48 protein-coding genes (1 of these 48 cut by a window edge) are annotated in these 57,671 nt (G+C 43.4%); 31 read left to right on the forward strand and 17 right to left on the reverse strand.

The features are described 5' to 3' along the window. Positions 1-2,037, forward strand: partial view of a hypothetical protein gene (locus tag FN831_RS08525; RefSeq protein WP_142527802.1) — the 3' portion only. 1,251 nt of this gene lie to the left of the window's left edge; the window shows 2,037 of its 3,288 coding nt (coding positions 1,252-3,288); the start codon falls outside the window, past its left edge; the stop codon is at positions 2,035-2,037. A gap of 23 nt (positions 2,038-2,060) precedes the next feature. On the opposite strand, the gene FN831_RS08530 is transcribed toward FN831_RS08525, so the two are convergent. Next, on the reverse strand, positions 2,061-2,966 hold the full coding sequence (locus tag FN831_RS08530; protein ID WP_142527803.1) for an alpha/beta hydrolase: 906 nt from the start codon (positions 2,964-2,966) through the stop codon (positions 2,061-2,063). Positions 2,967-3,297: 331 nt separating this feature from the next. Here FN831_RS08530 and FN831_RS08535 point away from each other — a divergent pair, with 331 nt between their 5' ends. Then, positions 3,298-3,879, forward strand: a complete 582-nt coding sequence (locus tag FN831_RS08535; RefSeq protein ID WP_142527804.1) for a Crp/Fnr family transcriptional regulator — start codon at positions 3,298-3,300, stop codon at positions 3,877-3,879. A 24-nt stretch (positions 3,880-3,903) separates the two neighbouring features. Here FN831_RS08535 and FN831_RS08540 read toward each other — a convergent pair whose 3' ends face one another. Continuing rightward, the gene (locus FN831_RS08540; RefSeq protein WP_142527805.1) at positions 3,904-4,983 is read right to left on the reverse strand and encodes a universal stress protein; all 1,080 of its coding nucleotides are present in this window, start codon (positions 4,981-4,983) and stop codon (positions 3,904-3,906) included. 175 nt (positions 4,984-5,158) lie between these two features. Between FN831_RS08540 and FN831_RS08545 the strand changes: the two genes are divergently transcribed. The 5 genes from FN831_RS08545 to FN831_RS08565 all read left to right on the forward strand — a co-directional run bounded on the left by FN831_RS08545 (position 5,159) and on the right by FN831_RS08565 (position 10,404). Then, positions 5,159-5,626: a DUF4440 domain-containing protein gene (locus tag FN831_RS08545; protein WP_142527806.1), complete on the forward strand. Its 468-nt coding sequence runs from the start codon at positions 5,159-5,161 to the stop codon at positions 5,624-5,626. A gap of 140 nt (positions 5,627-5,766) precedes the next feature. Then, complete coding sequence (locus FN831_RS08550) at positions 5,767-6,987, forward strand: BamA/TamA family outer membrane protein (protein WP_142527807.1); 1,221 nt, start codon at positions 5,767-5,769, stop codon at positions 6,985-6,987. Positions 6,988-7,121: 134 nt separating this feature from the next. Beyond that, the gene (locus FN831_RS08555; protein ID WP_142527808.1) at positions 7,122-8,507 is read left to right on the forward strand and encodes a 3-keto-disaccharide hydrolase; all 1,386 of its coding nucleotides are present in this window, start codon (positions 7,122-7,124) and stop codon (positions 8,505-8,507) included. Positions 8,508-8,695: 188 nt separating this feature from the next. Next, complete coding sequence (locus tag FN831_RS08560) at positions 8,696-8,971, forward strand: hypothetical protein (protein ID WP_142527809.1); 276 nt, start codon at positions 8,696-8,698, stop codon at positions 8,969-8,971. A 116-nt stretch (positions 8,972-9,087) separates the two neighbouring features. After that, a complete protein-coding gene (locus tag FN831_RS08565; RefSeq protein WP_142527810.1) occupies positions 9,088-10,404 on the forward strand; it encodes a flavin monoamine oxidase family protein in 1,317 nt (438 codons plus the stop codon). 5 nt (positions 10,405-10,409) lie between these two features. On the opposite strand, the gene FN831_RS08570 is transcribed toward FN831_RS08565, so the two are convergent. From FN831_RS08570 to FN831_RS08595, 6 genes are all read right to left on the reverse strand, one after another. Continuing rightward, positions 10,410-12,125 (reverse strand): GMC oxidoreductase, encoded by a 1,716-nt coding sequence (locus tag FN831_RS08570; protein ID WP_142527811.1) that lies wholly within the window; start codon positions 12,123-12,125, stop codon positions 10,410-10,412. Positions 12,126-12,136: 11 nt separating this feature from the next. After that, entirely contained in the window at positions 12,137-12,661 is a 525-nt protein-coding gene (locus FN831_RS08575) for a gluconate 2-dehydrogenase subunit 3 family protein (RefSeq protein WP_142527812.1), read from the reverse strand. Positions 12,662-12,745: 84 nt separating this feature from the next. Next, positions 12,746-13,024, reverse strand: coding sequence for a hypothetical protein (locus FN831_RS08580; protein ID WP_142527813.1), 279 nt, complete (start codon positions 13,022-13,024; stop codon positions 12,746-12,748). Between the two features lie 14 nt (positions 13,025-13,038). Continuing rightward, a complete protein-coding gene (locus FN831_RS08585; protein ID WP_142527814.1) occupies positions 13,039-14,193 on the reverse strand; it encodes a M4 family metallopeptidase in 1,155 nt (384 codons plus the stop codon). Between the two features lie 253 nt (positions 14,194-14,446). Continuing rightward, positions 14,447-14,788, reverse strand: coding sequence for a helix-turn-helix domain-containing protein (locus FN831_RS08590; protein ID WP_185960427.1), 342 nt, complete (start codon positions 14,786-14,788; stop codon positions 14,447-14,449). A 152-nt stretch (positions 14,789-14,940) separates the two neighbouring features. Beyond that, complete coding sequence (locus FN831_RS08595) at positions 14,941-17,133, reverse strand: PAS domain-containing protein (RefSeq protein ID WP_142527816.1); 2,193 nt, start codon at positions 17,131-17,133, stop codon at positions 14,941-14,943. 635 nt (positions 17,134-17,768) lie between these two features. Here FN831_RS08595 and FN831_RS08600 point away from each other — a divergent pair. The 3 genes from FN831_RS08600 to FN831_RS08610 all read left to right on the forward strand — a co-directional run bounded on the left by FN831_RS08600 (position 17,769) and on the right by FN831_RS08610 (position 19,781). Beyond that, on the forward strand, positions 17,769-18,746 hold the full coding sequence (locus FN831_RS08600; RefSeq protein ID WP_142527817.1) for a hypothetical protein: 978 nt from the start codon (positions 17,769-17,771) through the stop codon (positions 18,744-18,746). A gap of 64 nt (positions 18,747-18,810) precedes the next feature. Continuing rightward, positions 18,811-19,086: a hypothetical protein gene (locus FN831_RS08605; RefSeq protein ID WP_142527818.1), complete on the forward strand. Its 276-nt coding sequence runs from the start codon at positions 18,811-18,813 to the stop codon at positions 19,084-19,086. Between the two features lie 20 nt (positions 19,087-19,106). Continuing rightward, positions 19,107-19,781: a DUF4142 domain-containing protein gene (locus FN831_RS08610; protein ID WP_185960428.1), complete on the forward strand. Its 675-nt coding sequence runs from the start codon at positions 19,107-19,109 to the stop codon at positions 19,779-19,781. Positions 19,782-19,890: 109 nt separating this feature from the next. Here the strand turns inward: FN831_RS08610 and FN831_RS08615 are convergent, their stop codons facing one another. Next, complete coding sequence (locus FN831_RS08615) at positions 19,891-21,279, reverse strand: alpha-L-fucosidase (protein ID WP_246101455.1); 1,389 nt, start codon at positions 21,277-21,279, stop codon at positions 19,891-19,893. A 148-nt stretch (positions 21,280-21,427) separates the two neighbouring features. Between FN831_RS08615 and FN831_RS08620 the strand changes: the two genes are divergently transcribed. The 4 genes from FN831_RS08620 (at position 21,428) to xth (ending at position 23,466) form a co-directional block, all read left to right on the forward strand. Then, positions 21,428-21,760: a YtxH domain-containing protein gene (locus tag FN831_RS08620; protein WP_142527821.1), complete on the forward strand. Its 333-nt coding sequence runs from the start codon at positions 21,428-21,430 to the stop codon at positions 21,758-21,760. A gap of 6 nt (positions 21,761-21,766) precedes the next feature. After that, positions 21,767-21,892, forward strand: coding sequence for a hypothetical protein (locus FN831_RS28260; protein WP_262711881.1), 126 nt, complete (start codon positions 21,767-21,769; stop codon positions 21,890-21,892). A 37-nt stretch (positions 21,893-21,929) separates the two neighbouring features. Next, the gene (locus FN831_RS08625) at positions 21,930-22,271 is read left to right on the forward strand and encodes a hypothetical protein (protein WP_142527822.1); all 342 of its coding nucleotides are present in this window, start codon (positions 21,930-21,932) and stop codon (positions 22,269-22,271) included. A 421-nt stretch (positions 22,272-22,692) separates the two neighbouring features. Continuing rightward, complete coding sequence (gene xth, locus FN831_RS08630; protein ID WP_142527823.1) at positions 22,693-23,466, forward strand: exodeoxyribonuclease III; 774 nt, start codon at positions 22,693-22,695, stop codon at positions 23,464-23,466. 23 nt (positions 23,467-23,489) lie between these two features. Here the strand turns inward: xth and FN831_RS08635 are convergent, their stop codons facing one another. Beyond that, on the reverse strand, positions 23,490-23,921 hold the full coding sequence (locus FN831_RS08635; RefSeq protein WP_142527824.1) for a DUF1810 domain-containing protein: 432 nt from the start codon (positions 23,919-23,921) through the stop codon (positions 23,490-23,492). Between the two features lie 143 nt (positions 23,922-24,064). On the opposite strand from FN831_RS08635, the gene FN831_RS08640 reads away from it, so the two are divergent. After that, positions 24,065-24,448, forward strand: coding sequence for a hypothetical protein (locus tag FN831_RS08640; RefSeq protein ID WP_142527825.1), 384 nt, complete (start codon positions 24,065-24,067; stop codon positions 24,446-24,448). Positions 24,449-24,542: 94 nt separating this feature from the next. Then, positions 24,543-24,776 carry a hypothetical protein gene (locus FN831_RS08645; RefSeq protein ID WP_142527826.1) on the forward strand — a complete coding sequence of 78 codons (234 nt, stop codon included), beginning with the start codon at positions 24,543-24,545 and terminating at the stop codon, positions 24,774-24,776. Between the two features lie 5 nt (positions 24,777-24,781). Here the strand turns inward: FN831_RS08645 and FN831_RS08650 are convergent, their stop codons facing one another. From FN831_RS08650 to FN831_RS08660, 3 genes are all read right to left on the reverse strand, one after another. Next, positions 24,782-25,642, reverse strand: coding sequence for an N-acetylmuramoyl-L-alanine amidase (locus FN831_RS08650; RefSeq protein WP_142527827.1), 861 nt, complete (start codon positions 25,640-25,642; stop codon positions 24,782-24,784). 146 nt (positions 25,643-25,788) lie between these two features. Next, entirely contained in the window at positions 25,789-26,415 is a 627-nt protein-coding gene (locus FN831_RS08655) for a hypothetical protein (RefSeq protein WP_142527828.1), read from the reverse strand. 45 nt (positions 26,416-26,460) lie between these two features. Further along, on the reverse strand, positions 26,461-27,015 hold the full coding sequence (locus FN831_RS08660) for a hypothetical protein (RefSeq protein WP_142527829.1): 555 nt from the start codon (positions 27,013-27,015) through the stop codon (positions 26,461-26,463). Between the two features lie 830 nt (positions 27,016-27,845). Here FN831_RS08660 and FN831_RS08665 point away from each other — a divergent pair. The 3 genes from FN831_RS08665 to FN831_RS08675 are packed head-to-tail and all read left to right on the forward strand — an operon-like array spanning position 27,846 to position 33,898. Then, positions 27,846-31,028 carry a SusC/RagA family TonB-linked outer membrane protein gene (locus tag FN831_RS08665; RefSeq protein ID WP_185960429.1) on the forward strand — a complete coding sequence of 1,061 codons (3,183 nt, stop codon included), beginning with the start codon at positions 27,846-27,848 and terminating at the stop codon, positions 31,026-31,028. Positions 31,029-31,045: 17 nt separating this feature from the next. Next, a complete protein-coding gene (locus tag FN831_RS08670; protein ID WP_142527831.1) occupies positions 31,046-32,410 on the forward strand; it encodes a RagB/SusD family nutrient uptake outer membrane protein in 1,365 nt (454 codons plus the stop codon). 6 nt (positions 32,411-32,416) lie between these two features. After that, positions 32,417-33,898, forward strand: coding sequence for a TlpA family protein disulfide reductase (locus tag FN831_RS08675; protein WP_142527832.1), 1,482 nt, complete (start codon positions 32,417-32,419; stop codon positions 33,896-33,898). 60 nt (positions 33,899-33,958) lie between these two features. Here FN831_RS08675 and FN831_RS08680 read toward each other — a convergent pair whose 3' ends face one another. The 3 genes from FN831_RS08680 to FN831_RS08690 form a co-directional block, all read right to left on the reverse strand. Beyond that, positions 33,959-34,273, reverse strand: coding sequence for a hypothetical protein (locus FN831_RS08680; RefSeq protein ID WP_142527833.1), 315 nt, complete (start codon positions 34,271-34,273; stop codon positions 33,959-33,961). Between the two features lie 75 nt (positions 34,274-34,348). Next, entirely contained in the window at positions 34,349-34,768 is a 420-nt protein-coding gene (locus tag FN831_RS08685; protein ID WP_246101433.1) for a MauE/DoxX family redox-associated membrane protein, read from the reverse strand. 265 nt (positions 34,769-35,033) lie between these two features. Continuing rightward, entirely contained in the window at positions 35,034-35,597 is a 564-nt protein-coding gene (locus FN831_RS08690; protein ID WP_142527834.1) for a cyclic nucleotide-binding domain-containing protein, read from the reverse strand. Positions 35,598-35,833: 236 nt separating this feature from the next. Here FN831_RS08690 and FN831_RS08695 point away from each other — a divergent pair, with 236 nt between their 5' ends. From FN831_RS08695 to FN831_RS08745, 11 genes are all read left to right on the forward strand, one after another. Continuing rightward, on the forward strand, positions 35,834-36,442 hold the full coding sequence (locus tag FN831_RS08695) for a Crp/Fnr family transcriptional regulator (protein ID WP_142527835.1): 609 nt from the start codon (positions 35,834-35,836) through the stop codon (positions 36,440-36,442). A 136-nt stretch (positions 36,443-36,578) separates the two neighbouring features. Next, on the forward strand, positions 36,579-36,893 hold the full coding sequence (locus FN831_RS08700) for a hypothetical protein (RefSeq protein WP_142527836.1): 315 nt from the start codon (positions 36,579-36,581) through the stop codon (positions 36,891-36,893). Positions 36,894-37,180: 287 nt separating this feature from the next. Continuing rightward, positions 37,181-37,720 (forward strand): RNA polymerase sigma-70 factor, encoded by a 540-nt coding sequence (locus FN831_RS08705; RefSeq protein ID WP_142527837.1) that lies wholly within the window; start codon positions 37,181-37,183, stop codon positions 37,718-37,720. A gap of 76 nt (positions 37,721-37,796) precedes the next feature. Then, entirely contained in the window at positions 37,797-38,927 is a 1,131-nt protein-coding gene (locus FN831_RS08710; RefSeq protein WP_142527838.1) for a FecR family protein, read from the forward strand. 307 nt (positions 38,928-39,234) lie between these two features. Beyond that, positions 39,235-42,606, forward strand: a complete 3,372-nt coding sequence (locus tag FN831_RS08715; RefSeq protein ID WP_142527839.1) for a SusC/RagA family TonB-linked outer membrane protein — start codon at positions 39,235-39,237, stop codon at positions 42,604-42,606. 4 nt (positions 42,607-42,610) lie between these two features. Continuing rightward, entirely contained in the window at positions 42,611-44,092 is a 1,482-nt protein-coding gene (locus FN831_RS08720) for a RagB/SusD family nutrient uptake outer membrane protein (protein WP_142527840.1), read from the forward strand. 111 nt (positions 44,093-44,203) lie between these two features. After that, the gene (locus FN831_RS08725) at positions 44,204-46,411 is read left to right on the forward strand and encodes an alpha-N-acetylglucosaminidase (RefSeq protein ID WP_142527841.1); all 2,208 of its coding nucleotides are present in this window, start codon (positions 44,204-44,206) and stop codon (positions 46,409-46,411) included. Beyond that, positions 46,395-49,502: a beta-galactosidase gene (locus FN831_RS08730; RefSeq protein ID WP_185960430.1), complete on the forward strand. Its 3,108-nt coding sequence runs from the start codon at positions 46,395-46,397 to the stop codon at positions 49,500-49,502. Before FN831_RS08725 ends, FN831_RS08730 begins: the two co-directional genes overlap by 17 nt. Positions 49,503-49,542: 40 nt before the next feature. After that, positions 49,543-50,670: an acyltransferase family protein gene (locus FN831_RS08735; protein ID WP_142527843.1), complete on the forward strand. Its 1,128-nt coding sequence runs from the start codon at positions 49,543-49,545 to the stop codon at positions 50,668-50,670. Positions 50,671-50,693: 23 nt separating this feature from the next. After that, the gene (locus FN831_RS08740) at positions 50,694-54,110 is read left to right on the forward strand and encodes a GH92 family glycosyl hydrolase (protein ID WP_142527844.1); all 3,417 of its coding nucleotides are present in this window, start codon (positions 50,694-50,696) and stop codon (positions 54,108-54,110) included. 141 nt (positions 54,111-54,251) lie between these two features. Then, on the forward strand, positions 54,252-54,989 hold the full coding sequence (locus tag FN831_RS08745; protein ID WP_142527845.1) for a superoxide dismutase: 738 nt from the start codon (positions 54,252-54,254) through the stop codon (positions 54,987-54,989). A 130-nt stretch (positions 54,990-55,119) separates the two neighbouring features. Here the strand turns inward: FN831_RS08745 and FN831_RS08750 are convergent, their stop codons facing one another. Further along, complete coding sequence (locus tag FN831_RS08750; RefSeq protein WP_142527846.1) at positions 55,120-56,139, reverse strand: glutamine synthetase beta-grasp domain-containing protein; 1,020 nt, start codon at positions 56,137-56,139, stop codon at positions 55,120-55,122. Positions 56,140-56,922: 783 nt separating this feature from the next. Between FN831_RS08750 and FN831_RS08755 the strand changes: the two genes are divergently transcribed. After that, positions 56,923-57,615: a Sir2 family NAD-dependent protein deacetylase gene (locus FN831_RS08755; RefSeq protein ID WP_142527847.1), complete on the forward strand. Its 693-nt coding sequence runs from the start codon at positions 56,923-56,925 to the stop codon at positions 57,613-57,615. Positions 57,616-57,671: the final 56 nt, after the last annotated feature.

A 57,671-nucleotide genomic window follows, 5' to 3' on the forward strand; every position in this document is an offset into this window, starting at 1 on the left:
TACCTGCCCAAGCGCGTGAGCGTATGGACGCTGGACGGTAAATTTATACGTGCTTTTTACGGGCCTGCAAAATATGGCGGAGGGGGAACGATAGACCCGCAGGATAAAACCAGGTTTTACTACGCGGAGCAGGACCTGGGTTCGATGGAGTTTAAGATCGACTGGAAAAGTGGTAAATCTGAGTTGCACAGCATCTTGTACAGGAAAACTCCTGGCAAAATGAGCCTCCCTGCCCGTATAGCGGCCCCTGAAACAGCGATATATTATAAAGGAAAAAGATATTTTACGAACTGTTATAATTCCAATCCAACGGGCGCGCCCGCCACCGCCTTTCTATTTGTAGAACGGAATGGAAAATTACAGCCTGCAGCAGCGATGGGGAGCGCTGAAAGCTGGGGCCTGTTGAAAGAATCAAGGTTTATTCCTTCCTGGCCTACGGGGGTAGACCTGAATTCAAAAGGGCAGAACTCACAGGCATTTTTTATATGGAACGATCTCAATGAAGATGCAGCGGTACAGCCGGAAGAACTTAGTTTTCAGAAAGGCGCAGCCAGCGGCGTTACTGTGATGGATGATCTTTCCTTTTGTATCACCCGGCTTAAAGGAGCAGCAGTACAGTTTTCGCCGGTTAGTTTTACTGCAGCTGGTGTCCCGGTTTACAGCATTACTCAGGGAAAGGTGCTGGCAGAAGGCGTGCAGCCTCCCGGATCTTCGGGTGGCGACCAGGTGCTGGCCGCAGGCGGGGGCTGGACTGTGGTAACGCAGGGAATTTTGCCTTTTGAAAGGTATTCGCTGAGTGGTGCCAAAAATGGGAAGCCTGTATGGAGTTATCCGAATTTATGGCCGGGGCTGCATGCCGGTCATGAAGCTCCACTGCCGCTATTTACCGGTGAATTGATTGCCCCAACGAGATTACTGGGCGGGCTTTTGCACATTAAGGGTGTTGAGGGGGCGCTATGGGCGCTCAACAGCAATCACGGAATGATCTATATTTTCACTGCAGATGGTTTATTTGTCACCACTTTATTTGAACCCATGCGTACAGGCAGGCGCTGGGATATGCCTGTAGCGCAGAGGGGCATGAGTTTAAAAGGACTTACCCTGGGCGAGGAGAATTTCTGGCCGGGCATGACTGTTACGGCTGCAGGGGAGGTTTATCTTGTTGACGGGGCAGGAAGCAGTATCGTTAGTGTAGAGGGACTGCAAACCCTGCGCAGGCTGCCCCCGGTAAGTATTGTCGTCACTACAGATGACCTGAAGAAAAGCGCTGCTTTCCAGGGCAGGGCAGAAATGGCCCGTCAGAAAAGTATGATCAGGCCGGTACTTAAAGTTGCAGTCTCAAACACGCCGATAGCAGTAGATGGCAACCTGGAAGACTGGAAAAACACCGACTGGGCAGAAATTGATAAAAGAGGAGTGAAAGCAAACTTCAATTCGAACGCAAAACCTTATCATGTAAGTGCTGCGATTGCTGTGTCAAACGGTAAACTGTACGCGGCCTGGCGTACCGGTGATGCTGCCTTGCTGAGGAACTCATTTGAAATGCCGCTGGCTCCTTTTAAAACAGGAGGGGCGTTGGACCTGATGATCGGTACTTCGGCCTCCGGAGCAGATCAGAAACGGACAGCACCTGTAGCCGGGGATTTGCGTTTACTGGTAACGCTGAGCAGGGGCAAGGCTCATGCGCTACTGTATCGTGCTGTAGTTGCAGGCGTAAAGGGAGCAGACAAGGTGCCCTTTTCTTCGCCCTGGCGTACGGTTACGTTCGACCGGGTAGATGATGTGTCTGATCAGCTGGAGTTTGCTGCCGGCAAAGACGGAGCTTTTGAGCTTGCATTACCGCTGAGCACACTGAATATGATGCCTGTTCCCGGCACTTTGATCAGGGGAGATATCGGTATCATCCGTGGGGATGGCAGCAGGACCATCTCACGGGTGTACTGGAACAATAAAGCGACGTCCATCATTTCTGATGTGCCCTCAGAAGCAGAGCTTAGTCCGGGACTTTGGGGAACCTGGCAGTTTGAAACGAGATAATATCATTTGATATCAATAGTAAATCAGCGGAGGCTGCTGATCCATTTCAGTATGAAATCAGCATCTTCTTTCCAGCTTGGCAAGCCTAAAACAAAGTGGTTCCTGCCGGGAAACTTCTTGTAATCTACTACGGAGCCATTTCGCTTGTATCTTTTGTAATTGCGAAGATTAAGGTTTGCCGGAGTGATATGATCATTATCCCCTGCTGTAAGCAGCAGGGGCACGTGCATCTTTTCAAAATCTATCCTTGCTGCGCCCGACAAAATTCCCCTTGCCACTTTTTTGGATTCTGGAATAGTATTCTTCTCGTAGGTGCTTTCCTGTTCATCCCGGGCCATCCCGTTGACGAAAGCGTACTGCCAGTCTTTAAACGACATTAAATAGGTTTTGTTGAGGGAGCTGAATAAGCCCAGTGATTTCCAGGCGGCTTTTAGGGATGAGGGCTGGTAAGGGAAAACGCCGAGGGGCGGAACGGAATGTATAGCAATGCCTGCGGCAACAAGATCACGGTTTACCATAATCTGGGTGATCAGTCCTCCGAGTGAATGGCCGATCAGTATTGGTTTTTCCGGTAAGGCTTTGATGATTGCGCCATAGTGCTCGATCAATCCTGACAAAGTAAGCCCTGCAAGTTCAGAGTCCTGCTGATGCCTTTTTCTAAGCACTTCGGCAGGTTCATCCTTAAACGGCCATGCAGGCGCTAAGGTAGTATAACCTTTGCTTTTGAAATATGCGATCCATTCATTCCAGCTGTTATGACTCACAAATGCTCCTGTGATAAATACGATGGTGTGGGTGTCGGCGATTTTAGTGTAATGCCGTTTGAGTTTTAATTTTAGTTTGGAAGCAAAGAGGTCATTGTGTGAGTGGTGGAGATCCGGGAGGGCCGGTTTAATATTCTTTAATGAAGTGCCGGCTTTTTTATTCATTATTAAAAAATATCAATCTATATGTATAATTAAATAATTATGCATCAGCAATTTATAAATTATTAAGGAAAATAACAATAGTATTTTGTGGGTTTTAAATGTCTTTTCGAAGCTTAAAACCATTTTGGGGCCAGAGGTTTCTACTAAAAGCACATATTTACAGGCTTGGTTTTTGTACATGGATTTTTTATTGTAAAAATCTTGTTTCTATTTGGTTACCGGGTATTTTAACACCCATGTTGGGTATTTAATTCCCTTGATAATCGTTATCATGGATTATTTTAATTATACTTGTAATTATACTTTTATATTTATATTAAATTAGTTCAAGATGGATCACGGCCTCTTACTTCGAAATATTGCCAGATATATTAAACTTGATAAGGAAGAGGAAGAATACCTGATCCCTCTGCTGATGTCTAAAAAAGTGAAGGCAAAAGAAGTATTGCTGGAGGCTGGTGATGTGAATCAGAAGGTGATTTTTGTAACCGGCGGCTGCCTGAGAAGTTATGCGCTGGATAACAACGGATTTGAACATATCCTTCAGTTTGCGCCTCCGGGATGGTGGATTATTGACATGCTGAGCTTTATTACGCAGGAGCCTTCGCGCTTGAACATTGATGCTATAGAAGACAGTGAGATCATTTATCTTTTGAAGTCTGATTTCGATACGATCTATCTGGAGGTACCAAAGTTTGAACGTTTCGGCAGGATACTGACGATGAACGGTATGGCTACTTTTCAGCACAGGCAGATTGATAACGTGAGTTTGAGCCCTTCAGAACGTTACGTGAAGTTTTGTAAGCTATACCCTTCCCTGATTCGTGATCTTCCGCTGAAGCAAATTGCATCGTACATTGGGGTGTCCCCGGAGTTTCTCAGCAAAATGCTGTCAACGGCCATTTTCAAGTAATCCTGTCAGGCATATGCGCTCTCTTTAAGTATCTTCCTTGAAAACCAGCAGAGGCTTATGCGTGCGGTAGGCCAGGTTCCTGGTAAGGCTGCGGTGAAATATACGTTCAAAAAAGCCATATTCTTTAGGGATAGTAATCAGCAGGTCCATTTCGTTCTCGTCGGCAAAATCAAGGATTCCTTCTTCTACATTTTCATGATCGGTGTAATAATATTTAACGTCCTTTTCATTCCAGATCTGATGCAGTTCTTTCAGTTCATCTTTAGCACGGGCATTGGGCGGCACTTCAACCTTATTGACGTATAAAATTGAAAGCCTGGCCTTTAATTTTTTGATCAGCGTATTGATAGGATATACAGGAATGGTCTTTGTCACATTTTTGAGATCGCATGCAAAAACCACATTCTGGATTTTTTTGTATGTGGCCTGATGGGGGACCACCAAAAGTGAGGTGTGTGTTTCTTTGGCAACAGCAATGGTATTGCTGCCTGCCAGAACTTTTTCTATAGCGCTTTTTCCTGCCATTCCCATGACAATCAGGCCGATATGCTGTTGTTCTGTAATCATATTTACGGCGGGCACCAGCGCTCTTCCGTCAGACAGGATTACTATCTCCGTATTTTCGTAAACCAGGGCTTGCAGTTCTTCTTTTAATGCTGCTATCTTATCACGGCTTTCTTTTTCAGAATGAACGATTTCCGGGGAGACTGGCGCCAGGGTACCGGTCACCACAGGGAGAGCATCGTAGGAATGGTAGATGACCAGCGCAGCACTTTGCAGCTGATGGGTCAATCCTGCCGCATATTTTGCTGCATTGAAAGCTGCATCAGAAAAGTCTGATAACAGCAGGATCTTTCCTGCGCCGTGCAGACTGGTCAGGTGTTCATCTATGGCCTGCTCCAGTTCTGTGAACTGTTTTTCAGAAAGCATACGCTGCCCCTGATTTTCCACCGTCCAGGTACCTTGTGCCGAGCGTTTCAATATGATCGGGTCGGGTTCACCGGTAATCATTTCAACTTTAAATCTTTGAAGATGCCCGGAGGCTGTTACAATGGCGTCAAGATCCAGGCTGCCCGCTTTGAATTTTACTGAAAATGTTTTCATTGTCTAATTTTTTTAGGCCAAATTAATTTCTCCTGTAATTATTCTGTCCGGTAAATTGATAACAAGCGTAACATTAATTGGTTTGGTTTTCAGTTAGATGGCATGATGTTTTTTGTATATTGCATTTGCCCGCACAGCAGGTACTTGATTTTGGATTCATTTAAAGCATCAGTTGATGAGAAGATTTCTTTTTGTATTACTCTTATTTGCTGCCGGCCAGCATGCCCGCGCACAAAATGCAGCCGCACAGCAGGAAATACAGGCACCGGTGCTCAGGTTTTTTGATGCTATGGCCGCTGGCGCTGAGAAGGCCGTTGCTGCAGAGGCAGCCCCGGGATTTTCTTTGCTTGAGAATGGTAAGGTCTGGAACCTGGATTCGCTGGTAAATTCTGTCAGCAAATACAAGGGCATGGGAATTACCAGGATTAACCGGCTTGATTTTATCAATACCGAACAAAGCGGAAACCTGGCCTGGGTATCCTATTATAACACTGCTGATCTGACCTATAAGGGACGGCAGATTATCATGAAATGGCTGGAGAGTGCGCTGCTGATCAGGGAGAAGCGGCAATGGAAGATCAAACTTTTGCATTCTACGGAATTAAAACCTGCAGCAGCGGCAGCGAAGAAGAACCGGGAATAATTGATACGATAGTCACCAGCTTATCTTTTTTTAGCTTTAGCTGGTAAAAAGTGCTTTTCCCGCAAACTTTATAATCCATATAACGTTTAGGTGTAAGTATTCTCTTTATGAACAAAGAAAGACGCTCTAAACTTATATATATGACAAAGTATCTATTTATCCTTTTGTGTTTGTTTCCATTTTTCTTATCGGCACAGAACACGCCAACAATGATGCCCCAGAATAATGTCGTAAAGGACACCACCAGACAAACAGATCTGATAGATATTTATAAAGGCCTCTTTCATGTAAACCCAAAAAAAATCAGGACTGAAAAGGGTAAAAGAGTATATTTTTCTGTGCTGCCGGTTGGCGGATCAGCTCCGGGAGGAAGCGGGAATGCTTTGGTAACGAGTACCACAGCAGCAATGTACCTGGGCGACCGCCGGACCACAAATATCTCCAGTGCTACATTTGCACCTTACTGGAACTTTAAAAGCCGTTTCGGACTGCCTTTGCGGTCGAGCATCTGGCTTCCTGATAACACCTGGGTAATACAGGGAGATATACGTTTTCTCCGTTATCCACAATACACCTGGGGACTGGGAAGCAACCGTAACAATGACGACAACATACTGGTGAACTATAATTATATCCGCTTTTATCAAAAAGCGCTTAAGCGCATCAAACCTTATCTTTTTGCTGGTATTGGTTATCACCTGGATTACCGTTCAAGTATCGGGAGCGATAGCCAGGAAACGACCCTGCAGGAGTTTACAAAATATAATTACGGCGTAAGCGGCAATTCAGTATCCTCTGGTATCAGCCTGAACCTGTTGTACGATACCAGAAATAACTCCATCAACCCGCTTCCCGGTGCTTATGCCAACCTTGAATTTCGCGAGAACCCCGGCTTTCTTGGCAGCGATAACACCTGGTCGTCTGTTTTTCTGGATGTAAGAAAATATTTTTCCATGAATCCCGCAAAGCCCAATCAGCAGAACCAGCTGGCTTTCTGGTCGTATTTCTGGAGCTCTCTGAGCAATAAAACACCCTATCTGGATTTGCCAAGTGTTGGCTGGGACCCCTATAACCGTTCCGGAAGAGGTATCGATCAAAATCGCTACCGCGGAAAATCCCTGTTCTATTTTGAAACAGAATACAGGAGGGACATCACTGAAAACGGATTGCTGGGCTTTGTAGTTTTCGCCAATACGAATACGGTCAGTGGCTCTGGTTCCTTCTTCACATCCTGGCATCCTGCAGCTGGTACAGGTTTAAGGGTGAAATTCAATAAAGGATCCAATACAAATATTGGTATTGATTATGGCGTAAGCAAAGGCTACAGCAGGGTGATCTTCAGCTTAGGCGAAGCCTTTTAAATCATGTTTGCAGATATTTTTCCCTGCTTGCGATCCCATACGATTTTGCAACATTCCTGAAACCTCTTGTTTGAGGTCAATAAATTTTATACATTGTAGAATATACCAAATATATCCTTTAATCAAAAATTTTTATGACCAACGGGAATTCTTTAAAACTGGCGATAACAGCATTTGCACTCCTACTTACTTTACCACCTGTCCTTCGCGCTCAAACTCCTGAAACTGTTAATTTATTTGATGGTAAAACATTAAAAGGCTGGAAGAAAACTGCCGGCAGCGCTACCTATGAAGTAAAAGATGGTGTAATCGTTGGTACCACTGTAGAGGGCACGGGTAATTCCTTTTTGGCTACGGAGAAAGAATACCGGGATTTTGTTCTTGAAGTGGATGTGATGCTGGAAAGCCCTAAAGGAAATTCCGGTGTGCAGATAAGGAGCCATGTAGATCCCGCAGGCAACAATGGAAAAGGAAAAGTATATGGAAAGCAGGCAGAAGTTGATCCCACAGACAGGAAATGGAGTGGCGGGATCTATGATGAAGCACGCCGCGAATGGCTGTATCCGCTCACGCTGAACCCTGCGGCAGGCAATGCCTATAAAGCGAATAGTTATAATCACTTAAAGATAGAATGCCTCGGGAACGAAATGAAAACCTGGATTAATGGCGTTCCGGCGGCTGATGTGATTGATACCCTGGATCAGAGTGGTTTTATCGCTTTGCAGGTGCATGGAATTACAGAAGCATCTGAAGCAGGTAAAAAGGTTTATTTTAAAAATATCCGCATACAGACCACTGGTATCAAACCAACGCCCTTTCCTTCGGGATTATACGTAGTGAATTACCAGCCCAATACGCTGAGCAGTTATGAGAAAAAAGAGGGTTGGAAATTGCTGTTTGACGGTAAAAGCAGCGCCGGATGGGTAGCTGCAAATAAAAGTACTTTTCCTTCCCATGGCTGGGCTATTGCGAATGGGGTATTGAGTGTATTGCCTGCTGAAGGCAAAGAATCTACCAATGGCGGTGATATTGTGAGCACAGAGCAGTTTTCTGCATTTGATCTGTCCTTTGAATTCCAGCTTACACCCGGGGCGAACAGCGGGGTGAAATATTTTGTCACGCTGAAAGAACAAACTGCCGGATCGGCCATAGGACTGGAATACCAGGTGCTGGATGATGAACTGCATCCGGATGCAAAGCTTGGACGTGACGGAAACCGGACACTGGCATCTTTGTACGATCTGATCCGGGCTGATAAACCCAAACGTTTTGTGCGCCCGATCGGACAGTGGAATACAGGACGTGTGGTGGTTTACCCTGATAATAGAGTTGAGCATTACCTCAATGGTGTAAAGGTACTGAGCTATCAGCGCGCATCGCCGGCTTTCCGCGAGTTGGTAGCGGTTAGTAAATATAAGGACTGGAAGGACTTTGGTGAAGCGAAACAGGGTCATATTCTGATACAGGACCATGGCAATAAAGTAAATTTCAGAAGCATTAAAATCAAAAAACTTCAATAAGCGGGGGCGCCGGGGTCATGTGGTTGCCCTGTCCTGATCATATACTTTGAGTAATCTGATCTTTTGTCGTATTATTTCGTAATCTTTGTATAGCAGTATACAGGTATCAGTCACGAAATACTTATAGATTTCAGCCGGGAGATAGTTTTTGTACTATCAGACAACGACGTAATGATATAATAAACGACATGTCACATTTTACTCTCAAATTATGCGAAACTCCGCATGCGATCACCATTGATATTTTGGATGAAGCGAACTCAATCCAGTTAAACACCCTGAACAATGCAATGCTGAACCTGACCTGGATCTGGGATGGCAGGGCGGATGTAAAGGAAGAAAAGGAAAATTTAATCAACGAGATATACCTCGATCTTTTGTTTGTTGAACAAACATTTGGCGATGAAATGGCGGGCAATATTCTGCAGCTGTTGTACAGCAAGATAGATACAGTATACAGTTAATTGTGCGCATTTGTATGTAATTGTGGTCTTCTGCAAGAACAATTCTGACATTCCGGATGTTCAGTTTCCTGAAATTTAATTAGTTCAGGAAGCAATTTATCTGGAATTCACAGCATATGTCAGGACAGCAAGGTTTAGCGAATCGTAAAAGGGATACAATGATCATTATTGGTGGGGGGATCGCAGGATTGATTGCTGCCCGGGAATTGTCCGGCGTATACCAGGTGATTGTGCTTGAAGCGATGAACCGTTTCGGCGGCCGTATCCACACTATCAATGAACACGGCTTTCCTGGTCCTATCGAAGCAGGTGCCGAATTTCTTCATGGCAAAGCCGAATCTACCCTTAAACTGCTTAAGGAAGCGGGAATTGGTATAGTCAGCGTGGAAGGGGAACTTTGCCAGACAGATGACCGGACACAGGATGATGCCGGCAATCCCGGGAATACCGCAGAAGGCAGGGAAGAGGAAAGCGATAAACAGTGGGAAGAATTACTGACACAAATGTCCGTGCTTGAACAGGATACCACATTACTGGAATTTCTGAACAAGCACTTTGGTAACGAAAAATATAATAGTCTGCAGCAGCGTGCGATCAGTTATGCAGCTGGGTTTGATCTTGCTGATGCCGGCAAGGTCAGTGTCAAATCATTATATGCAGAGTGGAGCCAGCATAATGAAGACAGGGTGGTTGCAGGCGGATATGGCCAGCTGATCGATTTCCTTGTGGCTGACTGTGAAAAACGGGGTTGTGAGTTGATTAAAAATGCTTTTGTTACCGGTGTGGGCTGGGGCGCCGGATTTGTTGAGGTGCTGGGGCAGGGGGAAATGAGGTACCGCGCAGAAAAGTGCATTCTCACCGTGTCAGCCGGGGTGTTGCAAAATGGCGATATCAAATTTAATCCACCTATAGCGCGTTACCATGAGGCGGCAACAAAAATTGGCTTTGGCAATGTGGTTAAAATCCTTTTGTCATTTGATCAGCAGCTCTGGAAGGATGGCGTTAGTTTTTTTCTTAGCGACGAGGAAGTTCCTACCTGGTGGCCGCAACCGGGAAATACTGCTGCCGTTCTTACCGGCTGGGCCGGGGGAGAGCGGGCGCTGGCACTCACTGCGTTAAGCGATGAGGAACTGGTAGAGAAAGCCCTGAAATCCCTGTCAGCAATATTCAACCTTGATCTGATGTTGATCCGGAAAAACCTGAACAGTTCAAAGATCTTCAACTGGTCGAAACAGAACACTGTACGTGGCGCTTATAGTTATGCAACGCCGCAAAGCCACGATGCCCTTAAAGTTTTAACTACACCATTACAGGACACCCTTTATTTTGCCGGCGAAGCCATTTATTCAGGTCCGGATCCCGGAACAGTGGAAGCCGCGATCAATAGTGCGCAGCGGCTTACATCGCAGCTGCGCTTGGTTCATGAGAAATAACCGGCTTATATTTCCCCGCGGTTCATTGCTTTAACTGCATAATCAACGGATCTTGCCGTGAAGGCCATATAAGTAAGTGATGGGTTTTGAGTTGATGTTGAGGTCATGCAGGCGCCGTCCGTAACAAAAACATTAGGACAGGTATGCAGTTGGTTCCATTCGTTCAGCACCGATGTTTTTGGATCACGGCCCATTCTTGCGCCGCCCATTTCGTGTATGTCCAGTCCGGGCGACTGGCTGGAAACATTTGGTGTAATATTTTTGAAGCCTGCTTCTGTAAACATTTCAGTCATCTGCCCGATGTAGTCCGCTTTCATCAGTGCATCATTTTCATCGTATGCTACAGAGATATTGAGCAGGGGAACGCCCCAGGCATCTTTTTCGCTGACACTTAAACTCACAAAATTGCTTTCTTTGGGAATGGTTTCTCCCATCATGTGCGAACCAATAATCCATGGACTTAGTTTGCCATGTAACAGGTTGTCTTTGAGTGAGCCCCCGATGCCAGACCTGTCTCTTTCCATGTATCTGCTGCCATAAATACCTGCCGCATAACCTCTTTTAAAGTTCATTTCCTGTTTAAGGAGATTTCTGAACCTGGGTATATATCCGCCTCCGGCGGGATTTCTGCCATCGGTAGCATACTGCTTCAATCCGTCATATTCTGCATTGATCCTGGCGCTGTAGTTATGAAAGGCCACATACTTGCCAAGTACCCCGCTGTCATTGCCCAGGCCCCGAGGAAATCTTTTGGATTTGGAATTGAGCAGGATTAAATTGGTGTTCAGGGCCCCGGCATTAATGAATACGATCCTGGCATAGTACTCGGTAACTTCTTTGGTGTTCGTGTCTGCCACCCTGACCCCGGTAACTTTACCTTTTGCATCGTCGTAAATCACCGATTCTACCACTGAAAATGGCCGCAACGTAAGGTTACCCGTTTTTGCTGCCCAAGGGAGGGTAGATGCATTGCTGCTAAAGTATCCGCCAAAGGGACAACCTCTCTGGCAGAGGATCCTGTTCTGGCATTTTGCCCGGCCCTGGTCCAGATGGATCTGGTTGGGCTTGGACAGGTGTGCACAACGGGCACTGATCACATGCCGCGCCGGGTATTTGTTTTTGATCACTCCTTTAAAATAATCTTCTGCGGCATTCAAAGGAAAGCCGGGCAGGAATTCTCCGTCAGGCAGTTCTGCCAGTCCGTCCCTGTGGCCTGCAATACCTGCAAATTTTTCTACGTAACTGTACCAGGGGGCAATATCCTTATACCGGATAGGCCAGTCTACCGCAAAATCATCGCGTGCCGGGCCCTCAAAGTCGAAATCGCTCCAGCGCTGTGTCTGCCGCGCCCAGAGTAGTGATTTTCCGCCAACCTGGTAACCTCTTATCCAATCAAAAGGCTTTTCCTGAATATAAGGGTGCTCCTTGTCTTTCACCATAAAGTGCATGGCATCTTCCTTAAAGGCATAACACCTGCTCACAATCGGATTTTCTTTTTTTATGGCCAGTGCAGGTTCTCCGAGGTGCTCAAATTCATAGGGAAATTTATTGGTGGTAGGGTAGTCTTTGATATGCTGCACATCCCTGCCACGTTCCAAGACTAGGGTTTTGAAGCCTTTTTCTGTAAATTCTTTAGCTGCCCATCCTCCGCTGATCCCGGAGCCTATTACAATTACGTCAAAGGTGTTTGCTTTGGCGGCATCTATGTTTAAATTCGACATTCTGATTTTAATTAAGCTGTTTTAACAGGGAAATAGCCATTATAGCGGCCTGGTACCAATTCATAGATGATAAGATTTGTCATCACATATTTGGAATTTAGGAACCCGTCTATGGTTTTTTCTTTCATGATTTTATAAAAGCCGGACTGCTCCGGCGACGTACTGTTTTCGAGCTTTGCCAGCATACTTTCGCGCTGATGCAGGGACAGTTTTCCAAACGACTTGCTGAACAGGTCCTGAGCCTGGTCCTGAAATGCCGTCAGGCCTTTCACAAATAATTCCTGATCTGCCTTTTCATAGCAATCGTCGACCATTTTGAGCGCAAAAAGATGGAGTTTCAGTTGTTTTGCACCGGGAGTATTTGTGCGGGGGATTATTGTTTCAGCAATATCTGCCATCAGGTTTTCCTGGTCCAGGCTAATGTCCATGTTTTTCAGCAGGATGGTTGATTTCCCCTGCTCCCGCAGGCAGGAGGGCAGCAGTGCCAATCCACCCGCCATAATAAGTACTTGCTTGATGACTAAACGTCTTTCCATTACAAAATTCGGTATGATCTAATGTAAGGTTATTTTTGATTTTACAACAGTAGTATTATGAGACAATTTAGATACAAGGGAAATCTAATAATGCAGCTTTGCTTTCAACTGTATAATAATTTCGGCTAATTCTGGTAGCTGGCCGATTTGATCATCACAGGGAATACGTGAACCTTTATACTCAATAAAGTATCGAAATGAATCCGGATCAGCGGATTGCGGGGCCAGTGCGGCCTTCGACTGAAATGCCGCAATTTGCCCGTCCAGGTATTCCTGCACCTGCTTTGGATAAGAGGACAGCTCTTCTTCCGCAGATTTCGATCGTCCTGCAAATCCCCCTGATTGAATCAGTTTAAGTTTCATTTTCCTAAAGCTAATTAAACACCCACATTATTCCAGGCATTGGTGATCGCTGTTGTTACCTGATCTGCCGCTCCAAAAAGATTGCCTGATTCTGTAATAGTAGCCTGTTTAAAATCTGCAAAAGAAGCATTGGTAGGAACCAGGTCGCGGTTGCACATGGCTTTGTACCAAACCCGGCCCACCTTTTCCCAGGCATAACCGCCAATGTCTGACGAGGCGAGATAAAATGCATGGCTTGGTATGCCTGAATTGAGGTGTACGCCGCCATTGTCATCGGGGTCATACTTGTATCCGCTCATATGATCCGGCTGCGGGTCTGTACCCAGGTCGGGATGGTTAACATATGCGCTGCCCGGTGCTTTTAAAGATCTTATCGCATATTCATTTCCTATCAGAATGTTTTCGCCAATCAGCCAGTTTGAAGTGTTTACATCCTGATTTAATGCTTTTTGTTTGATGAGTATGCCGAATATATCAGCCAGCGACTCATTTAAAGCGCCACTCTGATCTTTATATTCAAGATTACATTCGTATTGTACCACACCATGTGTCAATTCATGGCCTGTTACATCGATATCAGTAGTAAAAGAGGCAAATATCTTTCCGTCGCCATCGCCATAGATCATCTGTTTGCCGTCCCAGAAAGCATTGTCGTAATCCTTCAGATAATGGACGGTTTGGATCATCTTCATTCCCTTGTTATCAATTGAATTCCTGCCGAATATGGAATAATAAAAGTCCCATGTGGCTCCGGCAGAATCATATACGTTATTTGCATCAGCATCTTTACTGGCAGTACTGCCTTCTTTCCTGATCAGCTTGCCGGGCAGGGTTTGGCTGTTTTCAGCATAATAGACCAGTCTTGAGGGCTGGGGGATCACTTCGGGCTCTGCATTAAGGCTCTTTAAAACGGATTTGCTGATGCCTCCTGCCTCAAACTGATGCGCGGCAAGCAAGCTCTTTTCAGTAGGGTTGAGCTTACTGTATGCCTGTCTGCGGCCCCTGATTTCCTCGTCGAGGCTCAGGTCTCCCAAATGCAGTTTTAATTGTTTTCTTTTAATTTCGTTATCCGAAATGAGTTGCAGCCTCATATATGGCGGGATAATGCACTGAATTGAATGCCGGTGGTTGAGGTTGCATGGCTGCGCAAGAGTTATATTTTTCATCATAATGTGTATTTAGCCAAAATGTAGCAGTTTGATGTAGAATACCCGGGAGGTTTGTGATTTGTTTTTTTTGGCTCAGGATTAAATTCCCCCGATAGAGATGATATAGTCATGCCCCGGATGCAAAACAGGTAGCTCAGAAATGCATGGTTTACCATCTATAGGTGTGATGGATAAAATACAATCTAAGCCTTCAGGTTTCATCATCCTAAGATACTGGTTTATAGGTATTATTCCTATTTGTTGTTTTCTTTTTTTAATGTATGTCCCTCAGGAATTCTGACTGCTCATAAAAACTGATAACCTTCTGCTGGAGCCTTGTGATCTCCCGGTCATACTGGTCTATCCTTAACTTTAAATCATTGATCTCTGTCATATTATGATCCTTATTTTCCAGGCTGCCGACGTGAACAAAGATGCTTACATCTACCTCAAAAATACCGGCGATTTCATAAAGTTTAGAGATATTGACATCCGTAATATCTGCTTCGATATTGAGATAAGAGGTAACTGTAATACCCAGAGCTTTTGCTACGTCCTGTGCTTTCCATGCTTTTTGCAGACGAGTCTTTTTGATTCTGTCCCCGATTGTTGTCATGATTGTATATTTGGTTATTAAAAATGACATCATTTTATATAGTATGTTTAGATAATAAAACCTAAACCCCGATGATGTATTTATAAAATTAATAAATTAATCAATGATGACGAATTTGCGTTGTAGAAATATGTATAGAACTGTAATATAGACTAATTTTGTTCCTTTAGCAGGGGCAGGCTGAAATAGAAAGTAGAGCCTTTCCCTATTACACTGGTGGCGGATATACTGCCCTCGTGGCGTTCCATGATCTCTGCGCTCAGGTAAAGCCCTATGCCAAAGCCTGAAATGTGCTGATTTTGGCTGCCCTCGACGCGGTAAAACCGGTCAAACAACTTTTCCAGGTCCTGTGCCTTTATTCCCATGCCCTGGTCTATTATCCTGAAATGTACCTGGTCATTTTTTAGTTCAGAGTAAATTTCAATATCTTTTGCCATGGGCGAATACTTGACGGCATTGCTGAGCAGGTTAGAGATCACAGAACCTATCTTATCACGGTCTGCATACACCATAATATGCTCCGAAACCGGAATAGAAATCTCATGCGTTGCAGAGGTGAGACGGGATTCTTCAACGAGCTCTGTAATCAGCTCATCCATGTAGAAATGCTCTTTCTGCAGGTGAATCTTGCCAGATTCCAGCCGGGATATGTTTAAGAAACCATTGATCAGTGAAGTCATCTTTTTGATCTGGGCACTTACTTTGTCGAGCGCGCTGATGGTGAAGCGGTCGCCCGTTTTCACTGCCTTTTGCTGCAGGATCTGTGTATACCCGTTGAGTGATGTCAGCGGTGTTTTTAGTTCGTGGCTTACCATACCGATAAAATCATTTTTGCGCAGCTCATCTTCTTTTTGTTCTGTTACGTCTGCGGCGACAATCATGATGGTATTTGTTTCTCCCTTTTCGTTATGGATGGGCTGGAATATATAATTAAAATAGGCTGTATGGCTTTCGCCTTCGGTTTCGATAATGCCCTGGGCCTCATTGCCAGAATGTGGTTTGCCCGTCAGCATTACTTCTTTAAGCAGTTTCAGGTAATATTCTGCCTCTGGATAGGGGATTACTTCTTCATACCTTTTACCAACGATATCTGCGGGATTGCCAAGAATGCTGAGCATCATGTCGTTCACAGATTCGATGATCAGACCGGGGCCGTTCAGGATACAGACCGCCACCGGCGCCTGTTGTACCAGAAAGCGAAACCGGGCTTCGCTTTTTTCTACCTTTTCAACTGTGCTGAGTAAGTCTTCCCTTGTTTCTGCAAGCTCTTCGTTAATGGTAATCAGCTCTTCATTAGTTGCTGCCATTTCCTCATTCATTGTAGAAAGTTCATCATTCATATCCAGCAGCATTCTTTGGTTATCTTCCAGCTGCTGCCGCGATTCTACTTTATCAGTTACATCAATAACGGTAGCCATGATCGAGGTTCTTTTGCCTACATAATTTTTAAGCGGCTGATAATAATAATCCACATAATATTGCCTTGGTCCCTGCTCCTTGTTAAACACAACGGGTTTTTCGCGGTTTGCTATCGGTTTTCCTGTTTCCAGTACCTCTTTCCACTGCGAGGGAAAGGGCTGCAGTGACAATTCGGGAAAAACTTCCAGCATGGGGCGCCCGATCACCTCATCGCGGTCCTTATTCCAGAAAGAAAGTATGGAAGCATTGGTGAGTTCAATGACCTGGTTGGGCCCGCTCAGTACCGCAACGGGTGCAGGCAGCTGGTGCAGGATTTCGTCCAGCAGTTTTTTGCTTTCAGCAAGATCTTTAACCCTGTCTGCCACTCTTTGCTCCAGGTCATTGTTCAGCTCCAGCAGGTTTTGCTGCATGCTTAACATTTCTTCATTGGTTGCATTTAACTCTTCATTGGCAGCCGTCAGTTCTTCATTAAGTGCCTGTTCATTTTCAAGGGCCCCGGTCAATGCGGTGGTATGTACTATCGCCTGTTGGTGAAGATTCCTGTCGGTGACGTCGTCTGCTGTATGCAGGATGGCATATACAGTTCCGTCTTCCCGTTTTAAAGCACGGTAAGCAAAATCATAGTAAAATGTTTTCATTGATCCTTCAGAGACCAGTTCTGCAGGCATATCTGTGGCGGTATACGTGATGCCGGTATTCCAAACCTCTTTAAGCAGGGGAATAAATGACTGGTTTGCTAATTCCGGCACAGCTTCTTTCAGCGGCATCCCGATAATATCCCTGTTTCTTCCCCAAAAGTTGAGCATGGTATCATTAGCCATTTGTATAATGAGCTGTTCTGTAGTGTATATCGCTGTGGCAGCAGGAGACAGAGAGAGGATTTCGAGTAACTCTCTATCGCTGAATTGCTGGTATTGATTATTCATTTAAAACAAAGTAATGTTGTTCAATAGATCTCTAACCGCAACGTGAAATAGAAATCGTTATTGCGGAAATCAGGGATTGATCAGTAATTGTTACAATCACAAACCTCTCAGTGACTCTCCAAAGTTATGTACTCCAGACAATAGTTAACCCATGTGCAAAAAAAAATATTTCTATTTCTCCACTCCCCTAAGAGCTAATCACTATCCTGTAGGGTTCACCTCTGTAATACGAATGTTGACCACGGTAAAATTGCTGTTCACCACAGTCAATCCGGATGCCTTTCGCCGGCGCCGGCGGGGGCTATTATAGTTAAATAGTAATTATTTAATCACATTTTCTTTAGAATTCTTTAAAATATATTTATATTGAAATATATTGTTTAATTCTGAAAATATACTGATTTGCTGACAGATGCTGAATTTGTCAAAACAACAATTTGTTTTGATATTGTGAACCGGATTGTGTGATCACCGATAATATGATTACATATTTTTTGATAAAACCTTTTACTAAAATGACCAGGATTCCCTTTCAACAAGCTGCTCAGCTTTACCGATTATATGATGTTTTACAGATTGTGAAATTTAGATTTTTGCCAGTTATTAATTTCTTTATTATCCAAACAATTTAAAAAATGGAAGAAGTAAATCATATGATGAGTGCTGCATTTGCGTCTTATAAAAAACCGGAGCGGGAAAAACATCAGCATTTAAAAGAAGGTCCTGCTTTTCCGGAGATCTTAAAAAAGCAATTAAAAAAGGGTGATACAAACGTCCTGATTAATTATAACAGCTATATAGATTCCCTGTTGTATATCCACAGAGAAAGCAGTGCAGCAGTAGACTGGGAGCAGTTTACAGAACAAGCTGAACCTAAATTGCCGGTAAGGCTATCATTAAACCAGGATATTGCGGAAAAAGAACATGAGGCCTACGAACCTACGGTGCTTGATAAAATGCTGGGTCAAAGTAAAAAGAAAAAGAAGGATTTAATAAAGAACGCAGAGCAGGCCAGGCGTTACGATGACCTGATTTATAATGCTGCACTCAGGGAATTCAGGAATGAGCATCAGGACTGGGTTAAAGGCCAGCTCATCGGCAAGGGCATCAGGGAGGGAGACCCGGTCGCGTTTCAGCAGGCAATTGAGTTTTTTAATCCCTTATATCCGCTCATACAGCTGGGGGCAAAGCTACATTTTGAATCCCTTAATGATACTATGATTGTTCACCTGCATCTGTGTCCGGAGCAGATTATTCCTGATTATTTGGTTAGCCAGACGGCATCGGGCAAGCTGTTAAAAACTAAAATGCCTGAATTTAAATTCAACGAGATCTGCCATCATCATGTAAGTGCCTGCGCTTTGAGGACAGGGAGGGAAATATTTGCTTTGCTGCCGGTGAAAACAGTATTTGTAAACATCTATTCCTATGTGCCGGCTAAAGCTGAAGCTAATGAAAAACGCGTGATCCTTTCCGTTAAATTTACGCGTACAGAACTGCTTGAACTCGATTTTATGACTGCCGGTGCAGCAGATTACCTGGCTCATTTTACGCATAATATTGATTTTTCGCTGGTTACGGGATTTTCACATGCCATTCCCTTAACAAACTGACCTTTTTGCAATGGCAGGTTATCAATTCGTACAAACATTAAATCGTACGGCTTGTTAAACAGGTATGGAATCAACTTACATCACAGAAGCCCAGGCCACATTGCCTGATGGTCAAATAGCCCGCGGGCCAATCACTACAACTGACCGTGAAACATTCTTTTTCGACAATACGGTTGGTACGATGAACTTAAAAATGGAACTCAGGAGGGGCGATCTTGGCTGGTATCAGTCGGGTGGCACTGATGTGGCCAATGCTGAGCAAATGATTGATGAGCTTGGTGTTTACATAGATAATTGTTTAGGTAACAACCCTGTAACCAATAAAATCACCTTAGAATAATGACCACGATTAATATACCTATGAAAAAATTAATTATTTGTGCTGTAATGATTACAGCAGGTTATACCCTGCAATCCTGCACGGCAACACGTTCTGCCACTGGCTCTACAGGAGCAACGCCAGGTTACGGCAGTGCGTCCAACATCTCAGCGGGCAGAAACGGAGAAGGAGTGCCCAGTCCTGCAATTCGTCAGGAACCAATTCCCGGAAACGCAACAATGAATTCGGCAGGTTCTGCAGATTCTTTATCGAACAAAGTGGACGCAGCAAAAAACAAAGTCGCGCAGTTTATTAATGAGGCCTATCTTTCCAGTTATACCGAAGTTGAATCAAGTAAAATCGCTTTGCAGAATGCAAAAAACACATACGTTAAAACTTTTGCTTCTCTGGTAGTAGAAAACCAGGTAAAGGCAGATGCTGGTTTGAAAGCACTGGCTGCAGCTAAAAACATCACGCTGGATTCTGCTGCGACAAATAAAAACAGGGATGAAAAAGTTAAGCAGCTGACAACAGTCACGGGAGAGGAACTTGAAACTGTTTATATTCAAATCATGACAAGGGATTATGAACAGGCCATCGCATTGTATGAAGATGGAGAAAGGTCTAAAGATCCCGAGGTAAAAGCATATGCCAAAGCTAATTTGCCAATGCTCAAGTCACACTTTAAAATCGTTTCATCGTTAAACAAACAATAGGTATCATTTACTGAGACTCAGGTCTGGTATTTTGCAATAAAAATGCCCCCAAAATGTGTCTAACTTTTTGGGGGCATTGTACAGGGATCAACCCCTTTTTTATTGCAGACTAAATTGTTCTCTCATTAAACACCACAAACTCCGCTATTTCTGCAGTTGTTCCGGTATCTTCAAGTTGTATCCTCACTGCATCGGCATATACCCTTGGGAATCTGTGTATCTTGATTCTGCTGTTATTTTCACCTGAAAAAAGTGTGGTCCACACTCCGTGCAGCCGGTACTGCAATTGATATTTTTTGATAGTCACATTTTTCTTGTCCGCTATAACGATCATGTTGAAAGCCTTTTCTGCTTTCAGTCCGATTTCCAACCAGGGATTTTTAACGGTAGCATTGCTTTGCCAGGTGGTATTAAAATTATCATCATTTGCGAAATCCATAATATTCATATCATCGCTCCAGCTGCTGTTTGCAGGTTGAAATTTTGCAAGGTTAGGTGAAATGATAGGGGCAGTTCCAATTGGCAAAGCCTGGGTTGGGCCGGTATTTTTCCAGGCTTTACCAATCTGTTTTAAAGCTGCAATGGCGTTTTCATCAATCAGTCCATCGCGGTTAGGCGCAACATTCAGGATGAAATTGCAATATGCGTTGTTAAAGGGGATAATGTTTTCATTTACCATCGTCAGCGCATCTTTCACTGGTGTTTGAGGAAATGAGGTTTTCCAGAACCAGCTCTTTTGAAGCGGCAGGCAGGAAAGCGCAGGCAATTGATTGGTGTCTTTTGAAATATGCTGACCGGCACCCTGTTCGTATGATTTGATATCTGTGTAATACAAAGCCTCCGCTGGATATTTGGCTGCATTGAGGTCCATCACCAAACAGTTTGGCTGTATCGATTTGATCAGTGTGTAGATCTCCTCAAAAGGGACATCATCGTAGGATATCCTTGACCAGGGAGCGTCCCATCCGTCAATGATCAGTGCATCAATCTTCCCGTAATTACTTAGTAATTCAGTTATCTGCGCCTTTATCATTTTGATATGTTCAGGAGTAATGTGGTTAGGCCTCAGCTTGTGATGTGTATCCAGAATGGAATAATACAGCATCACCTTCAGCCCGTTTTTCCTGAAGGCATTTGCATATTCTTTTACCACGTCTCTTTTTAAGGGGCTGTTCATCACATTGTAGTCTGTGGTTTTTGTATCCCAGATCGCAAAGCCACTGTGGTGTTTGGTGGTGAGGCAGCCATAGGTCATGTTAGCGGATTTTGCGGCTTTGGCCCATTGTTCACAATCCAGTTTTTTAGGATTGAAGATGGACGGGGAGGCTTCCGGATCTGCCCAGTCCTGGTCCATATAGGTAGGAATATTGTAATGGATGAACATGCCGAACCGCAGATCTACGAATTCCTGCTGCAGCCGGGCGAGAGGTGTGATGTTTTCTGAAGATGTTGCCTGCCCCTGTGAGCAGAGTGGCGCTAACAGAAAAAGGCTTAACACTAATTTCAACAAAGAGGATAAGGTAAAATATTTTAGCATAAACGAAAATACAAATAATTGTTTATGATAAATAAATAAAAATGAAACCCTTTATGACTGAAAGTGTTAATTCTCTTAAACCTGCATCTATCTATTAAAACTATACATTATGAAACTCAGAAAGACAAATTCAATGATGACCAGCATTGCCCTTTTAACCGGGATAGCTGTTGGTGCTGCTATCAGTGCCTTGTTTGCACCAAAAAGTGGTAAAGAAACAAGAAGGAATGTTGCCGGCGCGATAAAAGGAATTGTTGGCGCATCTCTAACTGAACGTACTGCAGAAGTGAAGGATCATTTGGTAGAAGATCTGCGCGAGCAAACCAAGCTGAAGGCCGACCAGCTGACAGGTAATCCCGAAGAGGCAGTGGACCTTACAAAAACTACGATCAGGGAAAAAGGGCCAAAATCACGTCAGGTGCCTACAGAACCTCAAATCTAATTCAAAATGGCAGATAAAAAAGATGATAAAGATCCCTGCTGGAAAAACTATGAGCAGGTAGGGATGAAAACCAAGTCGGGAAAAAAAGTACCGAACTGTGTGCCAAAAAAAGCTGCTGCAAAAAAGAAGTAAGCGGCATTTTTTTAATAGTTATTAAATTACAAAAAGAATGGAAGATATGAATACATCCGGCGAAAATAGCTCTCACCATATTGATCAGCCCTCTGGTACCGGCCAGGCCGCTCCGGGAAAGGGATTTACCGGAGAAGAACTTAAAAGGCGCCTGACAAATGACAGTGGAAGTTTAGGTTTGGATATCGACGGTACTAACCCTGGCTCCAGATCACATCCTACGGATTACCGTACGCTGACTGATGATCCTGATCAGATCAATCCTGATAACAAAGACCTGTCTGAAGACTGCCTGGCAGAAACCGACCATAATACCGGTGATGAACACATGAGAATTGATGAAGAGGGAAATGAATTGAGTGCAGAGGATCAGGCATAAGCACGTGTGTTTCTGTTACTAAGTAAGAGGATTTAGTTCAGGGTTGGTACATCAACGTATTTCCTTCTTACCCTATTCAGGCCAGGGAAATCCCTTGTCTGGTTTTCGTTCGGTACTAAGAAGCGAAAAGTACGAATACATAGGTTTGTAATGTAAAAGAGGGTAATCTCCCGACTGCCCTCTTTTATCTAGTGAAAAAACACTCGTGAATTTTTAAAAACACACATGCATGTCCATCCAGACGAAACACCATACAAAGATAGAAGATGGCCTTAAAGTAAATTACCTGATTGCCAGGAATTAACCCTTGTTTATGATTGCGGAGAAACGCATTTGCGTGAGTATTAACTTTATATCTGGTATGTTTGAGGGTGTTTATGCCATTATATAAATGTGGCTTGATTTTTATACGGATCGAATAATGAAGATAGCAACCTACAATGTAAATGGTGTAAACGGTCGGTTGCCTGTATTGCTCCGCTGGCTGGAAGAGACAACACCCGATATCGTTTGTTTGCAGGAGCTGAAAGCACCTGAGGAAAAGTTCCCTGAACAGGCAATACTGGACGCAGGATACCATGCGATCTGGCATGGCCAGAAGAGCTGGAACGGGGTTGCCATCTTATCGCGCAGCGGAGATATCAAAGAACGCCGCCGCGGATTGCCCGGAGACGACGAAGATTTGCATAGCAGGTACATTGAAGCCCTCGTTGATGGCATTGTGGTTGGGTGTTTGTACCTGCCAAATGGTAATCCCGCACCAGGACCTAAACTGGAATATAAGCTGCGCTGGTTTGAACGGCTTACTGCACACGCTGCTACCTTGCTTACGCAGGACTTGCCGGTAGTTCTGACGGGCGATTATAATGTAATGCCAACCGAACTTGATGCGTATAAACCTGAGCGATGGGTAGATGATGCATTGTTCCGTCCTGAAGTGCGCGCAGCATTTCATCAGCTTACTGATCAGGGCTGGACAGATGCACTCCGTAAAACACATCCCGGTGAGGTAATTTATACTTTCTTTGATTATTTCCGCAATGCTTATGCACGTAATGCGGGCTTGCGAATAGATCATTTTTTGCTGAGCCCGAAACTGGATGGCCGTTTGCTTGCCGCCGGGGTAGACCACAATGTTCGTGGCTGGGAAAAGACCAGTGATCATGCTCCGGTTTGGATTGAGCTTTCTGAATAGTTCCTGTCAGTTTTGATGTTACGCTAGGTAAGTTTTTTGATGATTTGTAGCGTTTTTATATCTTCTGTTCCATTGAAAAACTTTTCAAGAACCTGCCGGAATATGGGATCTGCATTTTTGACCTGCGAAAAGAGTGTCATTGAGGAATTTAATTTCAGATGATCAGGACTTCCCAGAATTTTGAGCGGATCCTCTTCTTTGAGTTTTAGTAATTCTTTGCTAATCTCAATCAGCCTGTTTCCTAACAGGGGGTGATCAGCATAGCGCTGTGCTTCATCCAGATTTTTAATGCCGTAGAACCTGGATGTACCGGTGATTCCCAGACCGGAAATCTGAGGAAATATATACCACATCCAGTGACTGCGTTTTTTGCCATTTTTGATTTCTGCCAGTGCGTTTTCATAATCGTGCTCCTGCGCAATGATGAATCTTTCAAGGTTGTGTTCTGCCGCCATAGAAATTGTCAGTAATAAGTGTTTATAACCAGATTTTGTATAAAAAGTTTGCTGAGTTATGATCGGTCTGTTTCCTGTAAAAACACAAGTAATAGTTTTCAACATTATTTCGTTTACTAAAAATATTAGCATAAATTTGATTTATGGATTTAACAGAAGATCAGCAAAAAAGTCTGGTGTCCATTCTAAATGAGTGGGTACATAGCAGTAGGTTAATCAAACATATTCCACAGCAATCTTGCTTTGTCTATTATTTTGAGGGCAGGGTTCATTTTGACCTCAAGCTTTTGCATGAAGACTATATGCTGAAGTTTGTGTTCTGCAATTATCGCAGTTATGTGAATGCACTTCTGGATCATATACAGCCCTCATTGAAAAAATGGCTGATCAGGAATAATGTGGAAGAGTATAATTTCAGTTTTGAGTTTAAATCAGCTGGAGAGGTATCTGCAAAGGATATCAAGGTAATCCTCACCAGCACGATCCAGCATCTGGATAGCCAGACGAAGCAAAGGAAGTGTTCATAATACACGTCCTACTCCTCAAAGTTTTAAGTAAAAGTCAAAATATAAATCAAAAAGGTAAACACCTTTGTTTTAACATAATATAACCAAGTATATTATGAAAAAGTATAATTTTTCCGGAGAAATCCAGGGGAGATATCGCCAGATTGAGATATCTCCGATTGCACAATTAACTAATCATTATCTGATACATTGGGATGGCTTCGAAGTTGGAGTGATCAAAAAGGAGAAAGGGAAATGGCATACAGACCATGAGGCCCTTGTGGATTTCAAGGAAGAACTTGGCGATTTTATAGAAAACCGAAAGAGTGAAATCGCAGAAAGCGAATAGGGATATCAGGGGAGGAGTGTTTGCCCCGTCTTCAGGGTTAACAGTTTACTGAATATCCAGCCAATTGTTTTTACACTTCTCATTTTTCCATTCTGCGTAATGAGCACTTCTGGCTTAGAATTGACAAGATAAATTTTGCTCCATTCTCCATTTGTTTCAATCAACCCAACTTCGTATCCGGCTGGCAGTTTTTTAATTGATGCAGCATTTGTAGAGGACGCGGCTCTGAGATTTGTGCCATCGGTGTTTACTGTAAAGATCTTTCCGATGTTGTTGGCTGTCCCAAAAACGTTCTGTTTAAACTGGTTCCAGGGAAAGGCTGGTCCCGGGTCCAGCTTGCGGGCAGGGGACACATCATCATGGCCCAGGGCTGCGATCAGTTGATAGGTTTCAAAAATCGCTTTAGCTACTTTGTATAAAGCTTGTAGCTGTGCTTCAGGATAGACATACCAGTTTTGAATGTTATTCCAGAATTTGTGTTTATGGGTGGTTCTGGTGGTCTTGCTGTTTCCGTTGTCAATAGCATGGTCTGTGAAGCCCCTGTTTACGATTTCTATTCCGATGCTATGGTAATTTAAGCTTTCTACACCATCCCAGGTACTCGTGCCGGCATGGTTAGCCCGCAGGTTGAATGGAATTAATTGTGTAACCGTTCCATCGTAATCTACAACAAGGTGAGCCGCGATCCTATCTGGATTGTTTTTGGTATCCATAAACCAGTTAATAGCTGATTGCGCATCTGCGGTGGCGGTATAATGGATCACCAGATAATCAGGATCTATCGGGTCGCGGGCATTTCCTGATTTTAGGGTTTCAATTTTTTCTTCAGCATTATCTTTTACCAGCCAGTGATTTTTGATGTTCATGATAATTATGTTTAAGGAAACATTAAATTAAATCATGAAGGTGGGAGGTGGAATAGCAAGTTCTTGGCATTTTGTTCAAGATTTTGCTATGTTAAATGGTTGTTTAAAAAGTTTGGCGTCAAGTTAAAATGAAATTTACTTGTAAATCATATTGCATCCCTCAAATACACTGTCCGCCCGGATTTATTCCGGGAAGTAATAAGTCGGGGCGATTTCCTTTTTCCGGTAAACCTCCCAATAGCGTTTATAACTAAATGAGGCAATAATTTACCCACAATTACAGTCTCACAACTACTAAAGACTTCAAGTCCTGTTCTTGGGGTATCAAAATATCCGTTTTCAAACAATGATTCAACGTATCTGTAAATTTCGCTGTCAATTTTAGACTTTGATATTTTCTCAACTTCATCACTGAAATTTTGATAGGTCACATGTTTTATTCCTGATGTTTGCTTATTGATCAGATAACTGGTGATTCCTGCTGCGTCTTTTAATTTTTTTACGCTGATGAAATAATAATCCTCGGGAATTTTAGCCTCCATAATTTCCCGTAAATCGCATTTGAAAATCAACAGTAAGTAATTAGTATCCTTAACTGAATATCGGAGCGTCTGTGTGGGATCTTCAACATCACGTACGTAATGCGCCCGGTATCCTAACAGAAATGACAATTCACGGGCACTGTAGCCTAGCGACAGGCGTTTATTTCTAACCTTGTAAACTTTATCAAGATCGATTGATGAAACTGGATAGTAACGTTCCTTATCTTCCATGACGAAAAAAAAACTAAAAACAAATGATTGTTGATGATTACAAAGTTAATCTTTTTTAGCTTTCCGGTAGGCTACAGTTCCTTCCTTTAAGTAAATGCGTTCTAGTATATTATTTTTTCTGAGAAGATTGATGGCAGATGTATAGTTGGACGTTTTTCTCTCTTCATTCTGTTCTTCATTAAGTCTGGTTGTAATCTCTTTAAGGGTTCTTAACTGATCGAAGAAGTTTGTTTCATTAGTGAGCCTGTACAATGATTTTGTAGGACCGGCCGGGCGATCCGGTTTCAAATATCTTTTATTTACAGGGGTATCATCCAAGGCTGCCCGGGGGTAAAAGTCATGCACCGTGTAATCTTTTTTATGGTCAACATTTAGCTCATTGGCACGTCTGGTGAAAATTTTTGCAATAATGTTTAAGTTATGATCTGTATAAGTCTCGGGCCTTGCAGAGCTCTCTATGTTTCCAATAAGACCACCACTTCCTGAGGGACTTACCAATTTAGACAGGGCTTCTGCAGTCATATTGAGAGCCTCTCTGATTTGTCTGACCTGATCAATAATATGTTGCTCCACAGGGGAAATTTCTATCACTTTAGCCATGTTCTAAGAAATGAATTGAACATGTCTATCGATTCATATGTATTTAATTTGTTTTATTCAATTATTAATACGACATTAGCTGTTGAGATAAAACATGGTTTTTATTGAAAAAGAAAAATTAAAATTATTTAGATAATTATTCAGGCATCTGGATTTTGAATCTTGCTAGGAAAATGTAGGAACTTTCTTTAGTGCAAGATGCAAGAGTTGATGCCCATTCACTATCTTCGCGGATAGCGATGGGCTCTCTTGTATGCACTATAGCCCTCCTACAGGCTTCCTAGCGTACAGGATGAGTTCGTCGCTATTTGTACTCTCCTCAGATTCAAAATCCTCTTTTAAAATCAGAGTAGTATGAATCCTAACCAAGCTCATATAACGTCATTCACAACTGGGCCTCCAGGCTAAGGAGTTGCGCATCATCTTTAGATATTATCAACAAATAACGAACTAAGCAGCAGAATCGTGTGATATATCCTTTGCCCAAAATCTTCTGGTAAACCAAATCATAAACCCTACGAAAATGAAAAATCAACAATCACATTCATTGAGTAAAATTCCCAAACCCCCTGATTGAGTATCAGTAAAGCGGCCGTGTTTAGGTTGGTTATGGTAATGGCGGCCGCTTTGCTTTTATAATGATTATTTCATAGCGCAGAATTCTGCTTCCTGGTAAAACTAAACTTAAAACCATCATGAGTAAACGGTCTCAAAATACTTAATAGTCCTCATGATAGCTTCGTAACATTTAAAAATAATTCTTACTAAACAAAAAAATGAAAGCGGAAAATAGCTTAATGGGATTGTTATGTCCAAATTTTCGAACTCACATGGGGCTGATTACCCTGGTCATTCTCATGTTAAATTGCTGTGCGGACCGTCAGGCATTTGCCCAATCCGGATTGCATATCTGGGGTACGGTATACTCGGGTGCTGACGGGCAGCCATTAAAAGGCGCGACCGTAAAAACAGCCAATAGCCCCCTTGCTGTCCTGACCGACGAAAACGGCGCTTTTAGTATCACCAGTGCTGTACATCAGGGTAATTTATTGATCAGCTATGTAGGTTTCAATAAAACACAAATAGCTTTTGGTATCACTAATCGCGGGCCTTTTAAAATATCTCTGCAGCCCAACACGGATATGCTCAATGAAGTAACGGTATCTACAGGTTTCCAAACCCTGCCAAAAGAACGCGCCACAGGCTCATTCAGCATCATAGACAGTGCCTTATTTAACAGAAGTGTGTCTGCTGATGTGATCAGCCGATTGAAAGGTGTATCATCTGGCTTACTGTTCGGCAATGCTACTGCTACCAATACTCTTGGGATAGCCATCAGGGGCAAAAGTACGATATGGGCAAACAGCCAGCCGCTGGTGATACTGGATAATTTTCCCTATGAAGGAGATCTGAACAACATTAATCCCAACGATGTGGAGAACGTTACTATCCTGAAAGATGCTGCTGCGGCCTCCATCTGGGGCACACGTGCCGGCAATGGCGTTATCGTGATCAGCACCAAACGTGGCCGGTACAATCAGCCCATGCAACTTTCATTCAACAGTAACGTAAATATCGGCCAGAAGCCGGATTTATTTTATGAGCGCAAAATCTCTTCAGCGGATTTTATCAGTGCAGAGAAATTCCTGTTCGACAAGGGGAAATACAACAGTGCAATCGCCGATGGGTTGACGGCATTAACGCCCGCGGTTGAAGTGCTGGTCAAAGCAAAAGCAGGCACGCTCAATCAGGCTCAAACTGAAGAACAGCTTGCAGCGCTTGCCAAACATGATGTTCGGAATGATTTGCTCAAGTACTTCTACCGCGAGAGCGTCAGTCAGCAATATTCTTTATCGATTAAAGGGGGGAGCGCCCAGCAGCAAGTTTATGTGTCGGGCGGGTACAACAAAAACCTGGGACAGGCAATTGGTAATTCGTACGACAGGATATCGCTGAATGCAAATAACACTTACAGCCTGATCAACCATAAGCTGGAAATCAATACAGGGATCGTCTTTGCAAAAAGCACTACGCTGAATAATGCGGTGAGTCCCGCTTTTGGTAATGGCGCAATCTATCCCTATGCCGTACTAGCCGATGTAAATGGAAATGCACTGCCGATCGCTAAATACCGATCGGGCTTCCCGGGCACGAAGGCTAATCCAAACTTGCTCAACTGGAGTTATAAACCCCTGGATGAACTGGAGTATGCCGATAATTCTGTGAATCTGGTGGACTATCAGGTTTCAATAGGGATAAAGTACAGGATTATCCCTGGCCTGAATACTGACCTGAAATATCGTTACGGTAAGGGAGACACAGAGACGAGGAACCGTTACAGCCAGCAGACATATTACACCAGAAACCTGATTAATTCCTATATCCAGATCAATGCGGCCACAGGTACACTGACCAGGCCTGTTCCTTTGGGGGATATACTAAATATGACCAACGGGAATTATCAAAGCCAGAACTTACGCGGACAGCTCAACTTTGACCGCAACTGGCATGAAAGGCATCAGCTGAATGTGCTGGCAGGAGCGGAAGTGGGGGAGTTGAATACGGCTTCAAACAGGTATAATCTTTATGGTTATGATACGCTGCGTGAGACGAGCCTGCCGGTAGATTTTTATAATTCTTATCCAAATTATATCACCGGATCTTCAGCAGTAATTCCTTCGGGATTAGGCAGAGGCAGTTTAACAAACCGAACGATCTCGTTTTTTGGAAATGGTGCCTACACTTTTCTGAACCGGTACACGCTGTCGGCCTCTGCCCGAAGTGATGGTTCCAATCTTTTTGGTGTAAAGACAAACCAGAAATGGGCACCGTTATGGTCTGTAGGTTCAGGATGGGCGATCAGTAAAGAAGCTTTTTACCATTCGTCTCTGCTACCGCTGTTAAAACTGAGGGCTACCTATGGATATAATGGGAATATTGATAAAAGCATTACTGCCTATCTAACCACACGGCTAACCAGTACGAACCGGTATGGTGCTCTTTATTCTTCAGTACTCAATCCGCCAAACCCTGATCTTACCTGGGAACGGATAGGACAGATGAACCTGGCAGCAGATTTTGGCTTTAAAAATAACCGTGTATCAGGAAGCATTGAGTACTACCGTAAGAATGGAAATGACCTGATCGGCGATGCGCTGCTGGCGCCGACAAGCGGATATGCAAGTTTCAGGGGAAATACGGCGTCGATGAAAGGCAAAGGGTTTGATCTGACCTTACAGGCACTGGTGCTGAATGGTACTTTCGGCTGGAACGTGATGGGGCTTTTCTCATATACCAAAAGCTGGATCACAGATTATAAGGTGATGCCTGTAGGCAACGCAGATTATATCTCTGGCAGTGTGCCGAAGGTGGGAAGGGACATGAGCGGGATCTATGCCTATAAATGGGCGGGACTGGATGGGCAAACCGGAGATCCGCAGGGATATCTGAACGGGCTTGTGAGTAAAGATTATGCGAAGATGGTTGCAGGAACCAATATCAGCGATCTGGAATATAAAGGCCCTGCATCACCGCCCGTATTTGGAAGTTTACTGAACAGTTTCGCTTACAAAGGCTTTGCTCTTTCTGTCAATCTGATCTATAAGCTTGGATATAAATTCAGAAGGGAATCTGTCAGCTACAGCAGTTTATACAGCGGAACATCAGGAACTGGCCACATTGATTTTGCGCAGAGATGGCAGAAGCCGGGGGATGAACTAAAAACCTATGTGCCCTCCATGGTGTATCCGGCAAATGCCAGCAGGGACAACTTTTACCTGCAGTCTGCAGCACTGATAGAAAAGGGCGATCATGTGCGCCTGCAGGATGTACAGCTTTCTTACAGCTTGTCAAAAAAGCAAATGCCTGTCTTGCCTGTCAGGAATATCCAGCTGTATGGGAATTTGAGCAACCTGGGAGTAATCTGGCGGGCTAACCATAAGGGGCTTGATCCGGATGCGGCCAGTTATCCGTTACCGATAAGTACCGCTTTGGGGATTAAAATCGATTTGTAAACCTTAAATAATGATCAATGAAAAATTTATTACTGTCTGAATATCTGCTGATCCTGTTTGTATTTGTACTGTTTTTTATAACAGGCTGCGGTAAATACCTGGAGGCGGTGCCGGACAAGAGTTTAACAGTGCCGAATAGTGTGGCGGATTACCAGGCGCTGCTGGAGAATGAGATGATGTTCATTAATTCACCAGCGCTGGGCGAATTTGGATCAGATGATCTTTATCTTCCTGATGCATTATGGGAAACGCAGGAAAATTATGTAAGAGATGCGTATCACTGGAGCAAAGATTTAAATGAGGGAGTAGCTTCTTTGACATGGAATAATCCATATAAGAAGATTTACTATGCAAATACAGTACTGGAGGGCGTAGAACAACTGAGGAATTCTCATTCATCAGCCGAGATAGATATCTTGAAGGGCTGGGCACTCTTCTGTCGCGCAAACTCGTTTTATGATTTGCAGGAACTATTTGGTCAGCCTTACCGGCCGGCCTCGGCAGCTAGAGATTTAGGAATACCCCTGAGGTTAAATACTAATCTTGAAGAAAAAACAGGTCGTGCAACAGTCGCAGAAACTTTCGGGCAGATCCTTACAGACCTCGACCACGCGCTACCACTCCTATCTCCCAATATGTTGAGGACAAATCGAAACAGGCCTTCTAAGGCTGCTGTTTATGCGCTGATGGCCAGAGTTTATCTGATCAGACAAAATTATGAAAAAGCATTGGAGTGTGCAGAACAGTGCCTTCAACAGTATGGGATTTTGGTTGATTATAATTCCTTAAATCCTAATAGTAATGCCCCGTTCAGTCCTTTGATAGATGAAATAATTTACAATGGTATTCAATTAAACTATGGTGACAGATACTGGCAGGTAGAATACGCTTTTTATCAATCGTACAGCACTGGTGATTTGAGGAAAAATTTATTTTTTACAGAAGATCCACTTGCAAAATCTGTCGTTTTTAAAGGTTTTTATAGCGCTACGGCTACAGCATTTAATGGATTGAGTACTGATGAAGTCTATTTGATTAAAGCAGAATGCGAATCACGTTTAGGTCGTGATGAAAATGCCTTGACAACATTGAATACCGTACTTACCAAGCGATGGAAAGCTGGAACATATTTACCTTTTACTATTGCAAAAGTGCCTGATGTACTTACCCTTATTTTGACAGAAAGAAGGAAAGAATGCCTTTTCAGAAATCTGCGCTGGTCTGACCTCAGAAGGTTAAATCAGGATCCACGTTTTGCAAAAACGCTTAGCCGTACAATACAAGGTATTGTTTATCAAATCCCACCGAATGATCCCCGCTATGTACTTCCCATTCCGGATAATGAAATCAGACTGAATGGTATAACACAAAATATGAGATAACAGAAAATGAAGAATATGAAAACAATGACTTTAACAATTATGATTTTGCTGGGTATCTGCGCAATTGCTGATTCAGCTGCGTACACTAATAATAATGTATCTTTTAAAATTGAAATTGATCCGTTGATAAAGCGGGTTCCTTACATTGTTATATTTGAGGAGGGAGTATATGAATACGATGCTGCCATGGTTGGACAAAAGAAAATTCAGCCAACATCTGTACAAGGAAATATCTACATTTTTGATTTAGAGAAACAAAATAAACCGCTGTATTTTTCTGTTTTACTTACCGACCAAAGAAATGCGCTGGCAGCAATAGATGCTTACCATTTTGAACCAGGAGATCAAATACACATGGTTGTTAAACCAACAAAATTATGGGATAACTTTGATGCTGAGTTCTCAGGTCCAGGTTCCGCAAAATACCGTTGCAGGGCCGAGATGTTGTCGTCCGCTAGTAAAAACGAAGCGTCAGGTACGCAATTTTTTATGAGTGGCAAGGAGTCAGGTATAAAAGATGCCGACCTGTTGCAAGCGAACCACTCATACAGGGTAATTGAGCAATTTAAGCCTGAGCTGTCTGTGTATTCTTACAATTTGCTTCATGCAGATGTTCTGGGAATTCTTGGACAAAGAATATTTACAAATTTAGAGTTAACAATAAATAATTTAAGGTCCAAAAAGGATACTGCTGGTATCAACAATGCAGTAAAATCGTTTAAGACGCGATCTGCCTTTGATTTTACAAAAAACGTCCCGGAAAGTGTATTGGCTAATTCCAAGGAATATCCTAAGTTTTTATTGGCATGTTACCGCACGGAATCGGTAATGGATTTTGGCTCAGTAAATTATAAAGCGATGTTTGAGCATATTAAAAAAGTTGACCAGTGTTCACTTCGTGAGCAGCTTTTTCTACGGTTCTTTCTGGAAAACTGGCACCTCTTGGGTGATGATTTTGAAGACTGTTTTAATGACTCAATCAGGTTTGTAAAAGATCCGCAGATCTTTGCCAGGATAAAGGCTTTTAATAATAACAGAGTTGGCAGTGAAGCCCAAAATTTTACCTTGGCTGATAGCAGCGGGAAAATGGTTTCATTAAGTGATTTTAAAGGAAGGGTTGTGTTTATAGATTTCTGGTATACAGGTTGTGGTGCCTGTAAACTTTACTATCAGCACGTACTTTCAAAAATTGAAGAGCGCTATGCCAATAATTCCAATGTAGTTTTCATTACAATTTCACCAGATAGCAAAGATATCTGGATGCAAAGTTTAAAGAATGGAAAGCATACATCTGCAAAAGTTATTAATTTGTACACAAATGGTGAAGGTTATAATCATAAGATCATTAAAGCGTACAATGTAATGGAGTATCCAAGGCCTATAGTAATTTCGAAAAGAGGGAAAATTGCCTGCGTAAGTTCCGCGATTTTAAGAAAGGAAGATGGATTAGGTAGAACTATCGAAAAAGAGCTTGGGGCTGCAAAGTAAATTTTAGCACCAGTAGACTAATGGTCTGCTGGTGCTAAAATTTAGTACAAGAAATGGAGATTACGGCATTATAAATATCCCGATTCCTAAAATTTGTGATTCATTTATAGGTATTACATCACCGGGATTTAAAGTTGAAGTGGAGCCAACTGTACAAGCTTTAGTACTGGCCCTGCAATCGTACTCTGATGTAGGATCTGTGACATCAGCCTGAATGATCCATTCAGTTCCGCTAGCTGTTTCTGCAACTCCATATTCATGGTCAAAAGGTGCTGCTGCAGGTTTCATGGCAATTGTGCCTAAACCTATAATTGTTACCAGTGCGATCGTAATCACACGGACTCTTTGTAAGAGGTTTGCTTTAATAGTTTGCATAATAAAATTATTAAATTTGAGCCCGCATTTTATTCAGGATTTGGGCATAACCTGTCCTTCCCACAGAAGGTATCTTTAATGTTTTTGCTGTCGTAGTAGGTTGAATCCAATTACAGCCAGTACCAGAAAGCTGGTGTTAATCATCAAATGCTGTGGCCAGCTGAGATGTTCAAAAGCAGTAGCGCATGAACAGGGTACGCGATCGTAAAAACTCAAGTTTACCAACGCGATGTAGATTGTGAAAATGCTCATTAGAACACCTGCGCCAAATAGTCCAATCAGGCTGGTTCTGCGCCAAAGCAGCAGAATTGTTAATAGCAGTTCAACCGCAGGCAGAGCAGGGGCCAGTATGGGAGTGAGGCTGTTATCAAATGGCTGATTGTTAATCTGCCATACAAATTGATCATAATCCAACAGTTTGTCTGATGCTGTGTAGAAGAACAGCCCTGCTAGCAAAAATATAATAAGCTCGGTTATCCAATATTTTGTTTTCATAACCTTTAAATTTCATTTTAATTGTTCTATGTAATTAATAACTGCCTGCTTTAGAGTTGGTATTTCACTCCCTGAGGTGTATAGTAAATTTAGTGAAAGGGCATTCCGCTAACCTTCGGAATTCCAAAGATTTATGTTTGGAATTCCAAAGAGTTTACTGTGCTTACATCAGTTCAGCATTTGCTTATCTGTTTTGTCCTTTAGCAAAATCCACATTCAGACTGATAAGAGAGACTCTTTAAGCGTGCTTAAAACCGACCTATTATCAATGCTTTATATTTCGTCCTGAATTTTTTGTCGTACTTAAATACGTAACGTTCACGTCAAGATACCCTGCAAGCTGACGGTTGGAGAGATGCGAGGCAACACCGGGAAAGGCTATCATAAACTTTTGATAACGAAGATATTTGCGGCCTGAAAGAAATTCCTGTCGTTTATGATATTGTTCTGCTGCTGCTTGTTTTCTCTGCTCCAATAATTCATAAAGATGCTCTGGAATGAATTGCAATTGGTGTTGCCTGCCAAGGTCTATTCTCACCAGTACAGTTTGTTCGGTTGAGCACAACTGACTATCTCTAACCTTATCCGGATAAACAAACATTTCAGCAGGTTGAAAGAACCTGACCATCGTCAATTCTCCGGTACCAAAATCCTGGTTTTCGACCAGAAATCCTGAGCTAACAAAAAAAAGATCTCCGGAAGTTCCACTGAGAAGAGAATTTTTTTGGAGATGTAAAGTTTTGACCAACGGCAGCAGGTCTATCCACTGGCTATCGTTCAGTTTCAATTCATATTTTAGATGTTCAATTTGGTTAGAATCAGATTCCATAGGTAAAAATCGTATCCTTCAATTTAAGAATTTTATAGGTTTTGATTTATTGTCGCCGGTTTCATTATCATCTGGATTTTTCCACAAAGACAGTTTGCTTATATTTAAATATAGTTTTTGCGGAAATCTATACCATCTTCTGTTAAAAATAAATGTTTTTAAGCACGCAAACTTGACACTTACATTATTCATCAGCGCAATCTGATTGATATATTTACAATTACAATCGGCTTAGTATGTTTGAAATCTTTAAGGAATATATCAATAGTAAACTTATTGTCAGCGAAGATGACTGGATGAAAATCGAGTCGCTTGCGATGGAGAAGACCTTGCACAAAAAGGAATATCTCCTGAAACAGGGAAGTGTCTGGCGTTTTGGCGCATTTGTGTGCACTGGATGTTTGAGGACTTACAGATTAGACACAAGCGGTCATGAACATACCACAAAATTCACAATTGATAAGTCATGGACAGGTGATATCAGCAGTATAATTTCTGGGAAGCCAGCCGTATTTACTACTGAAGCGCTGGAAGATACAACTCTCGTATTATTCTATAATGATGATTTTGATAGAATCTGCAGGGAGGTAACCGGATTTCAGGCATTGATGAATGCTGATCTCAGGATATGTATGAGCAGTATTGAAGACAGGGTTAATGTGGTGCTCAGTTATTCGGCAGAAGAAAAATACCATACTTTTATGGAGGAGTACCCCGGATTGTCCACGCGCATACCGCAGTACATGATTGCATCTTATCTGGGGATTACGCCAGAGTCGCTGAGCAGGTTAAGAAAGCAGATCGCGGGCAGTAAAATCCCTGCCAGGTTGATGACTGGCACCTGATCTGCATTCCGTTTCAAGACTCAGCTTTTACATTTCGATGTCAAATAAAATAGTATAAAGTTTTCGTATTACTAATATTTATAGTATTATTGCTTTGTGATATTCGATAATATCCTGAGAGAATTTGCCCATTGATATGAAAGTAACCGTAGTCCCTATTATAGATCCCGCAGGCAATCCTGGAGCATCACTTGCCACAGTGATGAAAAAGAGGCTGGAGCGTTTAGCAAAAGAACTCCAGACGGTAGAACTGAGATCCCTGGAAACGATGGAGCCCTTGTATGGTGACGTAGTGATCTACATCAGCTACAACAGCAAATATAATGTACGGTGGAGGATTGTAAATGATGTGCCGCAGGGTACAGAAACTGAAGTAGCCAAACATTGTGATCAGCTCGGATATCTCAGATGGAAAACCGATACCATCAATTCTTTTACTGCTAAAAAGTAGTTAAACGTGGGGATGAAGAAGGACTCCTGAAATGGGGATGGATTATTTGCGGTTAAAACTTCGCAACAACACAGCGATCAGTGAAATCGTAATAATGGTAGGTAACAGGTAAATAACCATGTGTCCCAACTGATAACCTAACTGATATAAGATTGAATTAGTGTCGCCCATAAAACAAGTATAAAAAAAATATTTTATTATTCCGTTAGTGGTGGAAAACTTTTTTTTGCGGAAAAAAACCGATTAATTTTTAATATTATTGATCGGGAATTTAATAATCGAAGGATTTGAGCATACAAGACCTTGTCAGGCGTATTCATATCGATGAAGACGAATCTGCCTTTAATGAATTGTATCGGGGCTATATCGCTAAGCTTTGCCAGTTTGCTCATTCCTTTCTGGATGACGCAGAGGCGGCAGAAGAGATTGTAAACGACATCCTGATCAGGTTATGGCTTGGCCGCAAGGATCTCGGCAGTATCAGAAATGGCCAGCTGTATCTCTACACCTCCATCAAAAATTCCTGTCTCAATCATTTAAGAAGTGTTTCTGCTAAAAGGAGTAACGAACAAAAGGTGGTTGATGCGTATTATTTCCATCTATCCGTAGATCCTTCTCAGCTGCTGATCAGCAAGGAACTGTCTGATCATGTGTTAAAAGCGGTGAACCTGTTGCCAGACAGGTGTAAGCTGATCTTTAAAATGGTCAAAGAGGATGATCTCTCCTGTAACGAAGTAGCTGCAATATTGGGATTATCTCCAAAAACAGTTTTTGCGCAGCTTGCTATTGCCTTGAAAAAACTGGATTCTGCGTTGATTCACAAATAATTTCAGATTTATTTTAAATCCTCTTAGGAATATCACGTAGCTCGCGTGTCTTTGTAACAGAATAGCATAGATTATTATGGGAAAATCCAGATTTATTGAGCTTATGGCTAAAAGTATCGGGAAATCTGCAACAGAAGATGAATTAAAGGAACTTGAATTGTTTTTGGAGCAGTATCCTGAATACAGAAAGATGCAGACCGTTGCAAATGCGTTAAAAGTGGAAACTAAACATACTGCCGCACTGCTTCGGGAGAGAGATTTAAATGCAGGATTTTCAAACCTTTGGGATAAAATCGGAGAAGCTGAGGCTGATGAAGCAGCTATTGATGCAACAGAAGGTATACCGTTAGCGGACAAAATAACAGCAGGGACAACAATTAAAACAGATAAAAGAAATATATACGGAGGGTATCAACTGTGGGCTGCCGCGGCGGCAGTGTTGATTGTGTGTCTTACAGGATTTTATTTCTATGCCAATATTTCCCCTAGACGGCCTGATTACACTGTAATGAACACCATATATGTTCCCTTTGGTAAAACAAGGGAGTTAATCCTGCCCGATGGAACCAGGCTTAGGTTAAACTCTGGGAGTACAATTACTTATCCGCAGTCATTCGCTGCAAACAAGAGAGAAGTTACTTTACAGGGTGAAGGTTTTTTTGAGGTAACAAAAAATCGTAAGCGGCCATTCTTAGTGGTTACGGATCATCTTACCGTGAAAGTTTTAGGTACAGTGTTCAACGTGAAGGCATATGCCGATGATAAGAACACCGAAACTACCCTTTTAAGGGGCAAAGTACAGGTAGAGCTGAAAGACAGGCCGGAGAAAAGTATCATTCTGCTGCCAAATGAAAAACTGGTTGTAATGAATGACTCTCCTGATAATGATAATATCGTAAATGATAAAGAAGCAAGGACAGAATATCAGTTGAAAAAGCTGCCGAATATTAAACCTGAAGATATTAAAGAAACAGCCTGGCTGAGCAACAGAATGGTGTTTATCAACGAAAATTTTGAGGGCGTGGCAAAACAGATGGAAAGAAAATATAATGTGCAAATAATTTTTGATGATCAGGTACTTAAAACTGAGCAAATCAGCGGTGTACTGGAAAAAGAATCACTGGAAAATGCACTGGGAATTATAAAACTGACCACACCATTTAAATTTAAAACAGAAGGAAGAACAATACACATTTCACATCAATAACTACCGGCCACAAACCGGATACGATATAGGACCACAATTATCATCAGACAAATCACCAATTAACCACAAAACAAAACCATGGAAAAACTCTACTTATCAGATTCCTGAAAAACCCTAAACAAGGGAAGAGCTGCAACTCTTCCCCTCAAAAATCCGGGCTAATTCACAGGAGTAAGTATGATAAAGGGCTTACTCCATTCCTTAATTTTCTCAGCAAAGGTAAGGAAACCTGCAGGAGCTATCAACTCATCATCAAATGATAACAGCTCTTGCCGGCTTCCTCAATTTGTGAAACAATTTTAATCTCATGAAAGAAATTACAAAGGGTATTGCTATGCGCTATGCAAATCCCGCCTTCAAATTTATTCTGCTAATGAAAGTAGCATTTTTACTCGTTATGGTCACCTGCATGCAGGTTTCTGCACATGTGAATGCTCAGCAAAAGTTTTCGATCGATCTGAAACAAGCTGAGGTAAGCAGCATCCTGACCAGGATCCAAAAAGAAAGTGACTACCGGTTTTTTTACAATTATGCCAGTATCAAAAAACTGGGTAAGGTAAATTTACAGGTAAAAGACGCCAGCGTAGACGAAATCCTTGCTGCAATTATCGTAAACAGGCTGCCGTACAAAATAGCTGAGGACCATGTTGTGGTATTTTATGATACTGATAACATGAATGCACAGCAGACGGTAAAAGGTAAAGTGCTGGATAAAAACGGTGTTACCCTGATAGGGGTAAGTGTGAAACTGCAGGGCTCAAATGTTGGTGCCACTACCAACGCCAATGGCGAATTCTCTATCAGGGCACCGGAAAACGGCATACTGGAAATTAGCTACATCGGATATGAAAAGCAAATTGTACAGATTGGCGGAAGGAGCACGATTACTGTTACAATGGCAGAAACCAATGCAAATCTGAATGAGGTAGTGGTAGTGGGTTACGGAACAACCAAAAAGATTGATGTAACAGGTTCCATCGCCAGTGTAAAAGGCAGTGATATCCAAAACTTACCCGTAAGCTCTGTAACGCAGGCGCTGGATGGCCGTGCCAGTGGTGTAAATATCGTTCGTAATGATGGCTCGCCGGGTGCTGCATCAAGCATCAGGATCCGTGGTACGGGAACAATCAATGATGCCAATCCGCTGGTGGTGATCGATGGGGTGCCCTCAAGCAATCCCGACGCCTTAAGTGATGTCAATCCCAATGATATTGCGTCGGTAGAGATCTTAAAGGATGCCTCATCAAGTGCGATCTACGGTACCAGAGCTGCTAACGGGGTAGTGTTGGTGACTACAAAACGGGGATCATACAGTCAGAAACTGACCACAACGATCAATGCCTACACAGGTATTTCCAATTCAACGAAATATATCGACCTGCTTACCGCTCCTGATCTGTATACCCTGAAAAGAGAAAGATATACAAATGATAACGTGGCAATTGAAGCACCCTGGAATGATCCATATTATTCTACACAAAGGACCGACTGGCAGAAAGCTATCCTGGGAACAGGAAAAGTAAACAATGCTGATATCAGTATCCAGGGTGGAAATGAGGCTTCAACTTATTACTTCTCGTCGTCATATTATGATGAAAAAGGAATTATTGATAAAGCATACTTTAAGCGTTTCAGCACAAGGATCAATTCTGAGCACAAGCTTAAGCCCTGGATTAAAGTGGGGCAGAACTTACAGCTGACTTACGGTGAAAGCAATTCATTTGATAACTTAAGCTCTCAAACCGGATTACTGTTCTCGGCACTGCGTTTTAATCCTGCTATCCCAACTGTAAATGAGGATGGTACTTTCGGTACATCCAAGGCTTATGCAAATCAGCTTGGAGATATCAACAGCCCGTATGCAACGGTGCAGCAGAATGATGCCTATAGCAGAAAATACAGGGCTATAGCCAATGTATTTGCTGAGATACCCATTTACAAAGATCTGAAATTCCGCGCCAATTATGGTTTTGACGGTACCATTGGCCGTGGCTACCAGTTTAATATCCTGGATGTGAACCAGGCCAGGCAAACTACCAATTCTACCTTAACACAGTCGGAAACCGAAACATATTCTAACCTGCTGGATTTGTTCCTTACCTATGATAAAACCATTAAAAAGAGCCACATTACCTTTACCGGCGGTTACTCCTCGCAAAGTTTCAGAGGCAGTAATTTTTCTGCTGCCAGGGTAGGCTATGATAACTCTACCACCGCACAGCGGGTATTAAGCCAGGGAAATACCTTGCTGACTGCCGCAGGAACCGCTGATGATCCAACTGGCCTGCAGTCTGTTTTTGGCAGGGCTTTCTACGATTACGACGGAAGGTTCCTGGCAACGCTGACATTCAGGGCTGACGGTTCCTCACGCTTTGCTCCCGGAAACCAATGGGGCTACTTCCCGGCGTTCTCCGTAGGATGGAGGATCTCAAATGAGAAATTCATGAAAGATATCGACTGGATCAGCAATTTAAAGCTGACCGGCGGATGGGGAGAACTGGGAAACCAGAATGTAACTCCTTTCCAGTATATCAGTACTGTGGTTGTGGGTAATGGTTACGGTACAAATGGTTATACCTTTGGTGGGGCAGGCGCAAATGGTGCTGCAATTACAAAAACCGCCAATCCGGATATTACCTGGGAACGGGCAGCCATGACTAACGTAAGTTTGGAAGCAGGATTTTTGAAAAATAAACTGAATACAACACTGACGTATTTTGATAAAAATACAAATGATATGCTTATTCCCGCTGTTCAGGTGGGAACCGCAGGTCTATTGACGCCGCCTGACCGCAACATTGCTAATATGAACAACCACGGACTGGAGGTTGAGGTAAATTATGCCGGCGGCAACGAGCTGAAGTACTCTTTTGGTGCAAACGCATCTTTTGTTAAAAACAAAGTGACTAAACTTTATGGCCCGGATGCTTTTATCGGCTCTACGGTTTACGGACGCTCAAGCCAGGAAATTTCACGTACATATGAAGGACAGTCCATTGCTTCGTTCTACGGATGGAAAACTGCCGGGCTATATCAGACGCAGGCAGAGATCGATGCGGATCCGGCTTTATCAAATGACAGCAGGAAATCGGCTATCAAACCGGGTGATGTACGCTTTGTGGATGTCAACGGCGATGGCCTGATAGATGGCAAAGACAGGACATATCTTGGTAATCCAAATCCCAAAGCAACGGTCGGTTTCCAGACTACGCTGGCTTACAAGAACTTCGACTTCTCTGCTAACTTTACAGGCTCTTTTGGTTTAAGCCTCTACAATGCCGACAGGATGCAGGGGATTGACCCAACCTATTCATTTAATTTATATGCCGAGACCATCAACAGGTGGACTGGCCCGGGAACGAGCAATACGATACCAAGGATGACGCTCGACCGTGCAAATGATAACTACCGTACTTCAGACCTGTTCATAGAAAGCGGCAATTATTTTAGCCTGAAAAACCTGACCATCGGATACACGATACCGTCAACCCTTGCAAAGAAAACTACACTGAGCAGCCTCAGGTTTTATGTAAGTGGCCAGAATGTGTTCATGATTACCAATTACTCGGGATACACGCCTGAGCTTGGGTATACAGATGGCAACGTGCAAAGAGGTGTGGATGTAGCTCAATATCCTGCTGTTCGTTCATTTACATTTGGTTTAACAGTTAAATTATAATCCTATGAAATCGAAAATAACTATATATACATTAATGCTGGTGATGATTGGCACTGCATCTTGTAAGAAAGACCTGGAGCTTGATCAGAAAGGGGTATATAACACCGACAATTACTTTAAAACAGAAACTGATGTGGTCAACGGCGTCTCCGGAATCTACAATTTGCTGGAACAGGAAGATTATATCTCTCATGCAGAAACAACGTTTGATGTGGCTTCTGATGATTACTGGCGCTCGGGCGACCACTCTGAGGATGAGGCGATCGAAAATCTGACTTACGATGCTTCCAATGCACAGGTAAACTACAGCTGGAAGTATAAATATGAAACGGTGAACCGTTCCACAAATGTGCTCCTGAGTATTCCAAAGATCGCAACAATGAGCGCTGCGGTAAAAGCACGCAGCATGGGGGAGGCTTACTTTTTCAGGGCTTTTGGATACTGGCGCCTGATGCTGATTTATGGCGATGTGCCGATTATTACGGATGATGATTATGCAAAGCTGAACTTCAACGTGGCCAAATCTACCACAGAGCAGGTGCGCAAACAGATTGAGTCTGACCTGCTGAAAGCGATTGACAACCTGCCTGAGAATTACGGCCCTGCTGACCGCGGAAGGGTAAGCAAAGGAACAGCGCTTGGCTTGCTCACTAAACTCTACATGTACTGGGAAAAACTGCCGGAGGCGATCACTACCGGTGAAAAATTAATCGCCAACAGCAATTATGCTCTGGCAGCAACATACCAGGAGAATTTTAGCCGTGCAAATGTAAACAGCACAGAGATACTGATGTCTGTACAGGGATTACAAAATGTGGTAACAAACGATTATACCATTTATTATATCCCGCGTGCATGGGGAGGTTATGGCTTTAGTCAGCCTTTACAAGGCCTTGCAAACGAGTTCGAAGCAAATGATCCGCGTAAAGCCGCCACCTTATTAAGTGTTGGCGACCAGATCGATATCGGTGATGATGCCAATATTGATACTTTCACATCTGATCTTTCTTCTACAGGATTTGCCTTCCGCAAGTATGCGGTATTTTATCCTTTTGGTTCTACTGAAGGCAGCGGGCCTGATCATAACTATGCAGTTCCGCTGATGCGCTCTGCAGATATTTACCTTCTGGTTGCAGAAGCGAAAATCCGCACACAGGGTGCCGGAGCAGGCGATGCACTGATCAACCAGGTTAGGCGCCGTGCTTCGGCCACATTGCCGCCGGTATCAGGCGCCGGAATGACGCAGCTGATCCATGAACGCCGTGTAGAACTTGCAGGCGAAGGAGAAAGACATCAGGACCTGATGCGCTGGGACAAAGTGAATATTGTAAATATCGCTGCTATCTATAATTTGGCGATATCCAAAGCACCGGTTGATCAGGGCAAGACCGTTACTTTTGTGCGCCCTAAACATTATTATTATCCGATTCCGCAAGTGGAAATCGATAAGAGTGCCGGTGTACTGAAACAAAATCCAAATTATTAAATGATAATTCTGTCTCCGGTGACGTTTGCCGCGGGAGACAGAATTTTTTAATAGATGAAGCTTCTGATTTACTGGCAGGAGCCGATGAATAAAAAGATATAAATGATAGATATGAGGAAATACCTGATTTTAATGCTGCTGGCTTTTACTTTCGCTGGTTCAGCAGCGATTGCACAAATTAACCAAACAGAATCCGCCGCTTTTATTGCAAGGATACTGCCAGACAGGAAGAATGATTTCCTGGTAGAGGAAATCCCGCAGGAAAATGGTAAAGATGTTTTTGAGATCGAATCTAAGGGCGATAAAATTATATTAAGAGGGAACAATGGATTATCCATTGCCTCTGCACTGAACTATTATCTGAAGAACTATTGTTTCTGTGATATCACCTGGAATGGTACGAACCTGAATGTTCCAAAGGTTCTGCCCGTAATAACCGGAAAGGTGCATAAGAATACACCCTATAATTACCGTTATTACCTGAACTATTGCACTTTTAATTATAGTATGGCCTGGTGGGACTGGGAGCGCTGGCAGAAGGAAATCGACTGGATGGCGATGAACGGAATCAACATGCCCCTGGCAATTACCGGAGAAGAAGCCATCTGGCGCGATGTGTACCGCGGTATGGGCTTCTCAGATAAAGAACTGGAAGGGTTTTTTAGTGGCCCGGCATATTTCTCCTGGTTATGGATGGGCAATATTGATGCCTGGGGAGGCCCGCTGCCACAGCACTGGATGGATTCGCACAAGAAACTCCAAAAGAAAATCCTGGCCAGGGAAAGGTCTTTCGGGATGAAACCTGTGCTTTCTGCTTTTACCGGACACGTACCTCCGTCATTTAAAGATAAATACCCCTCTGCAAAAGTGAAACGTACCAACTGGGATGCTGGTTTTCCTGATGTTTTTATCCTGGATCCTGAAGATACGCTGTTTGAGGAAATCGGTAAGAAATATATCGACCTGCAAACAAAAGAATTTGGTACAGACCACCTGTATTCATCAGATACTTTTAATGAAAATATTCCGCCTACAAATGATTCTACCTATCTCAGTGATATGAGCAAAAAGGTATTCCGGTCAATGACAGCGGCAGACCCAAAGGCTGTTTGGGTAATGCAGGGATGGATGTTCCATTACAATAATAAATTCTGGCAGCCTCAGCAGATCAAAGCGCTGCTCAATGCGATTCCGAACGACCAGATGATCATCCTTGATCTGTACAGTGACGCACATCCTGTATGGAACCGTACGGATGCCTATTATGGCAAGCGCTGGATCTGGAATATGCTGCAGAATTTTGGCGGCAACATCAGTATGTTCGGCCGCATGCGGCATGTGGCTGCAGACCCTGCAATTGCGCTGCACGATCCTGAATCTCAGCAAATGGTTGGGATCGGACTAGCTCCTGAGGGGATTGAACAAAACCCCGCGCTGTTTGAACTGATGCTGGAGAATGTCTGGAAAGATACACCTACTGATGCCGATATATGGGTAAAAGGATATGCCAAACGACGCTATGGAAAGGTGACCCCGCAGATGGACGAAGCCTGGAATATTTTATTGAATACAGTATACAGCGGAGGGCTTACCGAGGGAGGCAATGAATCGATCATTGTTGCCAGGCCTACTTTTGAGAAAAAAATAGATCGGGTACTAACCAAAGTTGAATACGATCAGTTGAAACTGGTTAAAGCATGGGGTTTATTTATTGAAGCCGGGCAGGAAATAAAATCCAGTGATGGTTTTGAGTATGATCTGGTTGACATAAGCCGTCAGGTGCTGGCAAATTATGCAAGTCCGCTGCAGCAGAAAATGGCGAAGGCTTTTAAAGATAAAGATGAAGCCGGGTATCGGAAATCAAGTGCTGAGTTTCTGGCGCTGATGGATGATATGGACCTGCTGCTAAACACGCGGAAGGATTTCCTGCTGGGCAAATGGATTGCTGAAGCCCGCGCCAACGGAATCACAGAAAAAGAAAAGAACCTGTACGAATTTAATGCACGGGACCTGGTGACCTTATGGGGCGACAAGGAAAGCGGGCTGCGCGAGTATTCTAACCGCCAGTGGGCAGGCCTGATCAAAGGTTATTACAAACCGAGATGGCAGCTGTTTTTTACAATGCTGGACAAGTCGCTGAAAGCAGGGACAGCTCCTGATCTCAAAGCTTTTGATGCTGCGGTGAAAAACTGGGAATGGAAATGGGTAAACCTGCACAACAATGTATACCCTGCTCAGCCTAAAGGAAATGCATACGAGACGGCTGCAATGTTGTATAAAAAATATAACCAGACCATCAGGGATGCTTATGCGCGGTAGGCAATCGATGTCACGGTCCTGGCAAAAGGCAGCTTATGTTCTGCTGCTGCTGATGAAATCTGCTGCAGGTTATAGTCAGGCCTTAACGGATGACCCTGCAGTGATCAACGATCACATGTTCCCTGCAAAGCCTGCTGCAAAACCATTCAGTGATTTTGACAGTAAAGGTTTCCTGATCAACGCAAAGCGTACCTTTCTGGTTTCGGCGGGCATTGAATATGCCCGTGTGCCGCATCAACTATGGGCCGACAGGCTTTTGCGGTTAAAAAGAGGCGGTTTCAATTGTGTTGAAATCTATACCATCTGGAATTTTCATGAGCCTCTGGAAGGTAAATTTGATTTCAGCGGAGATCAGGACCTGGATGGTTTTTTAGCACTGGTTAAGAAAATGGAAATGTATGCGATCGTAAGGGTTGGCCCTTATTATTGCGCGGAGTGGGACCAGGGAGGGTATCCTGTCTGGCTGCGGTTTAAACCAGGCTTGCGTGTAAGGGAACCCAATGCGGTATTTGAAAAATATGTAGACAGGTTTTTTGACCGGCTGCTGCCGGTTGTTTTTAAGCATCAGATCAACAAGGGCGGAGCAGTGGTGCTGATCCAGCTGGAGAATGAACACCCTAAAGGTTGGGGCACAATTGTGCCCGATCAGTATTTCAGGCATTTGCAGGATAAAGCCCTACATATGGGAATGGAAGTCCCTTACTTTTTCAGTGGGCTGCATCATTCTACAGACCCTGCGGGCAATGGTAAACTGGATGATGCTGCGCGGCATAATCCATGGTTCTCTACGGAATACTGGAGCATGTGGTACACGCAATATGGTGCAAAAAATGGTGATGCGGCAAAATATGGCCGCTCTACCTGGAAAATTATCGCCAATGGCGGAAACGGATATAACATTTATATGGCTTATGGAGGCTCAAATTTCGGTTATACCAACAATGACGAAGATGCAGCATCTTATGACTACGGTGCCGCGGTAGGGCAGGCAGGAGACCTGCGGCCAATTTATTATACCTTTAAGCGCGCTGCTTATTTTGCACGCAGTTTTCAGGGAATACTTGAAAACAGTACTGATGCCACGCAAAAATATCAGTACCTGATAAAGAAAACTAACGATACGGCGGTAAGGGTGGTTTCCAGAACGAGTGCCGCAGGAGACCTGATCTTCCTGGATAACCCGGGACATCAACCCGCCGCTCACATAGTCAGCATCGCTGCTCAGCACGACGGGATGAAAATACATCTGGCAGCAGGCGAAATTTATCCTATTGTACATAACTTCAGATTAAACTCGTCAGTTACAATTGATTGGGCGCTTAGCAGAGTTTACGGCCTGCAGAAACAAAATCATACCACTACAATTGTGCTGCAGGCTGAAGCCGGAGAGGAAGTCTTTATGCAGTTTTTGTTAAAAGATAAGTTTAGTGCTGTTTCACCCAATTTAAGTAAGACATCAGCGCTTAAAAATCCTTTTAAAGTATCGGGTAACAGGCTGTCGTTTACTACAATTGCCAGAGCGGCCGAGCAGCCTCAGGAATACGTATTTAAGGCAGGCGGGGAAAGGATCAGGATATTGGTAATGAACAGGGCCGGAACGGATCAGGCCTGGTTTATAGAAAATGTGCAAGGCATCATCACCGGCCTGCACTACGTAAGCGATGCGGAGGTGAAGAAAGGGAGGATGGTGGTCACCGCAGAATCACCTTTGTCATCCGCAACTTTGCACAAAACTGGCGCCCTGTTGCAAACACATCATAACTCCCGGATTTACCTCGAAAAAACTTCTCTTCCTCTGTTTAGCGATCATAAGCAGCCCGCAACGGTAATAGAACATGCAGCAAGAGGAAAGCCAGTGATGGCAGCATACCTTTCCGCCTGGATGTGTAAAAGCGCAGCATTAAGCGCTGATCCTGAATACGATGACAGCAGATGGCTTAGTTCTGAGAATCCCCTGCAGATGGGTGCTGATCAGGATATTACTGCAGATGCCTGGTACCGTACCAGATTTTCTGTGCCTGAATCCGGAAAGTATTCGATGCAGGCAGAGGGTGGCGACAGGGGAACGATATTTATTGATGGGAAACCATCTGCCAGATGGATGATCAAAACCGGTGAAGTCTCTTTACATCTTGATCAGGGTGAGCACAATATGGCCATATTTACCGCGCATAACGGCCGTGATAAAATGGCTGCCTATCTTGGGCCGATTGATAATATCGATAAAAAAGGGCTGGATGGAAAAGTGCTGCTGAGAAAAGGCGGGCCTTTTTATCAGACACTGCAAAACTGGTATTTTATGAAAGCCCCGAATATACATGCAGTCAAATCTGTTGTGCCGGCACTGGATACATTGCAATGGAAGAAATATAAAATCGGTGCGGATGCCTTTGATCTCAAAGAGGGTTTTGGCTGGTTTGCTACCGTAATTCCTGCTCAGCAGGGGCTAAACCGGATGACTTTATCATTTAAAAGTGTGGATGAAAATGCCACTGTTTTTATCAACGGCAAAGAAATGATCCACCGTGTAGGATGGAATATTCCTTTTGAATTTACAATTTGCAACAAAGATATACTCAGCAAGCCGATGGTATTGACGGTTTTTGTGGAAAACCATGATAAGGAAGGCGGGATAGATCAGGCGGTAAAAATCAATACCATAGGGGACGCCAGGGTGATTACTGGTTGGAAAATGCGGGGCGGCCCGGATGAGGAATATAACAGCAACAATACCGGCAATGCCTTATGGTCAGCATTGAAAATCAATCCTGCTGATACTGCGGCAGGCCCGCAATATTACCGTTCCTCATTTACACTACCCGCGCAGAAGGATACGCACTTGATCTGGCGGGTCAATACGACCGGAATGGGACATGGTTCGGTTTGGGTAAACGGCCATCACATCGGTCGCTATCCCGAACTGAATGGAGAAATAGGAATGTATATTCCCGAGCCCTGGTTAAAAACAGGTGATAATGAATTGCTGGTCTATGAAGAGGAGGGCAAACAGCCTTCTGCCCTAACTATTACCGCAGAACATGCGGCAGGACGTAAAGTTTATCATTTGATTAGCCAAAAGATATTAAAATAACCCTCTGCAATTAAATTATAACAATATAATCATCATTAATATGGCATTATCCAACGACCGGTTTATTACACTTGATATCTTCAGGGGAATGACGATCTGTTTTATGATTATCGTAAATTCCCCTGGTTCGGGAGCCGTACAATGGGCTCCGCTGGATCACGCCGCATGGTTTGGTTTTACGCCCACGGATCTGGTTTTCCCATCTTTCCTGTTTGCTGTGGGCAACGCGCTGAGTTTTTCCAAGAAGAAATTTGAGAGCGATGCTACCTTTCTGGGCAAGATATTTAAAAGGACACTGATCATTTTCCTGCTGGGTTATCTGATGTACTGGTTTCCCTTTATGCACAGGCAGGGGGAGACATGGGTTTTTAATCCCCTGGCAAATACACGGATCATGGGTGTATTGCAAAGAATAGCCCTGTGCTATTTCTTTGGGGGACTGATTGTCCATTACTGCTCTAAAAAAGTCACAGTTCTGATTGCTGTGATCCTGCTGCTGGGATACTGGACGTTTCTGCTGCTGTTTGGAATCAGCGGGCAAGAGTATACCATGCTGGGCAATGCAGGTACACGCCTTGATATTTTAATTCTGGGGAACGCACACCTGTATCATGACCACGGCGGACCAGTTGCATTTGATCCTGAAGGACTGCTCAGTACGCTGACCGGCATCGTCAATGTGATCGGCGGATACCTGGCTGGTGCCTACATCCAGCGTAAAGGAAGAAATTACGAATCTATAGCTATGCTGCTGATTTATGGTGCTATATTAATTTTTATTGCATTGTTTTGGGGGCAGTTTTTTCCGATAGCCAAGAAACTATGGACCAGCCCTTTTGTGCTGCTCACCATCGGCCTCGATCTGGTAATCCTGGGCATACTGGTGTACGTACTTGAATTGAAAAAGATCAAATGGAGTACAGATTTCTTTTTGGTATTTGGCAGAAATTCCCTGGCGATTTACCTTTTGTCGGAACTCCTGCTGGTTTGCATTCAGCTGATCCGGGTAAAGCCCGGACTCAGCTTTTACAACTGGATCAATGATGTGTTTTTTCAGCAGGTATTTCCGGGAGCGTTCGGTACACTCGTTTTTGCGGTTTGTTATATGCTGCTGTGCTGGCTGGCAGGATATATCCTGGATAAGAAAAATATCTACATAAAAATCTGATACACCTCCTATTTTATCATCTGATGAACTGTTTTAAACGGATATCCAAAAGGGCCATCTTATCTTTTGCTTTATGCCTGGGCGTTGCTGTCAGTGCCAGATGTTCTGCCTTTGCACAAAACAAGCCTACTGTAAACGCTGAAAGCCATACGCGATATGTAGATCCATTTATCGGCACTACAAAGAGTGCGGTGCTTACCCGCTGGGGAGGGAGTGGCGGAACTTATCCTGGTGCCGTTGCACCATCAGGATCCATACAGCTCAGTCCGGAAACACGTATTACAGGAGCTAAAGGTTATGACTATACAGACCAGCAGATTTACTTTTTTAGTTGTATCAAACATTACAGTGGCTTCCCCGAAGGCTCATCAGGTCACGTATTTATCATGCCGGTAAGTAAGGGGCAGCAATTTGACACAGGTATAACCCGCAGGGAGTTCCGCCACCAGGATGAGCAGGCGCAACCGGGGTATTATAAAGTTGTTTTTACAGATGATCACACTGTTGCAGAAGCAAGTGCTTCAATGAGAACAGGAATGTTCCGCTTTGCATTTCCTGCCAGGGTTACTCCGCAGTTATTTGTGGGTGATGCAGGCGAAATCAGTTTTACCGGCAAAAGAACCTTACATGGTACGCTGGCAAACACGGTAATAAATTTTAGTGAAGACCTGCTGGACAAAAAACAGGTGAAAGGTGGTTATCTGCTCAGTTTTAAACCCTTGCGGGATGCAAAGGCTAAAACCGCAGTGATTACCCTGAAGTTAAGCACTTCTACCGTTGACTATGCTGCTGCACAAAAGAATATCGATACAGAGATTGGAGCAGCCGGTTTTGATCAGCTCAGGGAGCGGACTGCCCGCGACTGGGAAAAACAACTGTCAACAGTTGATGTCAGCGGCGGAGGGCAGCAGAACAAAATAGTTTTTTATACTGCTCTTTATCATTCCTTACTGATTCCCTGGGTAATTTCTGATAGTGACGGCCGGTACAGGGGAGCAGATGGCAAAATCTATAAGACAGGGGGGAATAATGAATACGGAGGTTTTTCGCCATGGGATACTTTTCGCTCCCTGCACCCCTTATTAAGCCTGTTGTACCCGGGCAAACAAAAGGATGCTATACTTTCGATGCTGGATGTTTACCGGCAGACGGGCCATCTGCCCACAGAGTCAATGACGGGCAACCACGCAGTGCCTGTCATTGTGGATGCTTATTTGAAAGGGATCAATGGGTTTGATATCAATCTGGCCTATACAGCCATGAAAAAGAACCTTGTAGAAGCTCCTTTCGTACAGAATGATATGGAAATTTATCATCAGCTGGGATATGTCCCTTCTTCCAATGCTGAATCGGTAACGCGCACAGTAGAATATGCGTATAATGACTGGGCGCTGGGCGAATATGCAAAACAGGTGATGAACGATGATCAGCTTTACAAACTGGAGCAGCAGCGTGGCCTGAATTACAGAAACCTTTTTCATCCCCAAAGTTTATTCATGCTTCCGCGTAAGGATAATCACTTTAGGTTGGAGCCTGGAATGACTGGTTACAAGGAAGGTAACAAATGGGTGTACTCATGGTTTGTGCCCCACAACGGAAAAGACCTGGTAAATCTGATGGGTGGGAATGCAGCATTTGCTGCCCGGCTGGACTCGGCAATGCGCAATGATGTGATCCTTTATGACAACGAAACGGTGCTCCATGTTCCTTATCTTTTTAATACGCCCGGGTACCCGTCCCTCACACAAAAGTGGGTCCGGAATATTTTGCTGGAAAGGTTTAAGGCTGCTCCCGGTGGCTTGCCCGGTAATGACGACCTGGGCTCGATGTCCAGTGCCTACCTGTTCAATGCGATGGGGATATTCCCGGTCAGTCCCGGCCGGCCGCTATATGCTATCGGTGCTCCCTTATTTCAAACTGTAAAGCTGCATCTGGCCAATCAAAAGACATTTACAATAGAAGCCAAAGGCCAGTCAAACCTAAACAAATACGTGCAATCCCTAAAGGTAAACCATCAGCCTTATGAACAGCTCGTTCTTAACCACGGGCAGATCATGCAGGGGGGAACAATGGAATTTGTGATGAGCAATTCTCCTGATCAACGCTGGCCAAAGGACCGCGACCCCCTGGCATTGTCAGAGACAAAAACCAGTGCGGATATTCGTCTTCTTCAATATGAGATCAGCAAAACTGTAGTAGCGCCTCATGAACTGTTCCGGATTCACTTCAGTCTGCAGAACAAGGGCAGCCTTGGTACCGAAAAAGTGGTAGTGAAGGTAAATGGCAGGCCAATCTTGTTTAAATACGTGCTTGTTCCACCCGGGACAACGGTGAGAGATTCTGTAAGCTGCAGGTTGTACAGTTTGGGCAAGGTAACGATTAGCCTCAGTACCGATGCTGATGACAAAACATTACTGCCGGCTGAGGAAGCTGCAACGCCATCCTCTGAACCTGGCCGGAGTATTTCCGTTGTGGAGTCATCAAAGCCGGTGAATGTTCCATACCTGCTGTCTGAGTTAAACTACAACCCTGTTGTGCATCAGGACTCATCGCAATACATCAGTTATGCAGCACAAAATATCACAGGCAGAAGACAGAAATTGTACATCCCCGTCAGAGTAGGTGATCAGGTTGTTTTTACAGATACGATTACACTTGAGCCCGGTCAGAAAATACAAACGGTACATTCCTTTACGATGAAGGGGCAAAATCGTTTGCCCGGAATGAAAGTCTTATCGCTGGGCAATCAGGTAGAGGCCGGCGGTCTGTCTGCAGTTTTTAAAATATACAATGATCATCTTTCATCCTTGCTGCTCGACCTTTCGCTGCTTACTCATGGAAGTAATATGCTGTCAGATCATTCTGGCTTTGGAAATAACGCTGTAATTAATGAGAAATTCGGCGCAGCTAACGTTGTTGGAAAACCTGTTCTGCTTGATGAAAACAGGTTTGTGGAGGTACCTAATGCCGTAAGTCTTGACCATATGGCTGAAAGCCTGACGATGATGTGTTGGGTGTATCCTGAAAACGGTAACAAAAAAGGACTGACCGATATGTTCAGCAAAGGAGATCATCATGTTTTACAGACCAGCAATGATCAAACACTTACCTTTTTTGCCGGGGGCTGGGGCCGTGGGGATATTACTGTTGATCTTCCGGCCAACTGGAAACAGCAATGGCATCACCTGGCAGGAGTATGCAGGGGCGACATGCTCTGGCTGTATATTGATGGCAAGCTCTGCGGCACCGCAAGGGTTGAGGGCAGTGTGAACATGTCGGTAGATAGCAAATGGCAGATCGGCAGAAATGAAGAATTTCCTTCAGAAAGAGTGTTTCATGGGTATGTCGACCAGGTAAAGGTTTATAGTCAGCCGCTTTCGCCTGACGAGATCGCTGCTATTGTAGCGGCAGAAAAGGACATCCTTATAACAATTAATTAACAGTGATGCCATCTTCGGGATGTCCCTGCCTTCAGGCTGGCAAGTTACATGTGTCCAGCGCTATGTCATAAAATCATTGCAAACAATTTCACTTCAATTACTATTTATAGATGTATAACTATCTCTTCAACAATTCATATTATGGAAAATCATAACCGCAGAAATTTTATCAAAAGTTCGCTATTGCTTGCTGCTATTCCGGCAATTTCTCCTTTAAGCTCACTGGCATTTGAATCTGATTCAGTGCAGACAGCTACCGCAGAGAAGGAAGCAGCGGCTGCTTATGTTTTTTCACAGGTAGCATTACCTTACGCCTATGGCGCACTGATGCCATATATAGATACAATGACAATGGAAATCCATTATACCAAACATCATGCTACTTATGTAAAAAATGTTAACGAGGCACTCAAAGCAGAAAACCTTAGCTTTAAAAGTGCAACTGATTTTTTTGGACAGGCCTCTAAGTTGTCTGCCAAAGCTAAGAATAACGGGGGCGGAGTGTGGAACCACAATTTCTTCTGGGATTCTATGCAGGCTGTACCAGCCTCTGCTCCGTCGGCAAAGCTGAAAGCTGCAATTGACAAATCGTTTGGCTCGGTTGAGCAGTTTAAAGATCTTTTCTCCAAGGCTGCTCTTGCACAGTTTGGTTCGGGCTGGGCATGGCTGATCAACGATAAAGGAACGCTCAAAATTACTTCAACGCCCAACCAGGATAATCCGCTGATGGATACCGCCACAGTGAAGGGTACACCTTTACTGGGATTAGACGTTTGGGAACATGCTTATTACCTCAAATACCAGAATAAACGAAACGACTATATCGCCGCCTGGTGGAATGTGGTAAACTGGGACACCGTATCCAAAAGATTTGCTTAGATATATTGATAAAGCAAGAAATCCCCTGGTATATCTGCCAGGGGATTTTTTGCTTTATAAGCGATCATACATTGCTTACTAAATCAATTAAAAGGATTTAGCTACACTGTACAAGCAATGGTAGCTAAAATTAGCTATAGCTTAAAACTTCAACAGACTTCACTGTTTTTATGATACGTGCTGCTACTTTGTATGGATCGGCAGCAGAATTTGGGCGACGGTCTTCCAGGTAACCATTCCATCCTTTTTCAACTGTTGCCAATGGGATACGGATAGAAGCACCACGGTCTGATACGCCAAAACTGAAATCATAAATAGAAGCAGTCTCATGTTTACCTGTTAAGCGCTGGTCGTTATCGGCACCGTACACTTCAATGTGCTCTTTAACAACCGGACGGAAGGCTTCGCAAATCGTATCGTATACTTCTTTGCTGCCAGCTGTACGTAATAAAGTGTTGGAGAAGTTTGCATGCATACCTGAACCGTTCCAGTCTAAAGTACCTAGAGGTTTGCAATGCCAGTTAATGGAAACATTGTATTTTTCACCAATTCTCTCCAGTAAATAACGTGCCAGCCAGATCTGATCTCCGGCTTCTTTTGCCCCTTTTGCGAAAATCTGAAATTCCCACTGGCCTGCTGCAACTTCAGCATTGATACCTTCAACGTTTAATCCTGCATCTAAGCAAGCATCTAAATGCTCTTCAACTATCTCTCTTCCAAATGCATTTTTTGCACCTACAGAACAGTAATAAGGGCCTTGTGGTGCAGGATATCCTGCTGCAGGGAAACCTAGTGGTTTGTCTGTATTGGGGTCCCATAAAAAGTATTCCTGCTCAAATCCAAACCAGAAATCATTGTCGTCATCTTCAATATGTGCACGTCCGTTAGATTCATGAGGCGTACCTGTTGAATCCAGTACTTCGCACATAACCAGATATGCGTCTTTTCTTTGCGGGTCTCTTACGATATAAACGGGTTTTAAAACACAGTCCGATGAACCGCCCGGTGCCTGCTCTGTAGACGAACCGTCAAAGCTCCAGTTTGCTACGTCTTCTAATTTCCCGCTAAAATCCTTTTCTATTTTTGTCTTACTGCGAAGGCTTTGTGTTGGTTTATAACCATCAAGCCAGATGTACTCTAGTTTTGCCATTGGTGTATTCTATATAATTGTCTTCGTTTCGTAATGATATGTTGTGCACAAATTTGTGAATTCAAACAGTAAATTGATATCCCCAATACTGTGGATATTATAATGTTTGTACTTCTTCATATTTGTAAATAATTGTTCAGAAAAATTCTTCGTTTTATCAATTATTGTATATTCTTTTCAGATTATCGCTAGCTTTTTCTGCTGATTCCTGCTTTGGACCGCAATAATTCTGAATCAATATGTGTAAAACATTTATTTATGATCTGAAATTAACAGATAACCTGATCAGTTGATAAATATCGGAACATTTTTTTTATTGGCAATGGTCAAATGTATACTAAATACATATTTCTGTGTAAAATTAACTGGAAAATATTCTGATTTGGCCAAAAGACACATGCAATTATAAGGGATGTTTCATCTGGCCGCCCGGCGCTTATACCTCATCCTTAAATATGGGTACAGGAAAGCCACGCATTAGGGGATATAACAGTTCAGGTTATCTTTGAAATTTTGTCCCGACAATAAAATTGATAGTTATGGAATCGCAATTAAAAGGAAAAAAGATTTTATTTGCCACAGTGCCTGCTGATGGCCATTTTAATCCGCTGCCGAGCTAAACAGTTACGATTCCAATTCGTTGTGTGTAAGTTACATCAATGACCTGATTGCCGAAACCATACAGCTGCAATAGCCAGTAAAGCTGATTTTTTCAAATATTGTAAGATTTTAACCAGATATAAGGGTTATTGGCTTAAATTTCCAAAAAATCTATGATATACAATGAAAAAGTTAGTCGTGTTAACAGGTGCAGGCATCAGTGCCGAAAGTGGATTACAGACCTTCAGGGATAAAGGAGGCCTCTGGGAGGGCTACAACATCGAAGATGTAGCTACGCCCGAAGCCTGGCGGAGAAATCCCGGGCTGGTACAGAAATTTTATAACGAACGCCGTAAAGGCGTGCTTGAAGCAAGGCCAAACGCTGCGCATCTGGCCCTTGCTGCTTTAGAAAAAAATTTTGATGTCCGGATTATCACCCAAAATATAGACGATCTGCACGAAAGGGCGGGTTCATCCAACGTGTTGCACCTGCACGGTATCATCACACGTTCACAATCAGATTTTGATGCGGCTGTCACCTATCCGATTGAGGGCTGGGAAATTAAAGAGGGAGAACGATGTGAATACGGATTACAGCTGCGGCCCCACGTGGTTTGGTTTGGAGAGCAGGTGCCCAACCTGCAGATTGCAGCTGAAATTTGTGCCGAGGCAGATATTTTTGCAGTCATTGGTACTAAACTGGCAGTTTATCCTGCTGCCGGATTGGTGGATTACGTACCTGATGAGGCCCTGAGGTATGTGATCGACCTCGACATACCTTATATCAGCGGTGGACAAACGCTGCGGAAAATAGAAGCACCTGCAACTATTGGAGTTGTTGCAATGGCAGAAGAATTGATTAGGGAGTTCATATAAAAAGAAGTAATAATCTGATTTTTTTTGTAAATTCAATTACAAAACAAACAGAACCT

Source organism: Pedobacter westerhofensis (assembly GCF_900182595.1).
GTDB classification, from domain to species: domain Bacteria; phylum Bacteroidota; class Bacteroidia; order Sphingobacteriales; family Sphingobacteriaceae; genus Pedobacter; species Pedobacter westerhofensis.

What these genes read in the sequence shown, in the direction of transcription:
- FN831_RS08530 (WP_142527803.1), bottom strand. Translation starts at nt 2,966, where the DNA reads ATGAATAAAAAAGCCGGCACTTCATTAAAGAATATTAAACCGGCCCTC.
- FN831_RS08535 (WP_142527804.1), top strand. Translation starts at nt 3,298, where the DNA reads ATGGATCACGGCCTCTTACTTCGAAATATTGCCAGATATATTAAACTT.
- FN831_RS08540 (WP_142527805.1), bottom strand. Translation starts at nt 4,983, where the DNA reads ATGAAAACATTTTCAGTAAAATTCAAAGCGGGCAGCCTGGATCTTGAC.
- FN831_RS08545 (WP_142527806.1), top strand. Translation starts at nt 5,159, where the DNA reads ATGAGAAGATTTCTTTTTGTATTACTCTTATTTGCTGCCGGCCAGCAT.
- FN831_RS08550 (WP_142527807.1), top strand. Translation starts at nt 5,767, where the DNA reads ATGACAAAGTATCTATTTATCCTTTTGTGTTTGTTTCCATTTTTCTTA.
- FN831_RS08555 (WP_142527808.1), top strand. Translation starts at nt 7,122, where the DNA reads ATGACCAACGGGAATTCTTTAAAACTGGCGATAACAGCATTTGCACTC.
- FN831_RS08560 (WP_142527809.1), top strand. Translation starts at nt 8,696, where the DNA reads ATGTCACATTTTACTCTCAAATTATGCGAAACTCCGCATGCGATCACC.
- FN831_RS08565 (WP_142527810.1), top strand. Translation starts at nt 9,088, where the DNA reads ATGTCAGGACAGCAAGGTTTAGCGAATCGTAAAAGGGATACAATGATC.
- FN831_RS08570 (WP_142527811.1), bottom strand. Translation starts at nt 12,125, where the DNA reads ATGTCGAATTTAAACATAGATGCCGCCAAAGCAAACACCTTTGACGTA.
- FN831_RS08575 (WP_142527812.1), bottom strand. Translation starts at nt 12,661, where the DNA reads ATGGAAAGACGTTTAGTCATCAAGCAAGTACTTATTATGGCGGGTGGA.
- FN831_RS08580 (WP_142527813.1), bottom strand. Translation starts at nt 13,024, where the DNA reads ATGAAACTTAAACTGATTCAATCAGGGGGATTTGCAGGACGATCGAAA.
- FN831_RS08585 (WP_142527814.1), bottom strand. Translation starts at nt 14,193, where the DNA reads ATGATGAAAAATATAACTCTTGCGCAGCCATGCAACCTCAACCACCGG.
- FN831_RS08590 (WP_185960427.1), bottom strand. Translation starts at nt 14,788, where the DNA reads ATGACAACAATCGGGGACAGAATCAAAAAGACTCGTCTGCAAAAAGCA.
- FN831_RS08595 (WP_142527816.1), bottom strand. Translation starts at nt 17,133, where the DNA reads ATGAATAATCAATACCAGCAATTCAGCGATAGAGAGTTACTCGAAATC.
- FN831_RS08600 (WP_142527817.1), top strand. Translation starts at nt 17,769, where the DNA reads ATGGAAGAAGTAAATCATATGATGAGTGCTGCATTTGCGTCTTATAAA.
- FN831_RS08605 (WP_142527818.1), top strand. Translation starts at nt 18,811, where the DNA reads ATGGAATCAACTTACATCACAGAAGCCCAGGCCACATTGCCTGATGGT.
- FN831_RS08610 (WP_185960428.1), top strand. Translation starts at nt 19,107, where the DNA reads ATGAAAAAATTAATTATTTGTGCTGTAATGATTACAGCAGGTTATACC.
- FN831_RS08620 (WP_142527821.1), top strand. Translation starts at nt 21,428, where the DNA reads ATGAAACTCAGAAAGACAAATTCAATGATGACCAGCATTGCCCTTTTA.
- FN831_RS28260 (WP_262711881.1), top strand. Translation starts at nt 21,767, where the DNA reads ATGGCAGATAAAAAAGATGATAAAGATCCCTGCTGGAAAAACTATGAG.
- FN831_RS08625 (WP_142527822.1), top strand. Translation starts at nt 21,930, where the DNA reads ATGGAAGATATGAATACATCCGGCGAAAATAGCTCTCACCATATTGAT.
- xth (WP_142527823.1), top strand. Translation starts at nt 22,693, where the DNA reads ATGAAGATAGCAACCTACAATGTAAATGGTGTAAACGGTCGGTTGCCT.
- FN831_RS08635 (WP_142527824.1), bottom strand. Translation starts at nt 23,921, where the DNA reads ATGGCGGCAGAACACAACCTTGAAAGATTCATCATTGCGCAGGAGCAC.
- FN831_RS08640 (WP_142527825.1), top strand. Translation starts at nt 24,065, where the DNA reads ATGGATTTAACAGAAGATCAGCAAAAAAGTCTGGTGTCCATTCTAAAT.
- FN831_RS08645 (WP_142527826.1), top strand. Translation starts at nt 24,543, where the DNA reads ATGAAAAAGTATAATTTTTCCGGAGAAATCCAGGGGAGATATCGCCAG.
- FN831_RS08650 (WP_142527827.1), bottom strand. Translation starts at nt 25,642, where the DNA reads ATGAACATCAAAAATCACTGGCTGGTAAAAGATAATGCTGAAGAAAAA.
- FN831_RS08655 (WP_142527828.1), bottom strand. Translation starts at nt 26,415, where the DNA reads ATGGAAGATAAGGAACGTTACTATCCAGTTTCATCAATCGATCTTGAT.
- FN831_RS08660 (WP_142527829.1), bottom strand. Translation starts at nt 27,015, where the DNA reads ATGGCTAAAGTGATAGAAATTTCCCCTGTGGAGCAACATATTATTGAT.
- FN831_RS08665 (WP_185960429.1), top strand. Translation starts at nt 27,846, where the DNA reads ATGGGGCTGATTACCCTGGTCATTCTCATGTTAAATTGCTGTGCGGAC.
- FN831_RS08670 (WP_142527831.1), top strand. Translation starts at nt 31,046, where the DNA reads ATGAAAAATTTATTACTGTCTGAATATCTGCTGATCCTGTTTGTATTT.
- FN831_RS08675 (WP_142527832.1), top strand. Translation starts at nt 32,417, where the DNA reads ATGAAGAATATGAAAACAATGACTTTAACAATTATGATTTTGCTGGGT.
- FN831_RS08680 (WP_142527833.1), bottom strand. Translation starts at nt 34,273, where the DNA reads ATGCAAACTATTAAAGCAAACCTCTTACAAAGAGTCCGTGTGATTACG.
- FN831_RS08685 (WP_246101433.1), bottom strand. Translation starts at nt 34,768, where the DNA reads ATGAAAACAAAATATTGGATAACCGAGCTTATTATATTTTTGCTAGCA.
- FN831_RS08690 (WP_142527834.1), bottom strand. Translation starts at nt 35,597, where the DNA reads ATGGAATCTGATTCTAACCAAATTGAACATCTAAAATATGAATTGAAA.
- FN831_RS08695 (WP_142527835.1), top strand. Translation starts at nt 35,834, where the DNA reads ATGTTTGAAATCTTTAAGGAATATATCAATAGTAAACTTATTGTCAGC.
- FN831_RS08700 (WP_142527836.1), top strand. Translation starts at nt 36,579, where the DNA reads ATGAAAGTAACCGTAGTCCCTATTATAGATCCCGCAGGCAATCCTGGA.
- FN831_RS08710 (WP_142527838.1), top strand. Translation starts at nt 37,797, where the DNA reads ATGGGAAAATCCAGATTTATTGAGCTTATGGCTAAAAGTATCGGGAAA.
- FN831_RS08715 (WP_142527839.1), top strand. Translation starts at nt 39,235, where the DNA reads ATGAAAGAAATTACAAAGGGTATTGCTATGCGCTATGCAAATCCCGCC.
- FN831_RS08720 (WP_142527840.1), top strand. Translation starts at nt 42,611, where the DNA reads ATGAAATCGAAAATAACTATATATACATTAATGCTGGTGATGATTGGC.
- FN831_RS08725 (WP_142527841.1), top strand. Translation starts at nt 44,204, where the DNA reads ATGAGGAAATACCTGATTTTAATGCTGCTGGCTTTTACTTTCGCTGGT.
- FN831_RS08730 (WP_185960430.1), top strand. Translation starts at nt 46,395, where the DNA reads ATGCTTATGCGCGGTAGGCAATCGATGTCACGGTCCTGGCAAAAGGCA.
- FN831_RS08735 (WP_142527843.1), top strand. Translation starts at nt 49,543, where the DNA reads ATGGCATTATCCAACGACCGGTTTATTACACTTGATATCTTCAGGGGA.
- FN831_RS08740 (WP_142527844.1), top strand. Translation starts at nt 50,694, where the DNA reads ATGAACTGTTTTAAACGGATATCCAAAAGGGCCATCTTATCTTTTGCT.
- FN831_RS08745 (WP_142527845.1), top strand. Translation starts at nt 54,252, where the DNA reads ATGGAAAATCATAACCGCAGAAATTTTATCAAAAGTTCGCTATTGCTT.
- FN831_RS08750 (WP_142527846.1), bottom strand. Translation starts at nt 56,139, where the DNA reads ATGGCAAAACTAGAGTACATCTGGCTTGATGGTTATAAACCAACACAA.
- FN831_RS08755 (WP_142527847.1), top strand. Translation starts at nt 56,923, where the DNA reads ATGAAAAAGTTAGTCGTGTTAACAGGTGCAGGCATCAGTGCCGAAAGT.